This is a genomic window from Oxalobacteraceae sp. CFBP 8761, assembly GCA_014841595.1.
Taxonomy (GTDB): Bacteria; Pseudomonadota; Gammaproteobacteria; order Burkholderiales; family Burkholderiaceae_D; genus Telluria.
On sequence record JACYUE010000001.1, the window covers coordinates 1,377,966 to 1,434,234 of the forward strand.

59 protein-coding genes and 1 tRNA gene (2 of these 60 only partly in view) are annotated in these 56,269 nt (G+C 63.6%); 48 read left to right on the plus strand and 12 right to left on the minus strand.

Going from position 1 to position 56,269, the window contains the following annotated elements:
- Both ilvC and IFU00_06065 read left to right on the plus strand, forming a co-directional pair.
- Positions 1-312, plus strand: partial view of a ketol-acid reductoisomerase gene (gene ilvC / locus IFU00_06060; protein MBD8541850.1) — the end only. It extends 705 nt beyond the left edge of the window; 312 of the gene's 1,017 nt are visible here — the last part of the coding sequence; the start codon falls outside the window, past its left edge; the stop codon is at positions 310-312.
- Positions 313-493: 181 nt separating this feature from the next.
- Positions 494-1,264, plus strand: coding sequence for an SIMPL domain-containing protein (locus IFU00_06065; protein MBD8541851.1), 771 nt, complete (start codon positions 494-496; stop codon positions 1,262-1,264).
- A gap of 7 nt (positions 1,265-1,271) precedes the next feature.
- Here IFU00_06065 and IFU00_06070 read toward each other — a convergent pair whose 3' ends face one another.
- Positions 1,272-2,246 carry an IS1595 family transposase gene (locus IFU00_06070; protein MBD8541852.1) on the minus strand — a complete coding sequence of 325 codons (975 nt, stop codon included), beginning with the start codon at positions 2,244-2,246 and terminating at the stop codon, positions 1,272-1,274.
- 204 nt (positions 2,247-2,450) lie between these two features.
- On the opposite strand from IFU00_06070, the gene pssA reads away from it, so the two are divergent.
- Positions 2,451-3,317 (plus strand): CDP-diacylglycerol--serine O-phosphatidyltransferase, encoded by an 867-nt coding sequence (gene pssA / locus IFU00_06075; protein ID MBD8541853.1) that lies wholly within the window; start codon positions 2,451-2,453, stop codon positions 3,315-3,317.
- 18 nt (positions 3,318-3,335) lie between these two features.
- A complete protein-coding gene (locus IFU00_06080) occupies positions 3,336-4,226 on the plus strand; it encodes an alpha/beta hydrolase (protein MBD8541854.1) in 891 nt (296 codons plus the stop codon).
- Between the two features lie 21 nt (positions 4,227-4,247).
- Here the strand turns inward: IFU00_06080 and bamE are convergent, their stop codons facing one another.
- On the minus strand, positions 4,248-4,739 hold the full coding sequence (bamE, locus tag IFU00_06085) for an outer membrane protein assembly factor BamE (protein ID MBD8541855.1): 492 nt from the start codon (positions 4,737-4,739) through the stop codon (positions 4,248-4,250).
- A gap of 163 nt (positions 4,740-4,902) precedes the next feature.
- On the opposite strand from bamE, the gene rpsO reads away from it, so the two are divergent.
- The 13 genes from rpsO to IFU00_06150 all read left to right on the plus strand — a co-directional run bounded on the left by rpsO (position 4,903) and on the right by IFU00_06150 (position 21,978).
- Complete coding sequence (gene rpsO / locus IFU00_06090) at positions 4,903-5,172, plus strand: 30S ribosomal protein S15 (protein MBD8541856.1); 270 nt, start codon at positions 4,903-4,905, stop codon at positions 5,170-5,172.
- A gap of 178 nt (positions 5,173-5,350) precedes the next feature.
- The gene (gene pnp, locus IFU00_06095; GenBank protein ID MBD8541857.1) at positions 5,351-7,453 is read left to right on the plus strand and encodes a polyribonucleotide nucleotidyltransferase; all 2,103 of its coding nucleotides are present in this window, start codon (positions 5,351-5,353) and stop codon (positions 7,451-7,453) included.
- Between the two features lie 336 nt (positions 7,454-7,789).
- The gene (locus IFU00_06100) at positions 7,790-9,667 is read left to right on the plus strand and encodes an ABC transporter ATP-binding protein/permease (protein ID MBD8541858.1); all 1,878 of its coding nucleotides are present in this window, start codon (positions 7,790-7,792) and stop codon (positions 9,665-9,667) included.
- A 129-nt stretch (positions 9,668-9,796) separates the two neighbouring features.
- Positions 9,797-10,153 (plus strand): hypothetical protein, encoded by a 357-nt coding sequence (locus tag IFU00_06105; GenBank protein ID MBD8541859.1) that lies wholly within the window; start codon positions 9,797-9,799, stop codon positions 10,151-10,153.
- 82 nt (positions 10,154-10,235) lie between these two features.
- On the plus strand, positions 10,236-11,516 hold the full coding sequence (locus IFU00_06110) for a TolC family protein (protein MBD8541860.1): 1,281 nt from the start codon (positions 10,236-10,238) through the stop codon (positions 11,514-11,516).
- Positions 11,513-12,703: an efflux RND transporter periplasmic adaptor subunit gene (locus IFU00_06115; GenBank protein MBD8541861.1), complete on the plus strand. Its 1,191-nt coding sequence runs from the start codon at positions 11,513-11,515 to the stop codon at positions 12,701-12,703. The genes IFU00_06110 and IFU00_06115 overlap by 4 nt, the downstream gene beginning before the upstream one ends.
- Complete coding sequence (locus IFU00_06120) at positions 12,693-15,869, plus strand: CusA/CzcA family heavy metal efflux RND transporter (protein MBD8541862.1); 3,177 nt, start codon at positions 12,693-12,695, stop codon at positions 15,867-15,869. The genes IFU00_06115 and IFU00_06120 overlap by 11 nt, the downstream gene beginning before the upstream one ends.
- A gap of 127 nt (positions 15,870-15,996) precedes the next feature.
- On the plus strand, positions 15,997-16,863 hold the full coding sequence (locus IFU00_06125) for an STAS domain-containing protein (protein ID MBD8541863.1): 867 nt from the start codon (positions 15,997-15,999) through the stop codon (positions 16,861-16,863).
- A gap of 10 nt (positions 16,864-16,873) precedes the next feature.
- Positions 16,874-17,230: an STAS domain-containing protein gene (locus tag IFU00_06130; protein ID MBD8541864.1), complete on the plus strand. Its 357-nt coding sequence runs from the start codon at positions 16,874-16,876 to the stop codon at positions 17,228-17,230.
- A complete protein-coding gene (locus IFU00_06135; protein ID MBD8541865.1) occupies positions 17,230-17,697 on the plus strand; it encodes an anti-sigma regulatory factor in 468 nt (155 codons plus the stop codon). The genes IFU00_06130 and IFU00_06135 overlap by 1 nt, the downstream gene beginning before the upstream one ends.
- Entirely contained in the window at positions 17,685-18,713 is a 1,029-nt protein-coding gene (locus IFU00_06140) for a SpoIIE family protein phosphatase (protein MBD8541866.1), read from the plus strand. The genes IFU00_06135 and IFU00_06140 overlap by 13 nt, the downstream gene beginning before the upstream one ends.
- Positions 18,710-20,086, plus strand: coding sequence for a sensor histidine kinase (locus tag IFU00_06145; protein ID MBD8541867.1), 1,377 nt, complete (start codon positions 18,710-18,712; stop codon positions 20,084-20,086). Before IFU00_06140 ends, IFU00_06145 begins: the two co-directional genes overlap by 4 nt.
- Entirely contained in the window at positions 20,083-21,978 is a 1,896-nt protein-coding gene (locus tag IFU00_06150) for a response regulator (GenBank protein MBD8541868.1), read from the plus strand. The genes IFU00_06145 and IFU00_06150 overlap by 4 nt, the downstream gene beginning before the upstream one ends.
- Before the next feature lie 12 nt (positions 21,979-21,990).
- Here IFU00_06150 and modC read toward each other — a convergent pair whose 3' ends face one another.
- From modC to modA, 3 genes are read right to left on the minus strand one after another with little or no spacing between them, the layout of a single operon-like run.
- Entirely contained in the window at positions 21,991-23,067 is a 1,077-nt protein-coding gene (modC, locus tag IFU00_06155) for a molybdenum ABC transporter ATP-binding protein (GenBank protein ID MBD8541869.1), read from the minus strand.
- Entirely contained in the window at positions 23,064-23,747 is a 684-nt protein-coding gene (gene modB / locus IFU00_06160) for a molybdate ABC transporter permease subunit (protein ID MBD8541870.1), read from the minus strand. The genes modC and modB overlap by 4 nt, the downstream gene beginning before the upstream one ends.
- Before the next feature lie 4 nt (positions 23,748-23,751).
- The gene (modA, locus tag IFU00_06165) at positions 23,752-24,495 is read right to left on the minus strand and encodes a molybdate ABC transporter substrate-binding protein (GenBank protein ID MBD8541871.1); all 744 of its coding nucleotides are present in this window, start codon (positions 24,493-24,495) and stop codon (positions 23,752-23,754) included.
- A gap of 61 nt (positions 24,496-24,556) precedes the next feature.
- Between modA and IFU00_06170 the strand changes: the two genes are divergently transcribed.
- From IFU00_06170 to IFU00_06220, 11 genes are all read left to right on the plus strand, one after another.
- The gene (locus tag IFU00_06170) at positions 24,557-25,363 is read left to right on the plus strand and encodes a TOBE domain-containing protein (GenBank protein ID MBD8541872.1); all 807 of its coding nucleotides are present in this window, start codon (positions 24,557-24,559) and stop codon (positions 25,361-25,363) included.
- A gap of 43 nt (positions 25,364-25,406) precedes the next feature.
- Entirely contained in the window at positions 25,407-26,015 is a 609-nt protein-coding gene (locus IFU00_06175; protein MBD8541873.1) for a PH domain-containing protein, read from the plus strand.
- A gap of 922 nt (positions 26,016-26,937) precedes the next feature.
- Positions 26,938-27,306: a hypothetical protein gene (locus IFU00_06180; GenBank protein ID MBD8541874.1), complete on the plus strand. Its 369-nt coding sequence runs from the start codon at positions 26,938-26,940 to the stop codon at positions 27,304-27,306.
- Between the two features lie 117 nt (positions 27,307-27,423).
- Positions 27,424-28,665 (plus strand): Gfo/Idh/MocA family oxidoreductase, encoded by a 1,242-nt coding sequence (locus tag IFU00_06185; GenBank protein MBD8541875.1) that lies wholly within the window; start codon positions 27,424-27,426, stop codon positions 28,663-28,665.
- Positions 28,666-28,762: 97 nt separating this feature from the next.
- Positions 28,763-29,023, plus strand: coding sequence for a hypothetical protein (locus tag IFU00_06190; GenBank protein MBD8541876.1), 261 nt, complete (start codon positions 28,763-28,765; stop codon positions 29,021-29,023).
- 91 nt (positions 29,024-29,114) lie between these two features.
- Positions 29,115-30,464: an amidohydrolase gene (locus IFU00_06195; protein MBD8541877.1), complete on the plus strand. Its 1,350-nt coding sequence runs from the start codon at positions 29,115-29,117 to the stop codon at positions 30,462-30,464.
- A gap of 22 nt (positions 30,465-30,486) precedes the next feature.
- Positions 30,487-31,644 carry a branched-chain amino acid ABC transporter substrate-binding protein gene (locus tag IFU00_06200; protein MBD8541878.1) on the plus strand — a complete coding sequence of 386 codons (1,158 nt, stop codon included), beginning with the start codon at positions 30,487-30,489 and terminating at the stop codon, positions 31,642-31,644.
- Positions 31,645-31,813: 169 nt separating this feature from the next.
- On the plus strand, positions 31,814-32,065 hold the full coding sequence (locus tag IFU00_06205; GenBank protein ID MBD8541879.1) for a hypothetical protein: 252 nt from the start codon (positions 31,814-31,816) through the stop codon (positions 32,063-32,065).
- Positions 32,066-32,427: 362 nt separating this feature from the next.
- On the plus strand, positions 32,428-32,781 hold the full coding sequence (locus IFU00_06210; GenBank protein ID MBD8541880.1) for a hypothetical protein: 354 nt from the start codon (positions 32,428-32,430) through the stop codon (positions 32,779-32,781).
- 129 nt (positions 32,782-32,910) lie between these two features.
- A complete protein-coding gene (locus tag IFU00_06215; GenBank protein MBD8541881.1) occupies positions 32,911-33,138 on the plus strand; it encodes a hypothetical protein in 228 nt (75 codons plus the stop codon).
- Between the two features lie 5 nt (positions 33,139-33,143).
- Complete coding sequence (locus IFU00_06220) at positions 33,144-33,503, plus strand: translation initiation factor Sui1 (protein ID MBD8541882.1); 360 nt, start codon at positions 33,144-33,146, stop codon at positions 33,501-33,503.
- Positions 33,504-33,519: 16 nt separating this feature from the next.
- Here the strand turns inward: IFU00_06220 and IFU00_06225 are convergent, their stop codons facing one another.
- Both IFU00_06225 and IFU00_06230 read right to left on the minus strand, forming a co-directional pair.
- Positions 33,520-33,996, minus strand: a complete 477-nt coding sequence (locus IFU00_06225) for a hypothetical protein (protein ID MBD8541883.1) — start codon at positions 33,994-33,996, stop codon at positions 33,520-33,522.
- Positions 33,997-34,109: 113 nt separating this feature from the next.
- Entirely contained in the window at positions 34,110-34,466 is a 357-nt protein-coding gene (locus IFU00_06230; GenBank protein MBD8541884.1) for a cupin domain-containing protein, read from the minus strand.
- A gap of 60 nt (positions 34,467-34,526) precedes the next feature.
- Between IFU00_06230 and IFU00_06235 the strand changes: the two genes are divergently transcribed.
- On the plus strand, positions 34,527-35,387 hold the full coding sequence (locus IFU00_06235; GenBank protein ID MBD8541885.1) for an AraC family transcriptional regulator: 861 nt from the start codon (positions 34,527-34,529) through the stop codon (positions 35,385-35,387).
- Here the strand turns inward: IFU00_06235 and IFU00_06240 are convergent.
- Complete coding sequence (locus tag IFU00_06240) at positions 35,358-36,320, minus strand: LysR family transcriptional regulator (protein MBD8541886.1); 963 nt, start codon at positions 36,318-36,320, stop codon at positions 35,358-35,360. The two genes, IFU00_06235 and IFU00_06240, sit on opposite strands and share 30 nt — an antisense overlap.
- 108 nt (positions 36,321-36,428) lie before the next feature.
- On the opposite strand from IFU00_06240, the gene IFU00_06245 reads away from it, so the two are divergent.
- From IFU00_06245 to IFU00_06260, 4 genes are all read left to right on the plus strand, one after another.
- A complete protein-coding gene (locus IFU00_06245) occupies positions 36,429-37,637 on the plus strand; it encodes an MFS transporter (protein MBD8541887.1) in 1,209 nt (402 codons plus the stop codon).
- A 5-nt stretch (positions 37,638-37,642) separates the two neighbouring features.
- Positions 37,643-38,623: an LLM class oxidoreductase gene (locus tag IFU00_06250; protein ID MBD8541888.1), complete on the plus strand. Its 981-nt coding sequence runs from the start codon at positions 37,643-37,645 to the stop codon at positions 38,621-38,623.
- Between the two features lie 45 nt (positions 38,624-38,668).
- Positions 38,669-39,667: an EthD domain-containing protein gene (locus IFU00_06255; protein MBD8541889.1), complete on the plus strand. Its 999-nt coding sequence runs from the start codon at positions 38,669-38,671 to the stop codon at positions 39,665-39,667.
- A 68-nt stretch (positions 39,668-39,735) separates the two neighbouring features.
- A complete protein-coding gene (locus IFU00_06260; protein MBD8541890.1) occupies positions 39,736-39,936 on the plus strand; it encodes a hypothetical protein in 201 nt (66 codons plus the stop codon).
- A gap of 76 nt (positions 39,937-40,012) precedes the next feature.
- Here the strand turns inward: IFU00_06260 and IFU00_06265 are convergent, their stop codons facing one another.
- The 4 genes from IFU00_06265 to IFU00_06280 form a co-directional block, all read right to left on the minus strand.
- The gene (locus tag IFU00_06265; protein ID MBD8541891.1) at positions 40,013-40,195 is read right to left on the minus strand and encodes a hypothetical protein; all 183 of its coding nucleotides are present in this window, start codon (positions 40,193-40,195) and stop codon (positions 40,013-40,015) included.
- The gene (locus IFU00_06270; protein ID MBD8541892.1) at positions 40,196-40,363 is read right to left on the minus strand and encodes an IS1 family transposase; all 168 of its coding nucleotides are present in this window, start codon (positions 40,361-40,363) and stop codon (positions 40,196-40,198) included.
- A gap of 366 nt (positions 40,364-40,729) precedes the next feature.
- Positions 40,730-42,136, minus strand: a complete 1,407-nt coding sequence (locus IFU00_06275; GenBank protein ID MBD8541893.1) for an insulinase family protein — start codon at positions 42,134-42,136, stop codon at positions 40,730-40,732.
- A 10-nt stretch (positions 42,137-42,146) separates the two neighbouring features.
- Positions 42,147-43,556: an insulinase family protein gene (locus IFU00_06280; GenBank protein MBD8541894.1), complete on the minus strand. Its 1,410-nt coding sequence runs from the start codon at positions 43,554-43,556 to the stop codon at positions 42,147-42,149.
- 305 nt (positions 43,557-43,861) lie between these two features.
- On the opposite strand from IFU00_06280, the gene IFU00_06285 reads away from it, so the two are divergent.
- The 15 genes from IFU00_06285 to IFU00_06355 form a co-directional block, all read left to right on the plus strand.
- Positions 43,862-44,638, plus strand: coding sequence for a DUF2807 domain-containing protein (locus tag IFU00_06285; GenBank protein MBD8541895.1), 777 nt, complete (start codon positions 43,862-43,864; stop codon positions 44,636-44,638).
- 74 nt (positions 44,639-44,712) lie between these two features.
- Positions 44,713-45,336, plus strand: a complete 624-nt coding sequence (locus IFU00_06290) for a sel1 repeat family protein (protein MBD8541896.1) — start codon at positions 44,713-44,715, stop codon at positions 45,334-45,336.
- A gap of 116 nt (positions 45,337-45,452) precedes the next feature.
- A complete protein-coding gene (locus IFU00_06295) occupies positions 45,453-45,956 on the plus strand; it encodes a hypothetical protein (protein ID MBD8541897.1) in 504 nt (167 codons plus the stop codon).
- Positions 45,957-46,050: 94 nt separating this feature from the next.
- Positions 46,051-47,019, plus strand: coding sequence for an MYG1 family protein (locus tag IFU00_06300; protein MBD8541898.1), 969 nt, complete (start codon positions 46,051-46,053; stop codon positions 47,017-47,019).
- Positions 47,020-47,113: 94 nt separating this feature from the next.
- On the plus strand, positions 47,114-48,100 hold the full coding sequence (locus IFU00_06305) for an NAD(P)H-quinone oxidoreductase (GenBank protein MBD8541899.1): 987 nt from the start codon (positions 47,114-47,116) through the stop codon (positions 48,098-48,100).
- A 147-nt stretch (positions 48,101-48,247) separates the two neighbouring features.
- Positions 48,248-49,009 (plus strand): triose-phosphate isomerase, encoded by a 762-nt coding sequence (locus tag IFU00_06310; GenBank protein MBD8541900.1) that lies wholly within the window; start codon positions 48,248-48,250, stop codon positions 49,007-49,009.
- Between the two features lie 86 nt (positions 49,010-49,095).
- Positions 49,096-49,539, plus strand: a complete 444-nt coding sequence (gene secG / locus IFU00_06315; protein ID MBD8541901.1) for a preprotein translocase subunit SecG — start codon at positions 49,096-49,098, stop codon at positions 49,537-49,539.
- Positions 49,540-49,840: 301 nt separating this feature from the next.
- Positions 49,841-49,925 (plus strand) — tRNA-Leu (locus tag IFU00_06320).
- 172 nt (positions 49,926-50,097) lie between these two features.
- Positions 50,098-50,457 carry an NADH-quinone oxidoreductase subunit A gene (locus IFU00_06325; GenBank protein MBD8541902.1) on the plus strand — a complete coding sequence of 120 codons (360 nt, stop codon included), beginning with the start codon at positions 50,098-50,100 and terminating at the stop codon, positions 50,455-50,457.
- A gap of 3 nt (positions 50,458-50,460) precedes the next feature.
- Positions 50,461-50,937, plus strand: coding sequence for an NADH-quinone oxidoreductase subunit B (locus IFU00_06330; protein ID MBD8541903.1), 477 nt, complete (start codon positions 50,461-50,463; stop codon positions 50,935-50,937).
- A gap of 18 nt (positions 50,938-50,955) precedes the next feature.
- Complete coding sequence (locus tag IFU00_06335; GenBank protein ID MBD8541904.1) at positions 50,956-51,549, plus strand: NADH-quinone oxidoreductase subunit C; 594 nt, start codon at positions 50,956-50,958, stop codon at positions 51,547-51,549.
- The gene (locus tag IFU00_06340) at positions 51,549-52,802 is read left to right on the plus strand and encodes an NADH-quinone oxidoreductase subunit D (GenBank protein ID MBD8541905.1); all 1,254 of its coding nucleotides are present in this window, start codon (positions 51,549-51,551) and stop codon (positions 52,800-52,802) included. The genes IFU00_06335 and IFU00_06340 overlap by 1 nt, the downstream gene beginning before the upstream one ends.
- Before the next feature lie 20 nt (positions 52,803-52,822).
- On the plus strand, positions 52,823-53,299 hold the full coding sequence (gene nuoE, locus IFU00_06345; GenBank protein ID MBD8541906.1) for an NADH-quinone oxidoreductase subunit NuoE: 477 nt from the start codon (positions 52,823-52,825) through the stop codon (positions 53,297-53,299).
- On the plus strand, positions 53,296-54,591 hold the full coding sequence (gene nuoF / locus IFU00_06350; protein MBD8541907.1) for an NADH-quinone oxidoreductase subunit NuoF: 1,296 nt from the start codon (positions 53,296-53,298) through the stop codon (positions 54,589-54,591). Before nuoE ends, nuoF begins: the two co-directional genes overlap by 4 nt.
- A gap of 21 nt (positions 54,592-54,612) precedes the next feature.
- A protein-coding gene (locus IFU00_06355; protein MBD8541908.1) for an NADH-quinone oxidoreductase subunit G crosses the window boundary here: on the plus strand, positions 54,613-56,269 show its 5' portion. 686 nt of this gene lie beyond the right edge of the window; the window shows 1,657 of its 2,343 coding nt (coding positions 1-1,657); it begins with the start codon at positions 54,613-54,615; the stop codon falls past the right edge of the window.

Genomic DNA, 56,269 nt, shown 5'->3' on the forward strand with positions numbered 1-56,269 from the left:
GACCTGATCTATGAAGGCGGCATCGCCAACATGAACTACTCGATCTCGAACAACGCGGAATACGGCGAATACGTCACCGGCCCGCGCGTCGTGACCGAAGACACCAAGAACGCGATGCGCCAGTGCCTGAAGGACATCCAGACCGGCGAATACGCCAAGAGCTTCATCCTGGAAAACAAGGCCGGCGCACCGACGCTGATCTCGCGCCGTCGCCTGACGGCCGAGCATCCGATCGAAGAAGTCGGCGCGAAGCTGCGCGCGATGATGCCGTGGATTGCGAAGAACAAGCTGGTGGATCAGTCGAAGAACTAAGTTCGCGCTAGTGGACAGGAACGGCGCCTTCGGGCGCCGTTTTTCATGGGGCGCCGGTTGTTACAAACCACGTCAAAAGCTACTCATTTGCAACTGTCCATTACAAATTACCGATGTTTTCCCTGTGCACGGTATCGTATAACTACGCCGGACATACGTCGCAACCCACAGGAGAACAAGAATGGCATTCACCAAATCCCTCGTCGCCGCCGCCCTCGTGCTGGCCTTCAGCGCTGCCCAGGCGCAGACCGCGCCGTCGACTGCGACCACCGGCACCATGGTCATCGTTCCCGCCTTCGGCGAAGTCAAGCACGCCAATGACGAAGCGACGATCACGTTCGCCGTCGAAGAACACGACAAGGACAAGAACGCCGCCGCCGACCGCGTCAACCGCAAGATGAAAGAGGGCACCGAGATCGTGCGCCGCGCCGATCCGAAAGCCGAACTGAAAACCCAGGGCTACTACACGTACCCGGTGTACCCGGAAGTACAGCCACAGCCGGTCGGGCGCGTGGTTGCGCCGGTCAAGCCGGTGCCGATCGCCTGGCGCGTCGGCCAGTACCTGGAAGTCAAGACCACGAACCTGGCCGCACTGCCGAAAACGGCCGCTGCCGCGCAGAAGGTCTTGCAGATCAATAACATCAACTTCGGCCTGACCCCGGCGACCGAAAAGCGCCTCGATGACCAGCGCATCGCCGCCACGTACCAGAACCTGAACGAGCGCATCGTCTCGATCGCCAAGGCAATGGGCCGCCAGCCGGGCGACGCCGTGCTCGATACGGTCGACTTCGAAGGCTCGGGCAATTATGCGGGCGACGCGCAAGGTGCGCCGGCCATGATGATGCGCTCGAGCGCCAAGCGCGAGATGGATGACGGCGTGGCCGAACCGAGCTTCGAGCCAGGCGAAACCACGCTGCAGATGCGCCTGGTGGGCAAGGTCAAGTTCAAGTAAGGCGCAGTCAGCGTCGTCTGTTGATGACGCCGATTGCGATGCAAAACAATTGTTCTGCTGAACTGACCCTCCCGCCATCCAGTGCCCAGCGCCACCCCAGGTAGTTGGGCAAATAGCGCGATGCCACCCCGCGAAAGCCCAGTAGCCAGGCCTTGAAGCGTCCGTGGTACGCGTTCACGTTCTGTACGTGGATGGCGCGGCTACCCGAATGCCTGACGCGCACGCCAGCGCGCAAATTGACTGTCTCGTGCGCAATCCTGTGCTTGCGTGCAAAGGCCCGGTAGGCGGCGTGGCTGTCGCTGACCAAGAGTGCCTGCGGATCAAGTCTGGGCAGCAAATCGCTTTCGAGTTGCGCGGCCGTCAGTGCGCCACGGCCAGTGACGGCATCGATGGTGCGGCCATTCCGGTCGCGCGCCACCAGGATGCAATCGAGGTGGCGGGAAATGCCACGTTTGGGGGCGCGGCCGCCCCTTCGGCGTGGCGGCCGGTCAAGGGTGCGTGATCCTTTTTGCGATTCGAGCAGGAATGTCTCATCGGCCTCCACGATGCCATTGAGCGATAGAGGCCGGTCGAGCTTGACCCAATCGAGAAAGCGGTGGCGCCACCGGAATGCCGTGTTGCGGTGCACGCCGATCCGGTCTGCGCCCTTGCGTACGGACAGAGAATCGAGCAACACCTGCGAATACGCGAGCCATTTGGCCTTGTGCCTGAGTCGCGCCAGCGGCGTGCCGCTCAGGTCGTTGAAAGTACGGCCACAGGCGCAGCAGCGAAAGCGCTGCAGGTCGTTGGCGTATCCGTGTCGATTGCAGCGTTCGTTGCCACAGCTGGGGCAGCAGCGCGCTGGCGCTCTGGCCTGCGCGATCAGCGCGACCACCTGGTCGAGGCCGGCTGCGGGATGCAGGGCATCGAGCACTTGGCGGCGCTGTGGCTGATTCAGCGCTGACAACCTGGCAAACCAGTTCTTGAAACGGGGCGCTTTCATGAGCGATTCCTGACGCTGGGGACCGGTGTTGGACCACGAAACCGCTCATCAGTTCACCGCTTGGCTCTATTTAACGTTGACTGCGCCTTCAAGTAGGCGCCATGCAATTGCCAGCTGGGTTAGCGTAGTGTTTCGCTAACACGGGTCCCGCCTCTATAATGGCTGGGAACAGTCGCTCGGCGGCTCACTTGAATACGATTGCTTATGCCAACTTTTCCACGAAGAAGAAAGCCAGGGACCCCGCCCAAAGGTCCACGATTCTCCCGCCTGAAAAAGCGTTTCGCGCCCCGTACGCAAGCACGCGCGGCCGGTGAGCGCAGCCGCGGCATCTACCTGCTGCCCAATGCCTTTACCACCGCCGCGCTGTTCTGTGGCTTCTACGCCATCGTCATGGCGATGAACCAGCGTTTCGACCAGGCTTGCTGGGCCGTGTTCATCGCAATGATCCTCGATGGCCTGGACGGGCGCATCGCGCGCCTGACCAATACCCAATCCGAATTCGGCGCGCAGTACGACAGCCTGGCCGACATGGTATCGTTCGGCGCTGCGCCGGCGCTGGTGATGTACGAATGGTCGCTCAACGGCCTTGGCAAGGTCGGCTGGGTCGCCGCCTTCATCTATTGCGCCTGCGCCGCCTTGCGCCTGGCACGCTTCAATACCAATATCGAAGTGGTCGACAAGCGCTTCTTCCAGGGCCTGCCCAGCCCGGCGGCGGCGGCGCTCGTGATCGGCTTCATCATGATGATGATCGATCCCGATATCAGCGTCATCCCGCGCAAGGTCGAGTGGGTGTCGTGGGGCATCACGGTCTTCGCCGGCCTGACGATGGTGTCGAACGTGCCGTTCTACAGCTTCAAGGACATCAACTTCCGCAAGTCGGTGCCGTTCATCGCCGTGTTCCTGATTGCACTGGTGCTGGCGCTGCTGGCGATCGATCCGCCCAAGGTGCTGTGGCCGATCTTCGTGATCTACGGCCTGTCGGGTTACGCCGTGTATGTGTGGCAGCGTGCAAAGGGCAAGCGGGTCAGCATCATCCCGCTCGACGACGCCGACGACGACCTCCACCGCTGATCACAGGCTGCCTGAACCATGAGAGCTCCTTACTTTGCGGCCTGCGCCGCCACCGTCCTGCTGCTGTCAGGACTCCTTGCGGCCTGCTCGCCGCTGTCGCTGGTCAATGCGGTCTCGCCAAGCGGCGCCACGCGCACGGTGGCCTCGGCCGCCTACGGCACCAATCCGCGCCACGTACTCGACATCTACCGCCCTGAAAACTGGACCGGCCCGGCGCCCGTCATCGTGTTCTACTACGGTGGCAACTGGGTCAATGGCGAGCGGGGCGACTATGCCTTCGTCGGCCGCGCGCTGGCGGCGCGTGGTTTCGTCGTAGTCATTCCCGACTACCGCCTGTACCCGCAGGTACGCTATCCGGACTTCCTGACCGACAGCGCCGAAGCGCTGGCCTGGACATCGCGCCGCATCAAGGCCTATGGCGGCGATCCGAAGCGCATCTATGCGATGGGCCACAGTGCCGGCGCCTACAACGCGGCGATGCTGGCGCTCGACCCGCGCTGGTTGCGGGCGCAGGGCACGGCTCCGAGCATCCTGCGTGGCTGGATCGGCATGGCCGGCCCGTACAACTTCCTGCCCGTCGAAAATGAAACGACGCGCCCGGTCTTCCTGTACCCGGATACGCCGCGCGATTCGCAGCCGATCAACCACGTGACGGTCAATGCGCCGCCTGCGCTGTTGATCGCGGCGCGCAACGATTCGACAGTCGACCCGGAGCGCAACACGGGCGCGCTCGCCGACCGGCTGCGTGCGACGGGTGTGCCGGTGCGCGAAGTGAGCTTTACTGGCGTGAACCACGTCACGCTGCTCGCAACGCTATCGAGCTCGCTGCGCCGCCTGGCGCCGTCGCTCGACGCGATCGAAGACTTCGTGCACAGCGACGGCGGGCGCAAGCTGCCGCCCGCGCGCTAGGCGTTTTTCATGCAGCAGCCCCTACCAGGGGCTGCGTTCCCTTGGCTCGTACATCGGGTCCGGCCCGTTCATCATCTGGCGCACGACGCCCTGTTCGTCGAAGTGAACGTGCATCATCGAGTTCCAGACGCCAGCCTCCTTGTAGCGATACGACCACACCTCGTAGTTTTGCATCGCCACGCGCGAGCGTTCGGCAGGGCGACCGATCGTCCGCAATACCTGCTCCTTGGTGGCCTGGTCGACCTTGAGCGTGGCAAATTTTTCGCCAGTCAGCACCTGCTCGTAGGCCGTCAGGCGCCCATCGGAACCAAGGCGTGCCATCCACGTGTACTGGCCCATCGGCCCCGTCGCGTATTCGAGCGAGCGCGCCGCGCCATCGGGATCGACATAGATGGACGTCGGCTTGCCAAGCTTGGCCTGGACCACATCGGCTGTCTCGCCCGGCAGCGGGGCAGGGCGGGTGGCGCACGCCGCCAGCAGCAGCGTGGCGGCCAGCGTTGTTATTTTCATCATTGGGTGCATTATTTTGTCCTTTACGTGGCGGCAGGGCAGGCAAACGCTGGTGGGCACCCGCGATTTGCACTATACTTGCCGGTCTGTCCGAATCCGGGCAGGCATTCAATCAATCACGGTGCGCTGGGTTGCGACTCTTGCACCGCATGTGAAAGGTAACATCATGACCGTAGAAACTCTGAACAAAGCCGCGATTATCGCGGACAACGCACGCGGCGAAAAAGACACCGGTTCGCCAGAAGTGCAAGTTGCACTGCTGACCGCACGCATCAACGACCTGAACGGCCACTTCAAGGCCCACCAGAAAGATCACCACTCGCGTCGTGGTCTGATCATGATGGTCAACCGTCGTAAGAGCCTGCTGTCGTACCTGAAGAACAAGGATCTGAACCGTTACCGCGACCTGATCGCCAAACTGGGCCTGCGTAAGTAATTCGTTTGCGCCAGACGGTTTAAGTCTGAAGATGCCTGCGCCAGTTCTCTGTCGCGGGCATTTTTCGTTTTTGAGCAGTTTGTTTGTTGTTGCAAGGCTGTTCTGCTCGTGAACGGCCCGTGGTGAGAGGTGAACGACAGCACCTGAAAATCTGTCGGCAAAATGAAAGGGATACCCCATGTTTAACAAAGTTACGAAAACCTTCCAGTACGGTCAACACACTGTCACCCTGGAGACGGGCGAAATCGCGCGCCAGGCAAGCGGCGCCGTCGTGGTGTCGGTCGAAGATACCGTCGTGCTGGCAACCGTGGTCGCACGCAAGGATGCCAAGCCGGGCCAGGATTTCTTCCCGCTGACCGTCGACTACCTCGAGAAAACGTATGCTGCGGGTAAAATCCCGGGCGGTTTCTTCAAGCGCGAAGGCCGTCCTTCCGAAAAAGAAACGCTCACCTCGCGCCTGATCGACCGTCCAATCCGTCCGCTGTTCCCGGAAGGCTACCTGAACGAAGTCCAGGTCATCATCCACGTGCTGTCGGTCAACCCTGAAATCGATCCGGACATCCCTGCGATGATCGGCGCGTCGGCCGCCCTGTGCATCGCCGGCATCCCGTTCAGCGGCCCGATCGGCGCCGCGCGCGTCGGCTACGCGAATGGCCAGTACATCCTGAACCCGACCACCACCGAGCTGAAGACCTCGCAGATGGACCTGGTCGTGGCGGGTACCGAAACCGCCGTCCTGATGGTCGAGTCGGAAGCCAAGCAACTGTCCGAAGAAATCATGCTGGGCGCCGTCGTGTTCGGCCACGACCAGATGAAAGTCGTGATCGATGCGATCCACGACCTGGTCGCCGAAGGCGGCAAGCCGGAAGTCGAATGGGCGCCGGCGCCAAAGAACGAAGAGCTGATCGCCCGTATCGGCGAACTGGCTGGCGCGAAAGTGCGCGATGCATACCAGACCCGCGAAAAATCGGCGCGTCAGCAAAAGCTGAAGTCGCTGTCGTCCGAAGTGATGGCTGACCTGAACGCCGCTGGCGTGACGGCAGATGCTGGGGACGTCGGCAACATCCTGTTCGACATGGAAGCCAAGGTCGTGCGTTCGCAGATTCTCGAAGGCGAGCCACGCATCGACGGTCGCGACACCCGCACCGTGCGTCCGATCTCGATCCGTTCGAGCGTGCTGCCACGCACCCACGGTTCGGCCCTGTTCACCCGCGGCGAAACGCAGGCGCTGGTCGTTGCCACGCTGGGCACCGCCCGCGACAGCCAGAAGATCGATGCGCTGATGGGCGAGTACACCGATTCGTTCATGATGCACTACAACATGCCTCCGTTCGCCACCGGCGAAACCGGCCGCGTCGGTACGCCGAAGCGCCGCGAAGTCGGCCACGGCCGTCTGGCCAAGCGCGCGCTGATCGCTGCGCTGCCGGATCCGGAAGACTTCAGCTACTCGGTGCGCCTGGTCTCGGAAATCACCGAGTCGAACGGTTCGTCGTCGATGGCGTCGGTCTGCGGCGGCTGTCTGGCACTGATGGACGCCGGCGTGCCGATGAAATCGCACGTGGCCGGTATCGCCATGGGCCTGATCAAGGAAGGCGGCAAGTTCGCCGTGCTGTCGGACATCCTGGGCGATGAAGATCACCTGGGCGACATGGACTTCAAGGTGGCAGGTACTGCAGCAGGCATCACCGCGCTGCAGATGGACATCAAGATCCAGGGCATCACCAAGGAAATCATGCAGGTGGCACTGGCGCAAGCCAAAGAAGGCCGTCACCACATCCTGGGCGAAATGCAGAAGGCCATGCCAACCGTGAAGACCGAACTGTCGGACTTCGCGCCACGCCTGATCACCATCCGCATCAACCCGGAGAAGATCCGTGACGTCATCGGCAAGGGCGGCGCTGTCATCCGCGCGCTGACCGAAGAGACCGGCACCCAGATCGACATCAGCGACGAAGGCGTGGTCACGATCGCGTCGGTTGACGCTGCTGCCGGCCAGGAAGCCAAGCGCCGCATCGAAGAGCTGACCGCATCGGTCGAAGTGGGCAAGACCTACGACGGCACCGTGCTGAAACTGCTGGACTTCGGCGCGATCGTGCAAGTCATGCCAGGCAAGGATGGCCTGCTGCACATCTCGCAGATCGCCAACGAGCGTGTCAACGCTGTTGCCGACTATCTGAAAGAAGGCCAGCAAGTGCGCGTCAAGGTCCTCGAGACCGACGAGCGCGGTCGTCTGAAGCTGTCGATGAAGGCGGCTGATCCGGTCGAAGGCGCAGCGGTGTAATCACGCTGCAATATGAAAAAACCGCCAGTGCGTGAGCCTGGCGGTTTTTTTACGCCGGTCGGCACCGGGAAGAAATCGATGTCGCGCGCAGCGAGCACGACCTGTAGGCATTTGGCTGGCGAACTGCCTGTTGTTGCGGCTTGTATTTGCTCGACTATGTCTGTTTCCGCACGGATTACTTGCTGACACGACCGTATGCTGCGTACGTGAACTGGGTAAATACAGTTTTCAGGTTTGCAGACATCGGCCATTACCGCTGCCGATGCCAGCACGAATCAACGTACCACCGGACGCGTTTTCGTGGTCGGACGCGCCGGGAACAGGCATTGCAGAATCATGACGGACCATACACAGACGCTTGACGAGGGAACGCCACGCGGCATTCCAGGCAATACGAAGAAAAAGCGCAGAGGCCCGCCCTTGTCGGTGGCGGCATGGAAACAGTTTGTCAGCGTCGCCAAGCCGTACTGGCTGGGCGACGAGCGCAAGCTGGCCTGGCTGCTGCTGGCGCTGTTGATCGTGCTGATGCTGGTGGAAACCAAGCTCGCCGTGATGCTCAATGACCAGGCCGGCGAGCTGACGTCGGCGCTGGCCGGCAAGGACCGCAACCGCTTCTGGGGCGCGGTCCAGGCTTGCCTGATCGTGCTGGCGTTCGCCGTGCCGATCTACGCGTTCTACTACTATATGCGCGACCTGTTCGCGAACAAGTGGCGGCGCTGGCTGACGCGACGCTTTCTCGATGGTTACGTAGGCGGCCGCAAATACTACGAGCTGGGCTCGAACCAGGAGATCGACAACCCCGACCAGCGTATCTGCGAGGACGTGAACACGTTCACCGGCCGCTCGGTCCACTTCATGTTGATCTTCCTGGGGTCGCTGATGCAGCTGGTGGCGTTCAGCGCCGTACTGTGGTCGATCTCGCACGTGCTGGTGGCCGTCCTGGTGGGTTACGCGCTGCTGGGCACGATCATCGCACTGGTGGTGTTCGGCAATCCGCTGATCCACCTGAATTTCTGGCAGTTGCGGCGCGAAGCCGATTTCCGTTTCAGCCTGATCCGGCTGCGCGAGAATGCCGAGTCGATCGCCTTCTATGGCGGCGAAGCGCAGGAGCGCGCGCACATCGACAGCAAATTCAACAAGGTCATCCATAATTTTTCGCGCCTGATCAAGAAGCAGCGCGCGCTCAATCTGTTCCAGCGCACCTTCAGCCAGCTCACGCTGGTGCTGCCATTCGTGATCCTGGCCGATGCCGTCCTGTCGGGCGAGCTCGAAGTGGGGCGCGCGGTCCAGGCGGCCGGTGCGTTTACGGCGGTGCTGGCGGCGGTGGGCGTCATCGTCGACAACTTCGAGAGCCTGAGCCGCTTTGTCGCGGGCATCGGCCGGCTGCAGACCCTGTCGATGCATGTGATGCCCGAGCCGCCGGCCGGCAATCCGTGCGACACGCAGGCCCGCATCACGCGCACCCCTGGCGACCATCTGGCACTTGAATCACTGACCTTGTGCCCGCCGCAGTCCGACCGCGTGCTGATCAAGGACCTGACGCTGTCCCTGAAGCCGGGCGACGCGTTGCTGATCAACGGCGACAGCGGCTGCGGCAAGAGCTCGCTGCTGCGCGCCATTGCCGGGCTCTGGCACAAGGGCAGCGGGGTAATTCATCATCCGCCGCGCGAGGATTTCTTCTTCCTGCCGCAGCAGCCGTATCTGCAGCCGGGCACGCTGCGTAGCCAGCTCATCTATCCAAGCACCCGCACCTCGCTGAGCGACGCGCAGCTGACCGACATCCTCGAGCAGGTGCATCTGCCGTACCTGGCCGGACGCGTTGGGGGCCTGGACGCCGTCCTCGACTGGGAAAAGCTGCTGTCGATCGGCGAGCAGCAGCGCCTGGCGTTCGGCCGCGTGCTGGTGCACGAGCCGGCCATCGTGATCCTGGACGAGGCCACCAGCGCGCTCGACAGTGCCAACGAATCGTCGCTGTACAAGCGCCTGCGCGACAAGGGCACGACGCTGGTGAGCGTCGCGCACCGCGCCGGCGTGCTGCGTCACCATACGCACGTGTTGTGGCTGACGGGCGACGGCGGCTGGGAAGTGCATGCCGCGGCCGATTATCAGTTCGATGTGCCGGTGCCTGCGCGCAGCGGTGCACAGGAAGCGCAGCCTGTACCGCAGTCAGCGCAACCTGTACCGCAGTCGCGTGCGAGCGTGCTGGTCGGTTAAGCGGACCCTGCCTGCAACGCGTATGGCGCGGCGCGACGATAATCCTTGACCCTCCAGCCGCTACAGGGTATTTAATGGCATCTGGCGCGCGATCATCCGGTCGCGCGCCATTCGACAACGACCGATCCGATGCGCCGTCTTTTCCTCATCCTGCTGCTGTTCGCCATGCCCTTCCAGGCCGCCTGGGCGGCGGGTGCTGCCTATTGCACGCACAATGAAAAGACGATGCACCCGGGCCACCACACCCACAAGCATTCGTCCTCGACCGCGAGCGCGTCATCGACTGCCACCCAGGATGACGCCAGCCCGGCCGACCCGTGCAACGACTGCGACGCCTGCCATCATCTGTCGGCCAGCGCAGTCCTGTCGTCGCAACCCAATCTGCCCCTGCCCAAGGGGGCGCCGCACCTGCGCGGCGAAACACGGCGCTACGTCTCGCACGTGCCCGACCTGATCCCGCCACCCGACCGCCTGCTGCGCATCTAGCGCGGCGAACCTCCATCGCCGGCCCGCCACGCGCGGCCGCCCGATTGCCTTCGCCGGACATTCACCCGTTCGGAGCACCATCATGAAACACCGTTTGACACCGCCGCTGGCGGCGTTCGCCATGGCGTGCGCGCTGGCCTCCATTGGCCTGCCACTTGCCGCCCAGGCCGCGCCCATGGCTGCCGCCGTGGCCGTACCCCTGCAGCCCTTGACGCTCGACGCCGCCATCGCGCTGGCCCTGCGTTTGAATCCGACGCTGCGCGCGGCCGGCCAGGAAGTCGCCGCGCAACAGGGCGCACTGACCCAGGCCGGGGCGCGGCCCAATCCCGAGCTCGAGTTGCTGCGCGAGGGCACGCGGGGAGACAGCCGCACGACCACGGCGCTGTTGACCATTCCAGTGGAACTGGGCGGCAAGCGCGCCGCGCGCATCGATGCGGCGCGCCACGAAGGCCAGCTGGCGGCGCTGGCGCTGAACGCCGAGCAGGCGCGCGTGCGCGCCGATGTGATTGCCGCGTTCCACGACGTCGTGTCTGCGCTGGCGCGCGAACGCATGTCGCAGGAACTGGTGAATCTCGCTGGCCGCGCGCTGGATGCCGCCGGCAAGCGGGTCGATGCCGGCACCCTGTCGCCCGTCGAGCAGACCCGCGCCCGTGTGGCGCAGGGCAGCGCGCGCATCGAGGCGCTGCAGGCGGCGCGCGCGCTGGAGGCAGCGCGTATCCAGCTCGCAGCGCTGTGGGCGGGTGACGCGCGCGGACTCGTGGTCGTCGAGCCCGAGGCTGTCACGCTGCCCGTGCTGCCGCCGCTCGACCGGTTGCTGGCACAACTGGACGCCGCACCCGGCATGCGCCATGCCAAGGTGAACATCGAGCACAGGCAGGCGCTGGCCCGGCTCGAACAGGCGCGCCGCACGCCGGACATCAGCGTGATCGTCGGCGCCCAGCGCGAAGGGCCCGATGCCCGCAACCGCACCGTGCTGGGCCTGTCGGTGCCGCTGCCGCTGTTCAATCGCAACGATGGCGCCGTCCTGGATGCGCTGCGCCGCGTCGACAAGGCGCAGGACGAACAGGATGCGCAAGCTGCCCGCCTGCGCGCTGAACTGGGCCAGGCCCATGCGAGACTTGGCACAGCGCTGGCCGAATGCGCGCTGATCGCGACCGACATCCTGCCGGGTGCGCAGGACGCGCAGCGCGCCGCCAGCCGCGGCTTCGAGCTTGGCAAGTTCGGCCTGATCGACGTGCTCGACGCCCAGCGCGTACTGGCGCAATCCACCTACCAATACCTCAATGCCGTCGCCGAGAGCCATCGCGCGCAGGCCGATATCGCACGCCTGCTGGGACAGGCAGCCGTGCAGGAGAACCCATGAACAAGCAGCAAACCCGCATCATCGTCATCATGCTGGCCATCGCGCTGGCGCTGGCCGCCTTTGTCATGCTGCGCGACCGCGCGCAGCCGGCAGGCGCCGAGCATGACGAACACGCCGAACAGGGCGAACACGCCGAAGAAAAAGAAGGAACACACGCCGACGACGGCGTCATTCACTTTACGCCGAACCAGATCACCGTGGCCGGCATCACCGTTGCCACGGCCGGCCCGAAGCACCTGGACACCTTCATCCGCATGCCGGGCCAGATCGCGCTGAACGAAGACCGTACCGCCCACGTCACGCCGCGCGCGGCTGGTTCAGTGCGCGACGTCAGCGCCGACCTGGGCCAGCAGGTACGCAAGGACCAGGTCCTGGCCAGCATCGCCAGTGCCGACATCGCCGGCCAGCGCGGCGCGCTGACGGCGGCGCAAAAGCGCGTGGACTATGCGCGCCGGACCGTGGCGACCGAGCGCACACTGTGGGAAGAAAAGATCACGGCGCGCCAGGATCTGCTGAAAGCCGAGCAGGAACTGGTCGAGGCCGAAGTCGCGCGCGATACCGTGCGCCAGCAACTGCAAGCGCTGGGCGCTGCGGGTGGCGGCGGCTCGAATCTGCTCGCCATCCGCGCGCCGTTCGACGGCATCATCGTCGAAAAGCACATCACGCTGGGCGAAGTGGTGGGCGCCGATACGCGCGTGTTCACGCTGACCGACCTGTCGACCGTGTGGGCCGACGTGGTGGTGCCGGCACGTGACCTGGACATCGTGCGCGTCGGTACGACCGCCGTGATCCGTTCGATTGCCTCGGATACGACGGCGCCCGGCAAGGTGAGCTTTGTCAGTTCGCTGGTGGGCGAGGCGTCGCGCTCGGCCAAGGCGCGCGTGGTGCTGGCCAATCCGGGCGCCGCGTGGCGGCCAGGCCTGGCCGTGAACGTCGACATCGTGACCGGCTCGAGCGACGTGCCAGTGGCGGTCGCGCGCGAGGCAATCCAGACCGTCGATACACGGCAGGTAGTCTACAAGCGCGTCAAGGAAGGCTTCATCGCGCAGCCTGTCAGCACCGGCCGCGCGGATGCACGCTTCATCGAGATCACGGCCGGCCTGAATCCGGGCGACACCTACGCCGCCAGCGGCAGCTTCACAGTCAAGGCCGAACAGGGCAAGGGCGAGGCCAGCCATGAACACTGACCTGCAAGCTTCCACCTGGTTCGACCGCCTCATTGCGCTCAGTATCGAGCGCCGCTGGCTGGTGCTGCTGGCCGTGCTGGCAATGGCGGCCATCGGCATCTACAACTACGGCCGCCTGCCGATCGACGCCGTGCCCGACGTGACCAACGTCCAGGTGCAGATCAACACGGCCGCGCCGGGCTACTCGCCGCTCGAGGTCGAGCAGCGCATCACCTATCCGGTCGAGGCGGTGCTGGCCGGCCTGCCGCACCTGGAAACCTACCGCTCGCTGTCGCGCTATGGCCTGTCGCAGGTGACGGTGGTGTTCGACGAGGGGACCGACATCCACTTCGCGCGCCAGCTCGTGAGCCAGCGCCTGCAGGATGCGCGCGAGAACCTGCCGGCCGGCGTGGTGCCGGCGCTGGGGCCGATCGCCACGGGCCTGAGTGAGATCTACCAATGGACCGTAGAGACCGAGCCGGGTGCGAAAAAGCCCGATGGCACGCCTTACACGCCGACCGACCTGCGCGAGATCCAGGACTGGATCATCAAGCCGCAACTGCGCACGGTGCCGGGTGTAACCGACATCAACTCCATCGGCGGCTTCGACAAGGAATACCTGGTGGCCCCGAATACGGCCACGCTGTCGTCGTACGGGCTGGAACTGATCGACATCGTGCACGCGCTCGAGCGCAACAACAGCAATGTCGGCGCCGGCTACATCGAGCGCGAGGGCGAGCAGTACCTGGTGCGCGCGCCGGGCCAGGCCGCGTCGATCGACGACATCGGCAATATCGTCGTCACCAGCGTCAACGGGATTCCGGTGCGCGTGCGCGACGTCGCCGAAGTGGGCATCGGGCGCGAGCTGCGTACCGGCGCCGCCACGGAGAACGGCGTCGAGGTGGTGCTGGGCACTGTCGTCATGCTGATCGGCGAGAACAGCCGCAAGGTGGCGCAGGCGGTCGACGCGCGCATGCTCGAGATCAACCGTAGTCTGCCGAAGGGCGTCAAGGCGGTCACCGTCTATGACCGCACGGTGCTGGTCGAGAAGGCGATTGCCACCGTGCGCAAGAATCTCGTCGAGGGCGCGATCCTCGTCATCGCCGTGCTGTTTTTCTTTCTGGGGAACCTGCGCGCGGCGCTGCTCACGGCGCTGGTGATTCCGCTGGCGATGCTGTTTACGTTCTCCGGCATGGTCGCCGGCGGCGTCAGCGCCAACCTGCTCAGCCTGGGCGCGCTGGACTTTGGCATCATCGTCGACGGCGCCGTCGTCATCGTCGAAAACTGCGTGCGCCGGCTGGCCGGCGCCCAGCACCGGCTCGGGCGCCTGCTCACCCGCGAAGAGCGCTTTGCCGAAGTCTTCGCCGCCGCGCGCGAGGCCAGGCGGCCCCTGATCTACGGGCAGTTGATCATCATGATCGTGTATCTGCCGATCTTTGCGCTCACTGGCATCGAGGGCAAGATGTTCCACCCGATGGCGTTCACGGTGGTGTTCGCGCTGCTGGGCGCGATGATCCTGTCGGTGACGTTCGTGCCGGCCGCCGTGGCGCTGTTCATTGGCCGCAAGGTCGCCGAAAAGGACAGCCGCGTCATGCTGGCCGCGCGCCGCTGGTACGCGCCGGCGCTCGACTATGCGCTGGCCAACCGCGCCGTGGTGCTGGTGTTTGCCGGCCTGGTGATCGCGCTGGCGGTGCTGATGGCCACGCGCCTGGGCACCGAATTTGCGCCGAATCTCGACGAGGGCGACATGGCCGTGCTGACGGTCCGTGTGCCGGGCACGAGCCTGACCCAGTCGGTCAGGATGCAGCAGCAGATCGAGACGACGCTGATGCGCGAAGTGCCCGAGATCGCGCGCGTGTTCGCCCGCATCGGCACGGCCGAAATCGCGTCCGACCCGATGCCGCCCAGCGTGGCCGACAGCTATATCATTTTCAAGCCCGAGTCCGCGTGGCCCAGGCCAAGACGTTCGCGCGCCGCCGTGCAAGAGGCGATCCGCACGGCGCTCGAACGCCTGCCCGGCAACAGCTACGAATTCAGCCAGCCGATCCAGCTGCGCGTGAACGAACTGATTTCGGGCGTGCGCAGCGACGTCGCCGTCAAGCTGTTCGGCGACGACCTGGGGGTGCTGGAAGCGACCGCTGGCCAGATCGCGGCCAGTCTGCGCACGGTGCCTGGCGCGGCCGAGGTGCAGGTCGAGGCGACGTCCGGCCTGCCGATCCTGCAGATCCGGGTCGACCGCGAGCGCGCCGCGCGCATGGGCCTGAACATCGGCGACGTGCAGGAAATGATCGCGACCGCCACCGCCGGGCGCGTGGCCGGTACCCTGTTCGAAGGTGACCGCCGCTTCGACATCGTGGTGCGTCTGCCGGAAGACAGGCGCTCCGACATCGACGCGCTGCGCCGGCTGCCGGTGGCATTGCCCGGCACGAAGGAGGGAGGACACAGCTTCATCACGCTGGGCGAAATCGCCACTTTCGACGTCGCACCTGGCCCGAACCAGCTCAGTCGCGAAGAAGGCAAGCGCCGCGTGGTCATCACTGCCAACGTGCGCGGGCGCGACATCGGCTCGTTCGTCGCGGCAGCGCAGGCGCGCATCGCCGAAGACGTACGGATCGCTCCCGGCTACTGGACGGCCTGGGGCGGCCAGTTCGAGCACCTGACCGCTGCCGCCGAGCGCCTGCGCCTGATCGTGCCGGCCTCGCTGCTGCTGGTGTTCGTGCTGCTGTACCTGGTTTTCAACAACCTGCGCGATGGCCTGCTGGTGTTCACCGGGATTCCGTTCGCGCTGGCCGGCGGCGTGGCCGCGCTGTGGGCGCGCGGCATCCCGTTGTCGATGTCGGCGGCGGTGGGCTTCATCGCGCTCTCGGGTGTGGCGGTGCTCAATGGCCTGGTGCTGATCGCGTTCATCCGCAGCCTGCGCGAAGAGGGAGTGGCGCTACCCGATGCAGTGCGCGATGGCGCCCTGGCACGCCTGCGGCCGGTGCTGATGACGGCGCTGGTGGCCTCGCTGGGCTTCGTACCGATGGCGCTGGCGACCGGCACCGGCGCCGAGGTCCAGCGCCCGCTCGCCACGGTGGTCATCGGCGGGGTGTTGTCGTCGACCGTGCTGACGTTGTTATTGCTGCCCGTGTTGTATGAATGGGCTCACCGTGCAGGCCTGCGCACAGCGCGTAAAAATATCCTCTAGTCAATAGAACAAGGCCGATTGTCTACATCGGAAATGGTATAGTTGGATTTTTACCAGCACTCTGCCACAGCAGCCCGGAATGATCGGGATATTGTGCGGCGCCACCTATTATTTGAGGACACGACAGATGAGCATGAACGATTATGCGGACCGGATCAGCCAGGCGATTCTTGCAGAAGAATCAGGGATTGGCGCAGAATGGCTCGCCCAGCTGGAGTCGATCACGGTGCGCAGCAGCGGCGCGGCGCGCGAGCAGTTGCGCGCCCATTGCCAGCAGCTGCTGAAGGCGTTCGCAGTCGCGACCCGCAGCGGTGAACTCGAGAACATCGAGCACCGTTCGTGGGACGAAGTGCGCGACCTGCTCAGCGAAATCTCGGCCACCCGCGCCAAGGCCGGCTCCACCCCGGCCGAAACGGCAACGCTCGTGTTCTCGCTCAAGCAGCCGCTGTTCGCGCGCCTGCGCGACGCGTTCGAGAGCGATGCCGATGGCCTGGCGACAGCATCATGGACCGTCAACACGCTGATCGACAAGCTGGGCCTGTACACGATCGAAGTGTTCCAGAAAACGAAGGACCAGATCATCGTGCGCCAGCAGCAGGAGCTGCTCGAGCTGTCCACGCCCGTGGTCAAGCTGTGGAACGGCATCCTGGCGCTGCCGCTGATCGGCACCCTCGATTCGGCCCGCACCCAGGTGGTGATGGAAAACATCCTGCAAAAGATCGTCGACACGGGCGCCATCATCGCGATCATCGACATCACCGGCGTGCCGACCGTCGACACGCTCGTGGCCCAGCACCTGATGAAGACCATCGCGGCCGCGCGCCTGATGGGCGCCGACTGCATCATCAGCGGCATCCGCCCGCAGATCGCGCAAACCATCGTGCACCTGGGCGTGAACCTGGAAGACGTGATCACCAAGGCCACGCTGGCCGACGCCTTCCTGGTCGCGCTCGAGCGCACCGGTGCGTCGATCATGATCAAGAACGCAGCCTGAGGCGAGTGCTATGGAACGTATCCCGATCCTGCGCATGGGCGACCTGTTGCTGGTGACGATCCAGGTCGACATGCATGACCGCCTGGCGATGCAATTGCAGGACGATCTGACCCAGCGCATCGTCAGCGACAGTGCCAAGGGCGTCCTGATCGACATCTCGGCGCTCGACCTGGTCGACTCCTTCATCGGCCGCATGATCAGCAATACCGCCGCCATGGCGCGCGTGCTCGACGCCCGCACCGTGGTGGTGGGCATGCAGCCGGCGGTGGCGATCACGCTGGTCGAACTCGGATTGACCCTGCATGGCGTTCAGACGGCGCTCAATGTCGAGAAGGGCATGGCCCTGCTCGGAAAGAGCTATCGATAATGGTCGACGCGCAAACCCAGACGGTGCTGTTCGAGACACCGCTGCTGGAGCATCGCCGCGCGCAGCGCACCGGCCGCGTGACCTTGCGCCTGCGCTCGGATGAAGACGTGGTGGGCGTGCGCAAGCAGGTGCGCGAACGCGCAGTGGCGATCGGTCTCTCGCTGGTCGACCAGACCAAGCTGGTGACGGCGGCCAGTGAACTGGCACGCAATACCATCAAATACGGCGGCGGCGGCGAGGTGCATCTCGATGCCTTCGACGACGGCGCGCGCCTTGGCATCGGGCTGTTGTTCGTCGACGCCGGCCAGGGCATCCCGAATATCGAGAGCGCACTGCGTGACGGTTTCACCACTGGCGGCGGCCTGGGCCTCGGCCTGGGAGGCTCCAAGCGGCTGGTCGACGAATTCGACATCGACAGCCGTCCGAAGGAGGGCACTGCGGTGCTGATTATCAAATGGAAACGCTGATCAGTTCTCAGTCGTCGCACTTCGTCTTTACCCTCACCCATGCCAGCGATGTCGCGGCCGTGCGCCGCGCCGGCCAGAAGGTCGCCGACTCGCTGGGCTTCAATGAAGTCAAGGCCGGCCAGCTGGCCCTGATCATCACCGAAGCTGCCACCAACATCCTCAAGCACGCCGGCGAAGGCGCCATGCACGTCGGTCCGGCGCAGTCGCCGGCCGGCATCGGCGTCGATGTGCTGGCGCTCGACAAGGGCCCCGGCATCGCCGACATCGACAACTGCCTGCTCGATGGGGTTTCGAGCGCCGGCACCGCCGGCACCGGCCTGGGCGCGCTTTTGCGCCTGTCCGATGAATTCGACGTGTACACGCGGCGCGGCGAAGGCACGGCATTCTTCATGCGCCTGTGGCGCGACGAACCGGCGCCGCATCCGAGCGGCGTGGAAGTGGGCGCGCTGTGGGCGCCGATCGCCGGCGAAGACGAATGCGGCGATGGCTGGGCCGTCTCGTGCGGCGACGATGGCGCCACCATCCTGGCCTGCGATGGCCTGGGCCACGGCCCGAATGCGGCGGCGGCGACGAATGCGGCGATCGATGCACTCGCCAAGTGCGGCCCGGTCGGCGCCGGCGAGATGGTGCACGTGGCGCACGAGGCATTGCGCGGCACGCGCGGCGCCGCCCTCGCGGCGGCGCGCATTGATTTCTACAAGGACGAACTGAGTTTCGCCGGCGTGGGCAATATCGCCGGCGTCGTGATCGACGACGACCGGCGCGCGCTGGTCTCGCACAACGGCATCGTCGGCGCCAATATGCGCAAGGTGCAGGAGTTCGCGGTGCCGTTTCCCGCCGGGGCGCTGTGCATCCTGTGCTCGGACGGCATCCAGACCCAGTGGGATCTGCACAAGTATCCGGGCCTGCACGGGCGCGCGCCGGCGCTGATCGCCGCGGTGCTGATGCGCGACTTCATTCGCGGCCGTGACGACGCGATGGTCGTTGTCGTGCGCCGGGCAGCGAGCCTCCCATGACATCCCTGCGCATCCTCAGCGTTGGCCTGGACAGCGAGCAGGATGTGGTACTGGTGCGCCAGCGTGCGCGCCAGATCTCGGCCATGCTGGGATTGTCGCAGCAGGACCAGGTGCGGGTTGGCACGGCGGTGTCCGAAGTGGCGCGCGGCGCCAGCTACCAGGGCCCCGGCGGGCGCGCCGTGTTCCAGCTGTGTGAACGCGACGGGCGTCAGCATCTCGAAGTCCTGGTCAGCGCCGGGCGGCCCCGCAATGGCCGTGCAGGCGACGCCACGTTTGGCGAAATTGGCCCCGAGTCGCTGCGCGAACTGGCGATCGTCACCGCCCATCGCCTGATGGACGCGTGCGAAGTCGATCCCGGTGAAACCGGCGCGGCCAACGTCACGGTGCGCAAGGCGCTGCCGGTGCACGAGCGCATCACGCCGGCGCGGCTGGCTGAAATCGGCGCGCGCCTGGCCGACAGCCCGGATGCCACCCCGCTGCACGAGCTGCAGATGCAGAACCAGGAGCTGCTGTCGACTCTGGCCGAGCTGCGCGAACGCCAGGAAGACCTGATGTCGCTCACGCGCGAGCTGGAAGACACTAACCGCGGCATCGTGGCGCTGTACGCCGAGATCGAAGACAAGGCCGAGCGCCTGCGCCGCGCCGACGAAATGAAGTCGCGCTTCCTGTCCAACACGAGCCACGAACTGCGCACGCCGCTGTCGTCGATCCGCGCGCTGGCCCAGTTGCTGCTCAACCGGATGGACGGCGACCTGACCGAGGAACAGGAGCGCCAGGTGAGCTTCATCGCCACCGCGGCCAACGACTTGTCCGAGCTGGTGAATGACCTGCTCGACCTGGCCAAGATTGAAGCGGGGCGGGTGCAGGTACAGGTCGAGCCAGTGGTGGTCGAGAACCTGTTCCGCGCGCTCAAGGGGATGCTGCGTCCGCTGGTGGACGAGGCGCGCGTCGAACTGGTGTTCGAGCCGTCCGGCGTGAGCGAGCCCCTGTATTCGGACGAAGGCAAGATTTCGCAGATCCTGCGCAACTTCATTTCGAACGCGCTGAAATTCACCGAGCAGGGCTCGGTGCTGGTGTTTGCCGCGCATGATCCCGAGGCCGACACCATTGCATTTGCCGTGGCCGATACCGGCATCGGCATCAGCCACGACAACCTGCAACTCATTTTTGAAGAATTCAGCCAGATCGAGCATCCGCTGCAACGGCGCAGCAAGGGCACCGGTCTCGGTCTGCCCCTGTGCCGCAAGCTGGCCGAACTGCTCGGCGGGCGGGTCGACGTGGCCAGCACCGTCGGTGTCGGTTCGACCTTCACGCTGACCCTGCCGCGCAGCCTGGCGCCGACGCCATCAGCATTTGACACCACAGGATCATGAACTCCCATCCGACCCAGATTCTCAACGTTGACGACAACGACGGCGCGCGCTACGCCAAGACCCGCATCCTGCAAAGCGCCGGCTTCGAGGTGCTGGAAGCGGCCAACGGCACCGACGCGCTGGAGATCGTGCGCAACACGTTGCCGGCGCTCGTGCTGCTGGACGTGAAGCTGCCCGACATCAACGGCATCGAAGTGTGCCGCCGTATCAAGGCCGAATCGGACAGCAGCACGGTGCTGGTGCTGCAGACGTCGGCCGCGCTGACGGGCCGCGCCGACAAGATCCGCGGCCTGGAAGGCGGCGCCGACAACTACCTGGCCGCGCCGATCGAGGCCGATGAACTGATCGCCAACGTCAATGCGCTGCTGCGCATGCGCCAGATCCAGGTTGACCTGCGCGACAGTGAAGAGCGCTTCCGCCAGCTGACCGACAATATCGACGACGTGTTCTGGATGTTCTCGGTGCCGGCGCGCGAGGTGGTGTATGTCAGCCCGGCGTATGCCATCGTGTGGGGCCGCAGCGCCGAGGCGCTGGGCGAGCAGCCCGACGACTGGCTCGCGGCCGTGCACCAGGACGACCGCGCGCGCATGGCGGCGCGCTGGGAACGCGTGGCATTCGAAGCCCACTACGACGACGAGTTCCGCATCGCCGGCGCCGACGGCCAGGTGCGCTGGGTGCGCGACCGCGTGTTCCCGGTGCGCGATGCACGCGGCCAGGTGGTGCGGGTGGCGCGCGTGACCAGCGACATCACGGGCCGGCGCGAGATGGAGGCGCTGCTGCGCGCCGCCGACAGCAACAAGAACCAGTTTTTGGCGACGCTGGCGCACGAGCTGCGCAATCCACTGAGCCCGATCCGCAACGCGGCCGCGCTGCTGGGCGCCATCGGTGAAGGGGCGGCCGAGCGCCAGGCGCATGCACGCGACGTGATCACGCGCCAGGTCGATCACCTGGCGCACCTGGTGGATGACCTGCTGGACGTGGCCCGCATCTCCGAGGGCAAGATCGTGCTGCGCAATGAAGAAGTCGACATCAACGGCGTGATCGCCCAGGCCATCGAGACGGCTGCGCCTTTGATCAACGCGCGCGGGCATCACCTGAGCGTCGAGCAGCCGGACCACCAGATCTGGGTCTCGGGCGACCCGGTACGCCTGGCCCAGTCGGTCGGCAACCTGCTGCACAACGCGGCCAAGTTCACGCCCACCGGCGGCCAAATTCACCTGGCGGTGCGCGTTACCGACAGTGCGCGCGTGTGCATTTCGGTGCGCGACAACGGCATCGGCATCGCCAAGGACAACCTGCCACGCATCTTCGGCATGTTCACCCAGGTCGAGGTGCCGCCCGACCGCGCGCCGGAGGGCCTCGGTATCGGCCTGTCGCTGGTGTCGCACCTGCTTGAACTGCATGGCGGCCATCTGTCGGCCACCAGCGAGGGCATTGGCCTTGGCAGCACATTCATGGTCGACCTGCCGCTGCTGCATGTCGGCGCCGGCGCAGACGATGCGACGGCAATGCAACCAACTCCCGAGTCGCAGAGCGGCGGCATGCGCGTGCTGCTGGTGGACGACAACGTCGATGCGATGGAGATGATGGGCTTTTTGCTGGCCGAGATGGGCTACGAGGCGCATACCACCGCCGACGCCAACGAGATCGAAGAGTTGGCCGCGCGCCACGAGCCGCACGTGATCGTGCTCGATATCGGCTTGCCGGGCGTGGATGGCTACCAGGTGGCGCGCCGCATCAAGAGCAATCCGCAGCTGGCGCATATCCGCCTGGTGGCGCATACCGGCTACGGCTCGCCGGAAGACCGCCGCCGCGCGCAGGAGGCCGGGTTCGATGCGCATCTGGTCAAGCCGGCCGAGTTGTCCGATCTGGAAGCGGCGCTGCGGGGCTAACCCGGTTCAGTTTCAGGCCAGCAGCGCCACGGCCTTTACCTGTGCCCATACCGCGCAGCCCGGCGCGATCGCCAGTTCGCGCCGCGAACGCTCGGTGATCCGCGCCAGCAGCGCGGTTTCACCGACCAGCAAACGCACCAGCACCTGGCCGGGCGCGCCGCTCGGGCCGACCGCATCGACCCGCGCCGGCAGGATATTCGTGATGCTGCTGCCGCGTGGCCGCTCCAGCGCCAGGCTCACATCGCGCGCATGGATGCGGCAGCGCACACGGGTGCCGATGGCGACGTCGCGCTGGCCCACCAGCAGCACGCCGCCGGCAAAGGCCAGGTGCGACAGGCCATCGGCGTCGTGCGCTTGCAGCGTCGTTTCCAGCATCACGCCGGCGTCGTCCTGAAAATTCGCCGCCAGGTCCAGCCGCGCAAGCGTCGCGGCCAACGGGCCGCTGGCCAGCACCCGGCCTTCTTCCAGCACCACCAGATGATCGGCCAGGCGTGCCACTTCGTCGGCCGCGTGGCTGACGTAGACGACCGGCAGCGCCAGTTCGCCGTGCAGGCGTTCGAGGTAGGGCAGGATTTCGAGTTTGCGCCGCATGTCGAGCGCAGCGAGCGGCTCGTCCATCAACAGCAGGCGGGGCGAGGCAAGCAGCGTGCGCGCAATGGCCGCGCGCTGGCGCTCGCCGCCCGACAGCGTGGCGGGACTGGCATCGAGCAGGCGTTCGATGCCGAGCAGTTCGGCCACCGCCAGCAGGTCGAAGCGGCGCTCGGCGGGTTTGAGGCGTTTGCGTCCGAACTCGAGATTGGCGCGCACGGAGAGGTGCGGGAACAGGCTCGCTTCCTGGAACACGTAGCCGATACCGCGTTCGTGGGTCGGCACGAATAGCTTGCGCGCATCGTCCTGCCACACCTCATCGCCCAGCGCGACGCGGGCGCCGGCCAAGCGCTCCAGGCCCGCCAGCACGCGCAGCAGCGTGGTCTTGCCGGAGCCGGAGTGGCCGAACAGCGCGGTCACGCCGCGCCCGGGCAGGGTCAGGTCGACATCGAGATTGAACGTGCCGCGGTCGATCCGGCATGCGAGCGAGATGGGCTTCATCGCTGCGTTCCCCGCATCGACTGCGGATACAGCGTGTACAAGGTGAGCAGCACGACAAAGCTGAACACCAGCATGCCGCCGGCCAGCCAGTGGGCCTGCGCATATTCCATCGCTTCGACGTGGTCGTAGATTTGCGTGGAGACGACGCGCGTCTTGTCGGGGATATTCCCGCCGATCATGAGCACGACACCGAATTCGCCGATCGTGTGCGCAAAGCCCAGGATCGCGCCGGTGACGAAGCCCGGGCGCGCCAGCGGCACGACCACCGACCAGAACGTGTCCCACGGCCCGGCGCGCAGCGTGGCGGCCACTTCGAGCGGGCGTTCACCGATGGCCTCGAACGCATTCTGCAACGGCTGCACGACGAACGGCAGCGAATAGAACACCGAGGCGATCACGAGGCCCGTGAAGGTGAAGGCGAGGGTGCCCAGGCCCAGCGCGCCGGTGAGTTGCCCGAGCGGGCCGTTCGGCCCCATCGCCAGCAGCAGATAAAAGCCGATCACGGTCGGCGGCAGCACGAGAGGCAGGGCGACGAGCGCGCCGACCACGCGCTTGGCGCGCGAGCGGGTGCGCGCAAGCCACCAAGCCAGCGGCGTGCCAAACAGCAGCAACAGCAGCGTGACGAGGGTCGCGAGCTTGAGCGTCAGCCAGATCGCGGCGAAGTCGGACGCGTCCAGCATGTGCCTAGACTTCGTAGCCGTAGGCGCGGATCAGCGCCTTGGCCTTGTCGGTGCGCAGATAGTCCAGCAGTGCCTGCGCAGCCGGATTCTTCGCGCCGCGGGTCAGCAGCGCGGCATCCTGGCGGATCGGCACGTGCATCGTCGCGGGGACGATCCAGCCCGAACCGGCCGTGAATTTGCCGTCGCGCCAGACCTGTGCTTGCGCTACAAACCCCAGTTCGGCGTTGCCCGTGCTGGCAAACTGGAACGCTTGCGCGATGTTTTCGCCCTGGACGAGGCGTGGTTGCAAACGCGCGGTCAAGCCCAGCTTGTCGATGACGGCGACGGCCGCCGCGCCGTACGGGGCCGTCTTTGGATTGGCGACGGCCAGGTGTTTGAAGTCGCCCGTCCTGAGCACGGCGCCGGTTGCATCGACGTAGTTGGCCTTGGCTGACCACAGCACGAGGCGGCCGACCGCGTAGGTGAAGCGGCTCCTGGCGACGGCATGGCCTTCGGCTTCCAGCCGCGCCGGCGTTTCATCATCGGCCGAGAGCAGCACCTCGAACGGCGCGCCGTTGCGGATCTGCGCATAGAATTTGCCGGTCGCGCCGCTGGCGACGACGGCCTTGTGGCCCGTGTCTCTCTGAAATTGCTCGGCCAGCTTTTCCATCGGGCCGGCAAAGTTGGCGGCCACCGCCACCTGGACTTCGCCAGCATGGGCCGTTCCCAGGCAAGTCACCACGGCGAGCACACTGGCAAGGTATTTCATGTCGTTCCTCAGTCGTAAAAAGCGCTATAGTCGCAAGTATATAACGGATTCTGGAGCGCACATGGATGACAGGCACATCGCTCTCGGGGGCACCGTCTGGATGACGGTCGGTGGCGAGCAGCTCGGCGGCACGAACCGCGTCGGCTTGCTGGCGGCGCTGGCGCAATGCGGTTCGATCACCGCAGCCGCGAAACAGGTTGGCCTGAGTTACAAGGCGGCGTGGGAGGCGATCGACACGATGAACAACCTGGCCGGCGAACCGCTCGTGCAGCGCTCGACGGGCGGCAAGGGTGGCGGCGGCACGCGCCTGACGGCGCGCGGCGCGCAGCTGGTCGAGAACTTCGCCATGATCGAGCAACTGCACCATGATTTTCTGGAGCGGCTCAATCGACAGGCAGAGGGCGTGGCCGACGATGTTTCACTATTTTCGAGGTTCAGGATGCGAACGAGCGCACGCAATCAGTTCTTTGGCACCGTGACGCGCGTTACGGCGGGCGCGGTCAATGACGAGATCGAACTCGCCATCGCCGGCGGACACAAGATCGTCGCCATCGTCACGCGCGAAAGCACCGACAACCTGGCGCTGGCGCCGGGCCGGCAAGTGTTTGCGCTGATCAAGTCGTCGTCCGTGATCGTCATGACGGCGGGCGAGGGCGTGCGGCTGTCGGCGCGCAACCAGCTGGCCGGCACCGTCACGCGCCTGACGCGCGGCGCCGTCAATGCCGAGGTCGTGATTGCGCTCGGCGGTGGCGGCACGGTTGCCGCGACCGTGACCAACGAGAGTGTCGATACGCTGGCGCTGGCCGAGGGCACAGCTGCAACCGCCGTGTTCAAGGCGTCGAGCGTCATTCTTGGGGTGCCCGAATAAACGGTGGTAATGTATCTTTTTTCCCCACCTCTGAAAGGCGATCATGTTCAAGCGTATGGCGGCAGAAGCACTCGGCATCAGCGATATCGGCGTCATTGTCGGCCCGGCCGACTACGGCAATGTCGATGCGGATGACTACCTGTTCACCGAAGACGGCGAACAGATCTTCTTTCTCATCAAAAGCAAGAAGGACGAATACTGCTTTACCAATCTTGGCCTGATCCATGTGGATGGCGACTCGGCCATTTCGTCGAAGCGCGCGATCAAACGCTACGATTACGCGTCGCACCAGATCAGTGGCGTGACCATCGAAACGGCTGGCACGCTCGATATGGATATCGAACTGAAATTCAATCTGGACGACACGAAGTTCTCCATCGACGTCAAGAAAGCGTTCATCGAACAGCTCAAGGACATCTATAAAGCCTTGATCTCGATCGGCAAGCGCCAGCAGCGCGATGCGGTATGCCGCAACAACGCGCTGCGTACGCTGGACGCTACTGCATCGGTGCACAAGCTCAATATCGCACCGGGTGCCGGTGGTCTCGTCAGCCAGTTCGATGAATTGCTGACGGCGTTGAATACCGCGATGCTCGATACTTATACCAAGCGCGATTTCAGCGACGTGTACACCAAGTACATTCACAACTGATCAGGGGGTGGTGGCGGGCCTGAAAGGCTCGCTACTGAACCATGGCGTACCCCACGGTGACAAGGGCCGCAGGTTCATAGACGTTGTGCTGCGCAGAACTGATATCGGCTGTGGCAATAGCCTGTGACTTTTCCGTACTGTCAGCCTGATACACCAAACCAAGCTTTCAAGGGGCACAGATTTGAATATTGAAAAGAAATGGTGGTTCGTTGGCATGGTCTCTTTTGTCACTGCGCTTACGTCAATTCCCTTGTTAATTGGCGCTGGCACGTGGCCTGTCACAGGATTCGCTCAGGGGGTGGTCTCCCTCATGTGTTTTTTCACCCTCAATCGCCTTTTTTCTGCTGTGGGCCGGGTTATTGTGGTGTCCGCATTCCCATCAAAAAAATGGCAATAGCTGAGCGATCATCAGCGTCGGATTGGCAGACGTAGGCGAACAACCCACATAGTCACTGCTGAAGAGACCAAAGGAAGAAGTATGCTGGCTGACCTGATCTTGAATATCCTCGGTCCAATCAGTGCGAAACGGTATCCAGTCGTGCGGATCGCGTTGTGGTTGATCGTTGCTGTCTTTTTAATCCTCCTGATTTATGGTGCATTTGCCCGTTGAACCTCGTCAGGGCCCGGCCCGACACGGGAGTGATGCTGAACGTGCGTATATAAAATCCTCCTTGTCTGCCAAAGTTCTGTGTTCACGATGAATGGGCAGGGTCGGGCCTGACATTTGGACGAGGGCTCTCGCTTAGTACCTTCACTTGGGCATGCATGGACAGAGCTTTTGTTGAGCTCGTGTCTGAATGTCAGACCTGACCCCCGCTGGTAGACCTGACCCCCGCTTGTTTTCTGTTGATATGTTGAGAACGGCCGCATTTTGCGCGCCATGAGAGTAAGCTCGACCACTAGTCATCAAGAAGGCCGATCCATGCGATGCTATGTCTTGATAGTCGAACGAGACCTTCTCATTCGCGAGACCATTCTCGATCTGTTGACGGCATTGGGCCACTCTGGTCTGGGCGCATCGTCACCCGTTCGCGGCCTCAAAATGCTTGAGGTGATGGTGTTTGACGCAATGATGATCAGCCCGGGCGCCACATTGCTTGGCGAGCCGAGCTATGCGATCGATGCAAAAAAGATCCAGCCGCACCTGAAAGTGATCATGGCCGCCGCAGTCGAGCTGCCCGAATATTCGGCGCCGCCAATCGACGCGTTCATTCAAAAACCATTTTCACTGCTGTCACTGGAAGCGACATTGCAAAAGATATTCATCGTGGGCGCGCCACCTGCTGATTGACGTCGGTGTGCGCTGACAGCATACATCGAGGCGTGAGCGGTTTTCTGCCCGGCAAGCGAGCGCTGCTGTTCCGAGTCGCATGCGAGGATCCATTCCCTCTACGCGAAAGGAATCCTCATGAAGCACGATCAGCCGCCGCGCCGCGATTTTCTGCGCTATGTCGGTACCGTGGCCGCCCTGTCCACGCCAGCGCTGCAGGCCGCGGCCAGCGAACAGAACCGTTTCAGCTTCCCGCCCATCTTCGACAAGTCCGAAAAGTCCGAGAAGACCGAGCCGCCGGGTGACTCGTGGGATGAGCGGGTGGGCATGGCCGTGGTCGGCCTGGGCCGCATCGCCATCGACGAGATGCTGCCTGCCTTCCAGCGAAGCAAGCATGCGAAGGTCGTGGCGCTGGTCACGGGGGACCGCGAAAAGGGCCTGAAGGTTGCGCGCCAGTACAACATCCCGGAAAGCGCGGTGCTCGACTACAAGGATTACGACAAGCTGGCCCAGATGCCGGACGTGAAAAGCGTCTACATCGCGCTGCCCAACAACATGCACCTGGAGTACACCGTGCGTGCGGCGCGCGCTGGCAAGCATGTGCTGTGCGAAAAGCCGATGGCCAACAGCGCCGCCGAGTGCCGCCAGATGATCGACGCGTGCCGCAAGGCCGGGCGCCAGTTGATGATCGCCTATCGCAGCCAGTACGAAGCGCTCGATCGCACCCTGGTGAACAGGATTCGCGAGAAAAAGCTGGGCGCGCTGAAGGAATTCAACTCGGTCAACTCGCAGAATATGGGCGACCCGCAGCACTGGCGCCTCAAGAAGGCGCTGGCGGGTGGCGGCGCGCTGCCGGACATCGGCATCTATTGCATCAATGCCGCGCGCTTTCTCAGCGGCGAAGAACCGACCGAGGTATTCGGCAGCATCTGGTCGACGCCAGGCGATGCGCGTTTTCGCGAAGTCGAAGAATCGTGCCAGTTCGTCCTGCGCTTTCCAAGTGGCTTTTCGGCCACCTGCAGCACCAGCTATTCGGCGCACAAGTCGCAGATGTTCCGCCTGAATGGGTTTGAAGCTTGGGCCGACATGGATCCTGCCTACGCCTATCACGGTAACAAGCTGCGGATCACGCGCGTGGTCGACGGCAAGGACCTGACCACCGAGATCCCGGCCGGCAAGACCAACCAGTTCACGCTGATGATCGACCACTTCGCCAGCTGCATCCAGCAAAACAAGGACGTGCACACGCCGGGCGAGGAAGGGTTGCAGGACCAGCGCATCATGGATGCGATCTACGAATCGGCGCGTAGCGGCCGGGTGGTCAAGCTCAAGCCGCCGGCGGGCAAGACGCGCGGGCCGGAACCTGACAGCGCAGATTGAACACCGCTGCCGCCTGCGGCACCGCATTCAGTGGAAAATCGTGGCTGCGGCGTTCATGTTATGTTGAAAACTCATTCCCTTCGAGATAAAAAACACCATGAAATTCAACCTGCAATTTCTTGAACACGATGTATCGATCGACCAGGATACGTGGACTGCATTGGCCACCACGGGCAGTGATGTGTCGCTTGAAAACGTTCGGGCCGCCATTCTGGGCGTACTGGAACGCGGCGGGGTATTCACGGTTGACGACAGCAATGACCAGGTCGTGCGACGCATCGAGACGTCTGCCGAGTTCGAAGGCTATATGCAGGAAATCGGGACCCAGCGCACCCAGTTCCAGCAGGAACAAGCCTGAGTTCGGTGGCGCGCCGCCAGCCTCGTGCGCGCCAGCGCGCAGTCAGAATGAATCTGGAACTGCCTCTTCCCAACTCTTGAAGCGAGTCACGATGTCATTTTCACGCACCTTCCGCAGTACCTTCCGCCATACCATCCTCGCCGCCAGCCTGCTCGCTGGCCTGTCCCAGGTTGGCGCGCACGCCGCGTCGCTTCCGGCGCCATTCGACACCCAGCTGGCCGCCGACTTTCCCAAGCTCGAAGCCTTCTACCGTGATCTGCACGCCAATCCCGAGCTCGGCTTTGCAGAACACAAGACTGCGGCCAAGCTGGCCGAACGGGCCAAGGCGCTCGGTTTCGAGGTGACCACCGGCGTCGGTGGTACCGGCGTCGTGGCGATCCTCAAGAATGGTCCGGGGCCGACCGTGATGCTGCGTACCGAGATGGACGCGCTGCCGGTGCTGGAAAAGACCGGCCTGCCGTTTGCCAGCAAGGTCACGACGAAAAATGCCGCCGGCGACACCGTCCCGGTGGCGCATGCCTGCGGCCACGATCTGCACATGGCTGCCTGGTATGGCACCGCAAAGTTGATGGCAGAGAACCGCAAGGCCTGGAGCGGTACGCTGATGCTGATCGGCCAGCCGTCCGAAGAAGCGTTGACGGGCGCCGCCGCCATGCTCAAGGACGGCTTGTTTACGCGCTTCCCGAAACCGGATTACGCGCTGTCGATGCATGACGACGCGTCGATGGCATCGGGCACGGTCATGTGGCACGCCGGGCCATTTCGCGCCTCGGCCGACACCGTCACCATCACGATGTTCGGGCAGGGCGGCCATGGCGCCGTGCCGCATGAAACGCGCGACCCGGTGGTGATGGCGGCGCGCCTGGTCATGGCGTTGCAAACGCTGATCTCGCGCGAAAACAATCCGCTCGATCCGGTCGTGATCACGGTCGGCAGCATCCAGGGCGGCACCCAGGCCAATATCGTGCCGGATCAGGTCAAGCTGGCGCTCACGGTGCGTACCTTCCGGCCCGAAGTGCGCCAGCGCGTGCTGGCCAGCATCGCGCGTGAAGCCAAGGGTGAGGCGCTTGCCGCCGGCGCGCCGAAGGAGCCGCTGGTGGAAGTCAAGACGGGCACCGATTCGGTCGTCAACGATCCGCAGTTGGTGGCGCGCGCCGTCAAGGCGGTCGAGCAGGCCGTCGGGCCCGATTTTGTGAAAGAAATGCCGGCCAAGATGACGTCTGAAGACTTCGCCATGTACGGCCAGCAGCCCGGCGTCAAGGCGTTGCTGCTGCACGTGGGCGCGGTCGATGCCGGTCGTCTCGAGGCAGCGAAGAAAGCAGGCAAACCCTTGCCGGGCACTCATTCGCCACAATGGGCGCCGGATCTGAAGCCGACGCTGACCAATACCATCAAGGCCGAGACGGCGATTCTGCTCGACCTGATGGCACCACAGCGCTAGGCGCACCATCATAAGGCCCGTCATGCATTTTCTTGTCCTCGCCGCTGCGTCCTCGCTCGTCCTTGCCACCGTACCGCTTGCCCAGGCCCAGCCTGCAGGCAAGGTTCTGCAAGTCAAGATCGGTACGGTATCTCCGCTGTCCGGCCCCAGCGCCCATGCGGGCAAGGACATCGAAAACGGCGCCCGCCTGGCGATTGATGACCTCAATGCGAAAGGGATCGTGCTTGGCGGCAGCAAGGTCCAATGGGTCTTGCAGCCTGAGGACGACGGCGCCGATCCCCGCACCGGCACGACGGTCGCGCAAAAGCTGGTCGATGCGAAAGTGGCGGCCGTTGTGGGGCACCTCAATTCAGGCACGACCGTGCCGGCTTCGAAAATCTATGCCAACGCCGGCATTCCGCAGATTTCGCCAGCGGCCACGACGCCCGTCTACACCAACCAGGGTTTCAAGACGGCGTTTCGTGTCGTCGCCAATGACAACCTGATCGGCCGCACGCTGGCCACGTATACGCTCGGCACCCTGAAGGCCAAGAAGATTGCCGTGATCGACGACCGCACCGCCTTCGGCCAGGGGCTGGCGGACGAATTCGTCAAGGGCGTCAAGAAGGCGGGGGCCGGCACAAGCGTCGTCAGCCGCCAGTTCACCAGTGACAAGGCAACCGATTTCAGCGCCATCCTGACCCAGATCCGCGCGCGCGATCCGGACGTGATTTTTTATGGCGGCATGGATGCGGTTGCCGGGCCAATGCTCAAGCAGATGAAGGCGCTCGGGCTGCGTGCCAAGCTCATTTCGGGCGACGGCGTCTGCTCGGAAAAAATGCCGCTGCTGGCCGGCGATGCGCTGGTCGACGACAAGGTGTATTGCGTCGTGGCAGGCGGCGTTGGTGCCGCGCAGGAAGCGGGCCTGAACGCCTTCACGCAGCGTTACCAGCAGCGCTACAAGCTTCCGGTGCAGACGTATGCGCCGTATGCCTACGATGCGGTGATGGTATTCGCGAAAGCGATGCAGGCCGCAAATTCGAGCGATCCAGCCAGGTTCCTGCCGACGTTGGCCGCCGTCAGGCACGAGGGCGTTACTGGCAGTATCGCCTTCGATCAGAAGGGCGATTTGCGCGACGCGGCGATGACGATTTATACCTTCCGCAAAGGCAAGAAGGTCAGGCTGGCCGTGCTGCGCTAACGCGGAGAATTCAAACGACGGCCATGCCGATAATGGCTGGCCGGCCATTTACCAACGCGACCAGCAATTCGCTGGTGATATATCGACATTTGATCCAGCGCCAAAGATAGTCATTGTGACATTCTGTGACTTATGGAACTTGTGTGTCTGCTATGCTGGATAAAGTCGGATGACGCTAGCGCTCATCTCTGAAAAAAAGACAACGCAGATTAAGTATGGAAAACAGGGCATGAATATTACAAAAAAATTGATTGTCCAGAGCGTGCTTGCTGGATTGCTTGTAGCCCTGCTTGTTCTCATCTACGAGTATGTCGTTGGACCGATATCTGCCAATTTTTTGGTGCGAGGTATTGGTATAGGAATACTTTGCGGTTTTGCATCGGTCACCTTTTTATTACTTGGGAATCGAAAAAGTTCTTGAATATCTGCTCTCGGTAGATTACTGACTTCACGTCAAGATGACTTTTGCAAACGATGAAAAACTTTTTCTTTAATGCGTCAGGAGTTGCCGTTGGCACACTTCTTTACACCGGTTTCCTGAGCAGTACAGACGAACTCGATTGGGGCCGTGCTGCATTCGTGGGGATTTTCTGTGGAATATGCTTGGCTATATGGCCTGGCAAAAACAGAAAAAAGTAAGCCAACAGACGCAGTGTCAGTGAATTTCCCAGCGCATCACCTGCTTTTCTGCCTGTGTTGCCAACTGGCCGGCTGCGCTACCGGCAGCTATTCGGAAACCGTCTGAACCCGGCAACGTTGAGCAACGAGCCGTCAGGCAATCTCGTGGCCCTGTTCGACGCCGCCAGCCTGGCCGCTAACGACAACCCGGTATCGTCAACAGTCGACGACATGCTACAGGCTGACCCCGAACTCCAGCGGCGTTTGCAACAGGTACATCTCGTGTTGGTCATTGCCCCCAACGCACCCATCGACACGCATCTGATCAGCGAGTGGAACGGCGTCAATCCGTCGATGGCAATCCACGCGCCGTATAGTGCCGCGCAATGGGAGAGCATCGACGTGACAGGCATACCGTCCTTTCATCTGCTCAGGAACGGCAAGCTCGTCGACCGGCGCACCGGCTGGTCAGACACCGGCAAGGCGGATCTCCTCAAATTGATCGATGCCGCCGAATAAGTCGATTGCCATGCGACGAGGATCCATCGACGTTCAGGCAGCGTGCCTGCGATGCGTCATGCATGGCGAGGTTACGCGACGGTGACCGGTGGTAGGATGCTGCTTTCGTTCAGAAGTCCAGAGGAAGCAATGACCATATTCGCCATGTCCGTCTTCGATGCAACCGTGATCTACGACGGCAAGGAACTCTTCAAGGGGCAGGGCGCCGCCACTGGCTGGGCCGAGAAGCTTGCGAAGGAAATCGAGAGCCGCGTCACCGTCGAAAAAATCGGCACCGGCTGGGCGCTGGTCGGCCGGGTCGACGGCGTGGACTGCCGTTGGGGCATCATGGGGCAGCGCCTCAAGCGGCTGGACTGATCGTCATGCGTAGTTCGAACAGCGGTCTCGTCTATTCCACGGAAACGGGCCGCATGTGCCCCACCTGTCGCCAGCCTGCGGCGCAGTGCACGTGCAAGGCGGGCGCCAGTGCTGCGCCGGTCGGCGATGGGAATGTGCGGGTGTCGTTGCAGAGCAAGGGGCGGGGCGGCAAAAGCGTCACGCTCGTCAAGGGCGTGGCGCTCGATCCGATGGCCCTGGCCGTGCTCGGCAAGCAATTGCGCACGGCCTGCGGCGCCGGCGGGACCGTCAAGGACGGTGTGATCGAAGTGCAGGGCGATCATTGCGACACCGTTCTGCAGGCACTGGCCAAACTCGGGCACCGGGCGAAGCGGGCCGGCGGCTGACGCCGGCCCAGGTACATCAGTAGTCGCGTGCAGCGCGCGTTGCCAGCGCCACCACGGCAATGCCTGCCGTGACGATCAGCGCATCTTCGATCAGGCCGCTGCGGGTCTGGCCCATCTTGGCCATCGCCTGTTTGCGGGCGGCCAGCGTCGCATACGCCAACGGCACGGCGGTCGCGACGGCGACTGCGGCGCCTGCCTTTTCACGACCCTCTGGCGCCAGCGCCGCACCGGCAATGCCCGCGCTGGCGATGCGCGCCAGCAGGCCCAGGAACACGGTGCGGTCCGGCGCCGACTTCATCTTGTCGCCGTACAGTTCACCGGCGCCCATGGCCAGTGCGCCGTACTTGAACAGGGGGCGGTCCAGTAGCATGAGGTTGCCAGATGTGTGACGGCCGGCAAGGCGTGCGGCGGCAAGCGTGGCCATCGGCGTCATCGAGCGGGCGCTGGCGACAGCGCCAATCAGGGCGGAAGAGAGCAGGCTGGTAGATTTCATCGTAAGTCCTAAGGAAATAGTGTTGTTCGATACGTTGTTCAACTGAATACAAGATTGATTCAGTTGCCTTATTTTTAACACAAAATCGAAAATCAGCCTGTTCTGTAAGGACGCTAGAAGACCCGGCGCGGGGCTGCCGTGGCCAGGTCGCCGCTGTTGGGTGTACCAGTGCGCTCGATCAGCATGATCTGCGCTTCGTGGGGCGCGCGGGGCCGGTGCCGCACGCCTTGCGGCACGACATAGAGCTGACCCTGTCCCAGCGTCACGGTCGTGCCGTCGTCAAGGTCGATCTCGAGACTGCCGGCCAGCACCAGGAAAAAATCGTCCGAATCGTCGTGCACATGCCAGTGGTATTCGCCACGCAATTTGGCAACCATGACGTCGTGGCCGTTGAACAGGCTGACCGTGCGCGGTTGCCAGGCTTCGTTGAATGTGGCCAGTTTGCCAGCCAGGTCGATTGCAGCGTTCATGGGTTCTCCTTGAGTGAAAAAGTGAAAACGTCATGGTGCGCCTTTGGGTGGCCAGGGGTCTTGTACAATTGTTGCATGCACCCCGCACCCGCACGTCCAGTCAACGACGCCACCTTTTCGGCGTTGACCGGCGGCGTCACGCTGATGCGGGCAAGCTTCACCGATCACGCGTTCGAGCGCCACAGCCACGATGGTTTCGCGATCGGCGTGACCACCGCCGGCGTGCAGCGGTTTCGCTGCAAGGGCGCGCAGTACGACAGCCAGGTAGGCGACCTGGTCCTGTTCAATCCGGATGAGGACCATGACGGCAGCGCCGGCACGGCCGACGGTTTCCGCTATGCGATCTGGTATGTACCGGATGCGTTCGTGGCAAGCTGCATCGCGCCCGAGGGCGAGCGCGCCGATGGCCGGTATTTCGCCCGGCCATGCGTGACTGACCACCGGATGGCGGCGACGTTTGCGCGGCTGTCCAGCAGTTTGCTGGCAACGCCAGCCGAGTCGTTGCGCGCGGAAACGATGCTGCGTGCGTTTCTCGGAACGATGCTGGCGCGCCATGGCGAGCGGCCCGGGGCGCACCTCGAACGGGCGGGTACCTATGTCGACGATGCGCGCATGGTGCAGGTCAGGGACTATATCCGCACGTACTTCCAGCGCGATATGACGGTGGCCGACCTGGCCGCCGTGGCCGGGATGTCGCGCACGCATCTCACGCGCGCGTTCAGCGCGGCGTATCACACACCGCCGCACGTGTACCTCAATTCGGTGCGCGTCGCCCATGCCTGCACGCTGATCCGGGGCGGGATGCCACTCGCGGCGGTGGCGATCGAATGCGGCTTTGCCGACCAGAGTCACCTGACCCGGCGCTTCAAGGGCTGTGTCGGTGTGACCCCGTCAGGCTGGCGCGACAGGCTGCAGCGCTAGCGCGCCCGGCGCGTCGGCCGCTGCAGGCCGGATCGTCAGCGTCTGCGCAAAGTGCGCGATCAGCGCCGTCACCTTGGGCGCGTGCTGGCGGCTGCGCTGCCATACCAGATACAGCGGCAGGCCGGACGTCGCCAGCTCGGGCAGGATTTTCACCAGGCTGCCGTCGCGCAGTTGCTGCTCGACGAGCCAGGTCGCCAGTTGCGCGATTCCCAATCCCATTTCCACCGCAGTGACCTGCGCCTCGGCCTGCCCCAGCACGATGCGGCTCTTCACGTGCTGGCGCGCCAGTGGCAGCTCGCCATCCTTGATCAGCCATGGACTCGTGCTGCCGTCCGCGCGACCGTACAGAATGGCGTCGTGGCCCAGTAACGCGTCCAGCGTCGCCGGTGCACCGTGGCGCGCCACATAGGAGGGCGACGCACAGAAGACGAGCTCTTCGTCACCCAGGTGCTGGTAGCACAGCGCTGCCGGCCAGGTGTCCGAGCCGCCGATGCGCACCACCACGTCCAGGCCATCCTCGACCGGATCGACAAAGCGGTCGGTGAACGACGCATGGGGCTGCACCTGCGGATATTGCTCGGCAAACGCCAGCAATGACCGCACGGCGTGCATGCGGCCGAAGGTGGCCGGCATGTCCACGCGCAATCGGCCCGACGGGGCGATATGGTCGTGCGCCAGCAGGCGCTCGGCCGCTTCGAGTTCGTCCAGCACCCGCACGCAGACCTTGTAGAAGACGTTGCCGGCGTCCGTCATCTCGAGCTTGCGCGTGGTGCGGTCGAACAGTGGCCGTTTCAATCGCCCTTCCAGCCGGGCGATGGCCTTGCCGACGGCGGAATTGGTCAGGTTGAGCCGGTCAGCGGCCGCCGTAAAACTGCCGGCGTCGGCGACGGCAACGAAGGTTTCAAGGCCTTTCAGGCGTTCTGCGGGTGTCATTGACTTGCTCCTGGAATTTTATTCCACATGATGCGGGAATTCTTATCCAACACGAGAATTTTTATCTTTTATATCATGTTAGACAACTATCCACAGGAGTTTTTTGCAATGCCCAATTCATCTACTACGACCGTCGACGCGATGGCCGACAAGCCCGAGGCCACCGGCGGCGCGCTATCGATCACGATTCTTGCCATCGCCGCGTTCGTGATCGTGACCACCGAGTTCCTGATCGTGGGCCTGCTGCCGGCACTGGCACGTGACCTGTCCATCACGGTGGCCACGGCCGGCCAGCTGGTCACGCTGTTTGCCGTGGTCGTCATGGTATGCGGCCCGTTCCTGACGGCGTGGCTGGCCAACGTCGACCGCAAGAAGTTGTTCATCGCCGTGCTGGTGCTGTTCGCGGCAACCAATGCGCTGGCGGCCGTCGCGCAAAACATCTGGGTGCTGGCACTGGCGCGACTGCTGCCGGCGCTGGCGCTGCCCGTGTTCTGGGGTACCGCGAGCGACACCGCAGCCCAGATCGCTGGCCCGGAAAAAGCCGGTCGCGCCGTCTCGACCGTGTATCTCGGCATCTCGGCCGCGATGCTGTTTGGTATTCCGCTCGGCACGCTGGCGGCAGACGCGATCGGCTGGCGCGGCGCGTTCGGCCTGCTGGCCGCGCTGTCGCTGCTGGTGGCCGTGCTGATGTTCTTCAGCATGCCGACGGTGCGTGCATCGCAGCCGGTTGCCATGCGTGAACAGGCCAAGATTCTGAAAAGTCCGTTCTTCATGGCCAACGTGGCGTTGTCGATCCTGGTGTTCACTGCCATGTTCACCGGCTACACCTACCTGGCCGAGATGCTGGAGAAATCGGCTGGCGTGGCGCCGGCGCAGGTGGGCTGGTGGCTGATGGGCTTTGGCGCGGTTGGCCTAATCGGTAACTGGCTGGGTGGTCTCTGGGTTGACCAGAAACCATTGGCCACCACCGCCATCTTCAGCCTCGTGCTGGCAGCCGGCATGGCCGCGTCGATGCTGTTCGCCGGTCTGAGCATTGGGTTCGCCATCGCGCTGGGCGTGTGGGGCATTGCCAATACGGCGCTGTATCCAATTTGCCAGATCCGCGTGATGAAGGCGGCAACCGGCGCCCAGGCGCTGGCCGGCACCATCAATGTGTCGGCAGCCAACGGTGGCATCGCGTTGGGCGCCGTGATCGGTGGCCTTGCAGTGGCCAACTGGGGCGCTGGCAATGTCGGTTATGTGGCTGCGGGCATCGCCGTACTGGCGGCACTGGCGACTGGCCTGGTCGCGCGTATGACCCCTGCAGTCAAGGCGTAACGATCATGACGATTGCACCCATTGGCCCGTTGCCGGCCGAACTGGCAAACCACGCCGGCTACCAGCGTATCTTCAAGCCGGGCAAGCTGACCTTCGGCTTCATCATGCCGCTCGAAGGCTATCCGGATTCGCCGTTTCCGACGCTGGCCCATCACCAGGCGATGGAGCGCATGGCCGACGAGGCCGGTTTCTCGACCCTGTGGCTGCGCGACGTGCCGTTTTACGATCCCAATTTCGGCGACACCGGCCAGGTGCTCGATCCGATGGTGTACATGAGCTTTCTGGCAGCGCACACGAGCCGCATCGCGCTGGGCACCGCCGGCATCGTGGCGACGCTGCGCGAGCCGTTGATCGTGGCCAAGCAGGCCGTGTCGGTCGACCAGTTGCTGGGTGGGCGCCTGGTGCTGGGCCTGTCGACCGGCGACCGGCCCGTCGAGTATCCGGCGTTTGGCCAGGATTTCGAGAACCGCGGCGAGCGTTTTCGCGAAGCGTTCGGCCTGATCAAGACCGTCACCGAACAGGACTTTCCGCATGCGCGCACGGCGCACTACGGCAACCTCGACGGGAGCATCGATCTGGTGCCCAAGCCGGCGGCGCCGCGCCTGCCGATGATCGTCGTCGGCCGGGCGCGCCAGGACATGGCGTGGATCGCCCGTCACAGCGACGGCTGGATCTGGCACCTGAGCGACTTTACCCGCCTGCCGCAACTGATCGAGGCATGGCGCGCCAGCCACGAGCCGGGGCAGTGGGTGCGCCCGTACGGTTACGGCACGATGTTCGACCTGGCCGAAGACCCGCATGAGCCGATGCGCTTCGTGCTCAATGGCATTCGTAGCGGCCGCCATGCATTGGTCGAGCTGTTTTACCATCAGCAGGAACAAGGCGTGAGCCACGTGGCGCTGAACCTGAAGCCGCTGCGCCGGCCGGCGCAGGATGCGCTGGCCGAACTCGCGGAGCATGTGCTGCCGCTGTTTAAGGCGGACTAATTTTTATCATTGTCTTTTAATGCACGATCAAGAAAAAGGAATGTCATGACCATTGATTTCGACCGTAGCGACAACCTGCAGCGCCCACCGATGGGCCAGACCCGCGATCCGATTACGCATCCACTGATCGTCACGGCGACCTTCGTCAGCCGTGTCGACAGCACGCCGCGCAGCGAGCGTCCGCAAGATGCGGGGTCGGCCAAAAGCAAGCACGGCAATGAGGTGCATCTGCCGAACTGGCGTCCCGGCGCGCTGGCGCTGGAAGGCAATGAAAACCTGGCGTTCGAGCACTGGGACGAATACTGGCGCAAGGTGCACGGCCCGAAATTCGCGTGGGACGAGCCGGGCAGTTCGTCCGAACGCGTGCTGCGCTACGACCAGGTGCACCGTATCGCATCGGGCCCGTCGTCGTTCTTCCCGCCACCGTACCGCGCGATGATCGGCGAGGACGGCAAGCTGCCGGCCGAGCCAGAAAAGTGCGTGCCGCCGTACGGGCGTCCGCGCTGGGATGGCCTGGCCTACATCACGTATGCCGAGCAGGACGATATCGAGCGCGTGCTGGGTCAGGAGAAATTTGCCGAGCGGATCATCGCCGATGAGCAGGTGGCGTTCCGCATGGTCACGCGTGAAATCACGCGCGAATACATCCTGATCCCGAGCGCGCGTCACCGCGATCCGGTCAGCCTGGTCAAGATCCACATGCGCAACCCGGACCTGTCGCGCGAAGAATTCCAGCGGCGCCTGCTGGACGAGCACGCGCCGCTGGTCATGGGCCAGTCGGCAACGACCGAGTTCGTGAAGCGCTACGCGGTGCTGCTCAATATCGGCTCGACCCAGAAAGACCCGGAGGGCAGCAAGATCGATGCCGTCTCGATCCTGTCATTTGCGTCACTGAACGATGTCGAGGATTACCTGGTCAGCAACGATCATGAGGCGATCGCGCAATCCGAAGCGGCGCTGACCGGCGAAGGCTCGGAGTGGTGGACGGCGATTAACTACAGCGTCATGAACCGGCTCATGCCGGAAGTGGCCACCGAGCGCTGACCGGCTACGGTAGAATCACGCCAACGCCGGTCGCGCCGACCGGCGGTAACGTGATACGGGGATTTGCCATGGCCAAGAAGGAAGAAGAACTCGATGAAGAAACGCTGGCGTTCGTCAACTGGTGTATCGAGGTCGAGGGGTTTTTAGTCGCGGGCGGCGCGACCGTACGGCAGGCGCAAGACCATATCGAGGAAGAAATCGAATGGTTCACCGACCAGTTCTACGATTCGCTCACGCCTGAAGAGGCGGCCAAGGAAGCACTGGCGTAACAACAGTAGTGTCATTGAAAACAGGCCTGCACCGCGTCACCGCGGTGCAGGCCTGTTTGCTTGTGCCCGTGGCTGTTCAGACGCGGGCGCCCGTGCGGCGGCGACGCACATCGACGGGCACGTCCGGTCCCATAATATTGCTGACGCCGGACTGTTCGACAACGGCGATGTCATTGGTGGAACTGAGGAACAAGGTATCTGCAGTCAGGAACGACAGTGCCGCCCAATAGCCAGTCCTTGAAGCGCTGGTGATAGGCATTCACGTTCTGTACGTGGACGTCTCGTCAGCCTCGACGATGCCATTCAGGGATGCGGGCCGGTCGAACTTGACCCAATCGAGGAAGCGGTGGCGCCACCGGAAGGCGGTATTGCGGTACACGCCAACCCGGTCTGCACCCTTGCGCACCGACAGTGAGTCGAGCAGCACCTGGGAGTCCGCAAGCCATTTCGCCTTGAGCCTGAGCCGTGCCCGTGGCAGCGCCCATTGCCGCAGCGGGGACAGCAACGGCCAGGCGCTCTGGCCTGGGCGATCAGCGCCACCACCTGGGCGAGGCCGGCCACAGGATGCAAGGCGTCGAGCACTCGCCGGCGCTGCGGCTGATTCAGCGATGGCAGCCTGGCGAACCAGCTCTTGAAACGTGGCGCTTTCATGATCGACTCCTGGCTTGGGGGCAGGGGTTGGATCACCGGGCTGCTCATCAGTTCAAAGCTCGCCTCTATTTAACGTTGACTGCGCCCGAAAAAAATGCCCCGTGAGTGACACGGGGCATGCATGGGTCCTGCGCTGGTCGGGTTACTTGTCCTGCACCGTAAACTCGCCATACGGCGCCAGCTGCGCATCGAGCTTGGAAGGATCGCCGACGATCACGATCGACTGGTTCTCGGGCGCAAAATATTTCTGCGCCACCGTGCGCACCTGCTGCGGCGTGACCTTGCGGATCAGTGGCACGTAGTCGCCCAGGAATTCAGGCGGCAAACCCACCAGCCAGTTCGCGGCCAGCGTGTTGGCCACCGAGCGCTGCAACTGGTTGTTCAGCAGGTAGCCGCCTGCCACGTAGCGCTTGTTCATGTCCATCTCGGCCGTCGTGACCAGCTCGCTTCCCAGACGCTTGTACTCCTTGAAGTATTCGGCCAGCGCCGCGCCCGTCACCTCATTGCGCACGTCGGCGCCGCCGACCATCATGCCGCCCGCGCGGCTCATGCGCGCCCCGGCCGAGGCGCCATACGTATAGCCTTTTTCTTCGCGCAGATTGGTATTGATCCGGCTCGAAAAGCCGCCGCCGATGATGGTGCTGGTCAGGCGCAGCGGGATCTGGTCGGCGGCGCTGGCCGCGATGCCGGGGCTGCCAACGCGCAGTGTCGACTGCACGCTGCCGTCGCGCTTGAGCAGGATGCGCGCCGGCTTCACGTTCGTGGCGACGGCAGGCGTGTCCGACAATGCGGCGCCGCTGGCCTTCCAGTCGCCAAACGCGGCTTGCGCCAGCTTCATCGCCTGTGCTTCGGTGATGCGGCCGGTGATGACCAGCAGCGCGCGGTCCGGACGGAAGCGTTTCGCGTGTTCGGTGCGCAGCAGCGCGGCGTTCACGGCATTGATCGACTCGACCGTCGGATCGGTGCGGCTGTAAGGGTGATCGAGGTAGACGGCTTTCTTGATCGCACGCTCGGCGCGGAAACCCGGCTGGGTTTCGGCCACGCGCAGCGCCTGCAGCGCATTGGCTTTCGCCAGCGCCACTTCGTTCTCGGGGAACGATGGCTGGCGCGCGATCTCGGCCATCAGCTCCAGCATGCCGCCCGCCTGCGAGGCGACGGCGTTGGCCGACAGGATGATGCCGTCGGAAGCCGGGCTGGCGGCCACTTCACCGCCCATGCCCTGCGCCGCTTCGGCAATCGCGCGCGAATCGCGCTTGGCCGTGCCTTCGTTGAGCATCCCGGCGAGCATCGCCGCGAAGCCGCCCTGGGTCGGGGCGTCGGCAGCGAAACCGGCGCCGCGCAGCGCCAGCACGAAGTCCACGCGGGGCAAGCCCTGGCGTGGCACGACCCAGACGGTCAGGCCGTTGGCCAGCGTCTGCTTGCCGATCTTCGGTGCGGGAATCGATTTTTCCTGGCCATAGGCAGGCATGCCGTTTGGCGCCCTGGTTTGTGCATGCAGTGGCGGCGCGAACGCCAGCGAAACGGCAAGCGCGAGCATCAATTTGTTCATGATGCGCTCCTTATTTGTTCACGCCGGCAGGCGCATTGTTGGCAGGGGTGGCAGCGGTCCGCGCCGCGTCGATCATGGCGGCCGGCTTGCGGTCGATGACGGTGCGGTTGGTCGGCACGAGATAGGTCTTGACGACGCGCTGGATGTCGCTCGACGTCACGCCATCGATCCAGCCCGGAATCTTGTTGACGACATTGGCGTCGCCCCACAGCACCTGCAGCTTGGCCATCGTGTCGGCGCGGTTGACGAAGCTTTCCAGCTTGTTGTTCCAGTCGGCCAGCATGCGCGTCTTGACGCGCTTGAGCGTGGCGTCGTCGACGCCGTCTTTTGCCACCTTGGCGATCTCTTCATCCATGGCCTTGAGGATGGCGTCCGCGCTGCTGTCGGGCTTGTACAGCGCATGCACGGTCATGAGGGTAGGGCCGTTGTATTCCCACGGGCTGGTCAGGCCAAACAGGATGTCGACGTTCAGCGCGATCTCGCGGCCCTTGACCAGGCCCTGGTAGAACAGCGACGCATCGCCGCCGCCCAGCAGCTCGGCCAGCACGGCGACCGGCGCCTGGTCGCGGCTGCCGCGCTCGGGCACCTTCCAGGCCGCCGCGATCGCCGGCACCTGGGCCAGCGCGTCGCTTTGCTGCAGGCGCTTTTCGACGGTGTTGAGGGGCTCGCTGAAATCCGTGCTCTTCGGTACCGGTCGCGCGGGGATGGCGCCGAAGTATTTCTGGGCCAGTGCGAAGCCCTGCTGCGGCGTGATGTCGCCGGCGATGGCCAGCACCGCGTTGTTCGGGCCATAGTAGTCGCGGTGGAATGCGCGCACGTCGTCCAGGCTGGCGTTTTCCAGGTCTTCGAAGCTGCCGTAGCCGTCGTGGTTGTTTTCCCATTTCTGGAAAGCGTGCTGGCTGATGTCGATCCACATGAAACCGCCATACGGCTGGTTCTTCACGTTGACGCGGATTTCTTCCTTGACGACGTCCTGCTGGTTCTTCAGCGTGGTTGCGCTGAAGTCGAGTGTCTTCATGCGGTCTGCTTCCAGCCACAGGATCGGCTCAAGTGCCGAGCTTGGCACGGTCTCGATGTAGTTGGTGAAGTCAGGGCGGGTCGAGCCGTTGTTCCAGCCACCGCCGCCCGTGATCGTCGTGTCGAAGATGCCTTTTGGTGCATTCGGCGTGCCCTGGAACATCAGGTGTTCGAACAGGTGCGCAAAGCCGGTGCGGTTCTTCGGCTCGAGGCGCATGCCGACGTGGTAGACGACCGAGACGCCGACGGTGGGCGAGGTGCGGTCTTCCGACACGATCACGGTCAGGCCGTTGTCGAGTTTTTTCATGGTGACCGGCAAGGTCCACCCGTCGGCCGGCGCGGCAAATGCCGACATCGACAGGGTGAACCCGGCCAGCAGGGCGGGGTAGTGGCGCATGCGCATGGGGACCTCGAAATGGATCGCAATGAAATGAATGTGACCGGGGCGGGGTGCGCCACCGGCGAAACATCTTAGCGCAATGGCATGCTTTAAAAGAATGTTTTTGTTGTTGCAGCGCAGGACAATGTGCGTGCATGCGTGCTGCATGGCCCCCCCGCGTTCTGATGCAAACCGCCACCGCCGCGCAGCTCGGATGCCGTTTTTTGCAGTTCATCGCACGCATTGCGGCGGCGCTTGACTTTCGGGCTATAGTTTCATCATGACAAGTCCCGGCATTGGCCCGGGCCGCAACACACTGGAGAACCTCGATGAATCACCTTTTCAAGCTGGGCGCCGTGGCTGCCTTGTTGGGCGCTACGGCCGGCCTCGTGCGCGCCGCGCCGGACGCGGCCAGCGAGACGCGGCCCGTCGATGCCCAGGTCGTGCGCGTGACGCTCGAAGGGGTCGGGGATCTGGTGATCCGCCAGGGCGCGACGGCCACGCTGATGCTGACGGGCGACGCGCGCCTGCTGTCGCGCACCACGACCACGCAGCGCGGCGACACGCTCAATATCGAGACCGAAGGCCGCCGCGGGGGCTTCAACTTCGGGCGTTCATCGGGCATCCAGGCCGAACTCGTGCTGCCGAACCTGCGCGCCGTATCGTCCGAAAGTATCGGCGCCACCACGGTCAGCGGCTTTGCCGGCCAGTCACTGGACATCAATCTCGATGGCGCCGGGTCAATGTCGGTATCATCATCGAATTATCGTTTTATTACCGCCAACCTGGGCGGCGTGGGCAACCTCAAGATCCACGGGATCGACAGCGAGGGCATCGACCTGAACCTGGGCGGCGCCGGCTTCGTGACACTGACCGGCCGCAGCAAACGCCTGAAGGCCGAGCTGGGCGGGCTGGGCGGGCTCGATGCGCAGGGCTGCAGCGTCGACTCGGTCGCGCTCGATCTGTCGGGGCTGGGCAATGCCACCGTGAATGTGCGCCAGAGCATCAATGTATCGCTGTCGGGCATGGGATCGGTGACGGTACTGGGCAAGCCGGTCAACCGCAAGGTAGCGCTCGACGGGCTGGGCAAGGTCAACTGGAAATGACGGACACGCGACAACCACGCTGGCCGGGGACACCCCGGCGGCATCGGCAACGACCTGGATTCTGTGTGCGAACCATGAAGACACCATTCTTTGCAGTTCTCCTGGCGCTGTGCCTGCAGTTCGGCCTGCATGGCAGCGCCCACGCCGGTTTTCCCGAAGGCGCCAGTGCCTACAATGCCCGCAACTATGCGCTCGCGCTGAAGGAAGTCACGCCGCTGGCCAAGGCCGGCCACGCCGAAGCGCAGCACCTGCTGGGGCTCATGTACTACATGGGGCGGGGCGTGGCGCGCGACTACAAGCAGGCATTTGCCTGGCACCAGAAGGCCGCGCTGCAGGGCAAGGCCGATGCGCAGTACGTCGTCGGCGCCATGTATTACACCGGCAACTCGGTGCCGCAAGACCAGAAGCACGCCGTGACCTGGTTCCGCAAGGCCGCCGAGCAGGGCCATGCCGAGGCGCAGAATGCCCTCGGGCTGATGTACCGCTACCATGTGGCCGGGGTACCGCAGGATGTCGTGCTGGCCTACATGCTCTACAACCTGGCCGCGGCCGGCGGCAACCGCAACGCCGTCGACCAGCGCGCTGCCATTGCCAAACGCATGACGCAGGAGCAGATTGAAGAAGCGCAGGCGCTGTCGCGTACCTGGAAACCTGGCACGCCGCTGCCGACGACGTCGAAAACGGGCGGTGACGCATAACGCGCCAGCGCGGCCGGCACAATCGCCTGGCAATCGTCCTGTTATGCGGGTTGGCGAACCGAACCGGGGTGCAGGGCAAGCCATGATGGTGTGAACACACTGTCAAGGAGTCCCCGATGGCCAAGGTAACACTGACGATGACGACCCACGTACCGGTCTCGACCGGCGAAGCCTGGGCCTGGTCGACATCGCTCGAAGGCGTGCGCACCGAAATGCGCCCGTTGCTCAAGGTCGTCTTTCCCAAGGCGATGACGCATATCGGCCCCGATACCGCGCTCAACACGGTCCTGGGCCGCTGCCAGTTTTTGCTGTTCGGTCTGTTTCCCATCGACATGTCCAAACTGCGCTTTACCGAGATGGAACCGGGCCATCGCTTCGTCGAGGAATCCGACCTGCTGTCGATGCGTTCCTGGCGCCATGAGCGCGTGATCACGCCGTCGGCCGATGGCCGGGGCGCCCAGGTCACCGACCATCTGGCGTTCACGCCACGCCTGGCTACGCCGGTGGTGCGCTACCTGGTCAAGCTGTTTTTCGCGCACCGTCACAAGAAGCTGGCGCAGGCGCTGGGTGTCCGTGGAGCTACCGTCGCAGCCCGCGGCGCAGCCGGCAGAGCACGCTGAGACAGGCTGAGATACGTCCCCGCATGGTAGGCTTCGGCTTTGACTCATTCGCGCGCCCGATTGCATCGCGGCGTTGCAGCAATTTGGAGCTTGTATGTTGATTGCCACTCACGGCGGAAAATTCCACGCAGATGATGCGTGGGCCGTCGCCGTCCTGAAGGTGCTGTTCCCCGATGCCGACGTGATTCGCACCCGCGAGCAGGCCCGGATCGATGCCGCCGACTTCGCGATCGACGTCGGCGGCGTCTGGGACCCGGCCACCGGCCGGTTCGACCACCACCAGAAGGAATTCAATGCCACCCGGTCGTCCGGCGTGCCATATGCCAGCGCCGGCCTCGTCTGGCGCGATCACGGCGCACAGTGCGTCGCCGCGCTGGCTTTGCGGCACACGGGCGAAACCTTGTCCGAGGACACGGCCCAGCAGATCGCCTATGCGATCGACGTCGATATCGTCCAGTACCTCGATCTGTCGGACGTCGGTGTGGCCAAGAACGCGCCGGGCAGCTATGGCTTGTCGGCCGTCGTCTCGGGCTTCAATCCGGGCTGGCTCGACGAGCAGCGCCTGGGCTATGGCGAAGCGGTCGACGTGTATCGGATGGGTCAGTTCATGCGCGCCGTGGAGTTCCTTACCGACATCATGGGCAATGCCGTGCGCTACCGCGTGGGCGCCATGCTGGCCGTCACGCAAGTGCGCCAGGCCGAGGTACTCGAGGGCGGCAAGCTGCTGTTCCTGAAGAATGCGGCGCTGCCGTGGAGCAGCATCGTGCGCAAGGAAATGCCGAAGATCCTGTTCGTCATCAGCCACAGCCTGACCGAGAACCGCTACATCCTGCACACCGTGTCGGTCGACACCGAAAGCTTCGATGCACGCGCCGACCTGCCCGAAACCTGGGCGGGCCTGCGCGAAGCAGACCTGGCCGCTGTGACGGGCGTGCCGGACGCCGTGTTCTGCCACACGGGCCGCTTCATCGCCGCCGCGCGCAGCTACGACGGCATTCGCATCATGGCGCGCCAGGCGCTCGATGCGGTCGAGCAGGGCGTGACCGTTACGACGTATTCGTAGGCATGGTATTTACGGCGCGCACGATCGCCGGGGTGGCCGGCAAGCCACCGCCGACTCCCGTACAATTGCGGTTTTGCTAATGCGGGAGCTTTCCATGCGCGCCATCGAGATCACCAAACCGGGCCAGCCCGACGTCTTGCAACTGTGTGAACGGCCATTGCCGGTCCTGAAAACCGGCGAAGTCCTGATCAAGGTCCATGCTGCCGGGATCAACCGCCCTGACGTGTTTCAGCGCCTGGGCAAGTACCCGGTGCCGCCGGGCGCCTCTGACCTGCCGGGCCTGGAGGTAGCCGGCGAGATCGTCGATGGCGACATGAAAGACAGCGGTTTTGCCAAGGGCGACCTCGTATGCGCCCTGGTGCAGGGCGGCGGTTACGCCGAATACTGCGCCGCGCCACTCGAGCAATGCCTGACTGTACCAGAAGGGCTGACCCCACTGGAAGCAGCCACCTTGCCGGAAACCTATTTCACGGTCTGGAGCAATGTGTTCGACCGCGCCCGCCTGAGCGAAGGCGAGAGCTTGCTGGTGCAGGGCGGCAGTTCGGGCATCGGCGTGACCGCCACCCAGGTCGCCAGCGCGCTGGGCCACCGTGTGTTCATCACCGCCGGCAGCGACGACAAGTGCCGCGCCGTCGAAGCGCTGGGCGCCGAACGGGGCATCAATTACCGCGATGAAGATTTTGTCGCCGTGGTCAAGGAACTCACGGACGGCCGTGGTGTCGATGTAATTCTGGACATGGTCGCGGGCGACTATGTGGCGCGCGAGATCGAGTGCCTGGCCGACGATGGTCGCCTGGTCGTCATCGCGCTGCTGGGTGGCGCGCAGGCCAACCTGGACATGAACCATGTACTGCGCCGCCGCCTGACGATTACCGGTTCGACGCTGCGTCCGCGTCCGGTTGCGTTCAAGGCGGCCATTGCGCGCCAGTTGCGCGAGCAGGTCTGGCCGCTGTTTGCGCAGAAAAAGATCAAGCCGGTGATCCACCACGTGTTCCCGCTCGAAGAAGCCGCGGCAGCGCACACGATGATGGAATCGAGCACCCACGTGGGCAAGATCGTCCTGCAAGTGCTGGCCGACTGACCATAAAAACAACAGGCGCGCCGGTGGGGCCGACAGGCCCTGCGCGGTGCATCCACGGGCGGCTTCAGGCAGCTTGGCACTCCCAGCCATTGTTTGACCGCCACAATATCGACCGCTAGAATAGCGGGTTATTTGACATGGGGTAGTATGCGTCCCACACTCGTAGTAGGTAACTGGAAAATGAACGGCAGCCGGGCAGTCAATGCCGAGCTGCTGCAAGGCATTCTCGCTGGTCTCGACGCTGATGCTGGCGCTGGCACGCAGGCGTCGTGCGCGGTGTGCGTCCCCGCGCCGTACCTGTTCCAGTGCGAGCAATTGTTGGCCGGTAGCAGCGTGGCCTGGGGCGCGCAGGATGTCGCGACCGAGCCGTGCGGCGCCTTCACCGGCGAAGTGTGCGTCTCGATGCTGCAGGATTTCGGTTGCCGTTACGTGATCGTCGGCCACTCCGAGCGCCGCGGCTACCACGGCGAGTCGAACGAGCTGGTCGCGCGCAAGGCGAAAGCGGCGCTGGACGCCGGCCTGACCCCGATCGTCTGCATCGGCGAAACGCTGGAGCAGCGCGAAGCGGGCGAGACCAACGACGTCGTCGGTGGCCAGCTGCACGCAGTGCTGGAACTGGTAGGGTTTGAAGATGTCGCGCGTCTGGTGCTCGCTTACGAGCCGGTGTGGGCAATCGGTACCGGCAAGACGGCCACGCCCGAGATGGCGCAGCAAGTTCATGCCGACATGCGCGCGTTAGTGCGCAAGTGCAACGTTGATGCCGCAGAAACCGTACAAATCCTTTACGGCGGCAGCATGAAGCCGGAGAATGCACGCGAGCTGCTGGCGCAACCGGACATCGATGGCGGCCTGATCGGTGGGGCGGCGCTGAAAGCGGCCGATTTCCTCGCCATTCTGCGCGCCGCATAACGACATAATCTCGCACATATAGTTTTGCGAAGATTTTGGAATTACAAAAAATTTGAAACGCTGTTAAACCTTGGAATGGAATTGCAATGATCTGGTCTAATCTTATTATCGTCGTGCAGGTTATCTCGGCCCTGTCCATTATTGGCCTGGTCCTGATGCAGCATGGCAAGGGCGCTGATATGGGTGCGGCCTTCGGTTCCGGCGCCTCTGGCAGCCTGTTCGGTGCATCCGGATCGTCGAACTTCCTGTCCAAGGCAACGGCAGTGGCCGCCGCCGTGTTCTTCGGCACCACGCTGACGCTGGCCTATATCGGCAACGATCGCAGCGGCGGCGACAACGCCGGCGTGATGGGTCGTGCCCAGGCGCCTGCAGCCGGTATCCCGGTCACGGCCCCGGTGCAGACGGCGCCAGCCGACGTGCCGACGCTGCCAGCGGGCAGTGCCGTTCCGGCAGCACCGGCAGCGGGTGTTCCGGCTGTTCCGGCAACCCCGGCGCCAGCGCCGGCAGCCCCGGCACCAGCCACGAACTAAGCCACGCAGTCCCGGCGCCATGCGCGCCATTGCTGTTCCAAAACAATGCGCCTTTTTATCGGGCGCATTGTCGTTTTTAGGCGTAGAATACTGCGGCGCGTGACAGGGTTGAACAACCGGTCTGTGCAGCCTCGCAATATTGACGGTCGTGTCGCAACGAACTTTGTCATGCTCATGTCAGTAAAAGAGCGTCCAATAGATTGTTCGGCGATATGATTCAAATAAATGGCAAATATCTTTGTGATTGCGCAATTTGAGCATTGAAAGATAGTGCTAAAGCAGGTTAAAATACTGTTCTCCAGCCGACGTGGTGAAATTGGTAGACACGCTATCTTGAGGGGGTAGTGGCGCAAGCTGTGCGAGTTCGAGTCTCGCCGTCGGCACCAAAATTTAGAAAGAAAGCCAGCAAGGGCGCACGAGTTTTTACCTCATGCCTGAGCTGGCTTTTTTACGAGGATCTGTCGTACGATCCTGGCGGCAGGCTCGAGGCCAGGTTCGCACGATTCGGTGCTGCATCTCTGCAGCGTTCCATTAACCGATCGTTCAGAAGGCTTCATCGTGAACCTCGAAAGTTATCTCCCCGTTCTTCTCTTTATCCTGGTTGGCATCGGTGTCGGTGTCGCCCCTCAGGTGCTTGGTCGCCTGCTCGGGCCGCACAAACCCGACGATGCCAAACTGTCCCCGTATGAATGCGGCTTCGAAGCCTTCGAAGACGCGCGCATGAAGTTCGACGTCCGGTACTACCTGGTCGCGATCCTGTTTATTTTGTTTGATCTTGAAACGGCATTCTTCTTCCCATGGGGCGTCTCGATGCGCGAACTGGGGTTCACCGGTTTCATCACGATGATGGTGTTCATCGCCGAATTCGTCGTGGGCTTCTGGTACATCTGGAAGAAAGGTGCCCTTGATTGGGAATAAGCCATGGCTATTGAAGGCGTACTAAACGAAGGTTTCATCACCACCACAGCCGACAAGCTGGTCAACTGGGCACGTACCGGGTCGATGTTCCCGATGACGTTCGGTCTGGCCTGCTGCGCGGTCGAGATGATGCACGTGGGCGCGGCCCGCTACGACATGGACCGTTTCGGTATCGTGTTCCGTCCGTCGCCACGCCAGTCCGACGTCATGATCGTTGCCGGCACGCTGTGCAACAAGATGGCGCCGGCGCTGCGCAAGGTCTACGACCAGATGGCCGAGCCGCGCTGGGTCATCTCGATGGGCTCCTGTGCCAACGGTGGCGGCTACTACCATTATTCGTATTCCGTCGTCCGTGGCTGCGATCGCATCGTCCCGGTCGATGTCTACGTGCCAGGCTGTCCACCGACCGCCGAAGCTCTGCTGTACGGCATCATGCAGCTCCAGAACAAGATCAAGCGCACCAATACCATCGCGCGCTAAAAACGGACGGCGTACTCCATGACGACAAAACTCGAAACCCTTCAACTCGCCCTGCAGACTGCATTGGGCGAGGGCGCCGCGATCTCGGCGGCGCTGGGTGAAGTCACGGTGGTGGTCAAGGCCGCCGACTACATCCGCTCGATGACGGCCCTGCGCGATACCCCTGCGCTGGCCTTCGAGCAGATGATCGACCTGTGCGGCGTCGACTATTCGGAATATGGCGAAGGCACCTACGAAGGACCGCGCTTTGCGGTCGTCGTGCACCTGCTGTCGCTGACCCACAACTGGCGCGTGCGCGTGCGGGTATTCTGCCCGGACGACGACATGCCGCTGGTCGAATCGATTACCCCGATCTGGCGCGCCGCCAACTGGTTCGAGCGCGAAGCGTTCGATCTGTTCGGCATCCTGTTCGACGGCCACGGCGACCTGCGCCGCATCCTGACCGACTACGGTTTCATCGGCCACCCGTTCCGCAAGGACTTCCCGATCTCGGGCTATGTCGAGATGCGCTACGACCCCGAGCAGAAACGCGTGATCTATCAACCCGTCACGATCGAACCGCGCGAGAACATTCCCCGCGTGATTCGCGAAGAGACTTACGGGACGAAATAATGGCTGAGCTTAAGAACTACACCCTGAACTTTGGTCCGCAGCACCCGGCAGCGCACGGCGTGCTGCGCCTCGTGCTCGAACTCGACGGCGAGGTGATCCAGCGCGCCGACCCGCACATCGGCCTGCTGCACCGCGGCACCGAGAAGCTGGCCGAAACCCGCACCTACCTGCAATCGGTGCCGTACATGGACCGTCTCGACTACGTGTCGATGATGTGCAACGAACACGGCTACGTGCTGGCCATCGAAAAACTGCTCGGTATCCAGGCGCCGATCCGCGCCCAGTACATCCGCACGATGTTCGACGAAGTCACCCGCATCCTGAACCACCTGATGTGGCTCGGCGCGCACGCGCTGGACATCGGCGCCATGGGCCCGTTCCTGTACTGCTTCCGCGACCGCGAAGACTTGTTCGACGTCTACGAAGCCGTGTCGGGCGCGCGCATGCACGCAGCCTACTACCGCCCGGGCGGCGTGTACCGCGACCTGCCGGACACGATGCCACAGCACAAGGCTTCGCCGATCCGCAGCGCCAAGGCCATTGACGCACTGAACGAACACCGCCAGGGCTCCGTGCTCGATTTCCTCGACGCGTTCACGAAGCGCTTCGATGGTTACGTCGACGAATACGAAACCCTGCTGACCGACAACCGTATCTGGAAGCAGCGTACGGTCGGCATCGGTGTCGTGACGCCGGAAGACGCGAAAGCCATGGGTTTCACGGGCGCCATGCTGCGCGGCTCGGGCATCGCCTGGGATCTGCGCAAGACGCAGCCGTATGCAGCGTACGACAAGGTCGAGTTCGACATCCCGGTCGGCACCAACGGCGACTCGTACGACCGCTACCTGGTGCGCGTGGAAGAGATGCGCCAGTCGAACCGCATCATCAAGCAATGCATCACCTGGCTGCGCGCGAATCCGGGCCCGGTCATGATCGACAATAACAAGATTGCGCCGCCGAACCGGATGGACATGAAGTCCAATATGGAATCGCTGATTCACCACTTCAAGCTGTTCACCGAAGGCTTCCACGTCCCCGAGGGCGAGGCGTACGCTGCGGTCGAGCATCCGAAGGGCGAGTTCGGCATCTATATCGTCTCCGACGGCGCCAACAAGCCATACCGCCTGAAAATCCGCACGCCGGACTATGTCCACCTGCAGAGCCTCGACGAAATGGCACGCGGACACATGATCGCTGATGCCGTCGCCATCATCGGTACGCAAGACATCGTGTTCGGCAGTATTGATCGCTAGTCCGAAAGGCAGAGAAGAATATGTTATCCCCGCAGTGCTATCAAAAAATCGATCGGGAGCTGGCCAAGTACCCAGCCGATCAACGCCAGTCGGCCGTGATGGCCTCGCTCGCCCACGCCCAGGTCGAACTGGGCTGGCTGTCGCCAGAGACGATGCAGGAACTCGCCGATTACATCCAGATGCCGGCCATTGCCGTGCAAGAGGTGGCGACTTTCTACAATATGTTCAACGTCAAGCCGGTTGGCCAGCACAAGATCACCGTGTGCACCAACCTGCCATGCGCATTGTCGGGCGGCGAACGCGCAGCCCAGCGCATCAAGGACGCCCTGAACATCGACTTCCGTGACACCACGGCGGACGGCAAGTTCACGCTGATGGAGGGCGAGTGCATGGGCGCCTGCGGCGACGCACCCGTCATGCTGGTGAACAACCACCGCATGTGTTCGTTCATGAGCGACGCCAAGATCGACGCCCTGCTTGAGGAACTGAACAAATGACCAGCCTGCACGATCGTCACATCAAGCCGCTGATCCTGAAGGATCTGAACGGCACCAACTGGCACCTGACCGACTACGTCAACCGTGGTGGTTACTCGGCGCTGCGCCGTATCATCGAAGAAAAGATCACGCCCGAGCAGATCATCGCCGACATGAAGGCGTCGGGCCTGCGCGGCCGCGGCGGCGCCGGTTTCCCGACCGGCCTGAAGTGGAGCTTCATGCCGCGCCAGTTCCCGGGCCAGAAATACCTCGTCTGCAATACCGACGAAGGCGAGCCAGGCACGTTCAAGGACCGCGACATCATTCGCTACAACCCGCATGCGCTGATCGAAGGCATGGCCATCGGCGCCTACGCGATGGGTATCACCGTGGGTTACAACTATATCCACGGCGAGATCTTCGAAGACTACCTGCGCTTTGAAGAAGCGCTGGAAGAAGCGCGCGCCGCGGGCTTTTTGGGCGACAACATCCTGGGCAGCACGTTCTCGTTCCAGCTGCACGCGCACCACGGTTACGGCGCCTACATCTGCGGCGAAGAAACCGCACTGCTCGAGTCGCTCGAAGGCAAGAAGGGCCAGCCGCGCTTCAAGCCGCCGTTCCCGGCCTCGTTCGGCCTGTACGGCAAGCCAACAACGATCAACAACACCGAGACCTTCGCTGCGGTCCCGTTCATCCTGAACATCGGCGCCGAGAACTACATGGCGCTGGGCAAGCCGAACAACGGCGGCACCAAGATCTTCTCGATCTCGGGCGACGTCGAGCGGCCAGGCAACTACGAAGTTCCGCTGGGTACGCCATTTGCGACCCTGATGGAACTGGCCGGTGGCATGCGCGGTGGCAAGAAGATCAAGGCCGTGATTCCAGGCGGTTCGTCGGCGCCAGTCGTGCCGGGCGAACAGATGATGCAAACCGATCTCGACTACGATTCGATCGCCAAGGCCGGCTCGATGCTCGGTTCGGGCGCCGTGATCGTGATGGACGAGACGCGCTGCATGGTCAAGTCGCTGCTGCGCCTGTCGTACTTCTATTACGAAGAATCGTGCGGCCAGTGCACGCCATGCCGCGAAGGCACGGGCTGGATGTACCGCATGGTTCACCGCATCGAGCATGGCCAGGGCCGACCGGACGACATGGATCTTCTGAACAATATCGCTGACAACATCAAGGGCCGCACGATTTGCGCGCTCGGCGATGCGGCAGCGATGCCAGTGCAGGCCATGATCAAGCACTTCCGCGAAGAATTTGAATATCACATTGAGCACAAGCACTGCCTCGTGCCCTCATACCTTTAAACCAGGTCAGGTAACGATCCCATGGTTGAAATTGAATTAGACGGCAAGAAAGTTGAAGTCCCACCGGGTTCGATGGTGATGGACGCCGCAAACAAGCTCGGAACGTACATTCCGCACTTCTGCTATCACAAGAAATTGTCGATCGCTGCGAACTGCCGCATGTGCCTCGTCGAAGTGGAAAAGGCGCCGAAGCCTTTGCCAGCGTGCGCGACCCCGGTCTCGCCGGGCATGATCGTGCGCAGCCACAGCGACAAGGCCGTGCAGGCCCAGAAGTCGGTGATGGAATTTTTGCTCATCAACCATCCGCTCGACTGCCCGATCTGCGATCAGGGCGGCGAATGCCAGTTGCAGGATCTGGCCGTGGGCTATGGCAAGAGCGGTTCGCGCTACGAAGAAGAAAAGCGCGTGGTGGCCCCGAAGGAAGCGGGCCCGCTGATCTCGATGGAAGAGATGTCGCGTTGCATCCAGTGCACCCGTTGCGTGCGTTTCGGCCAGGAAGTGGCCGGCGTCATGGAATTCGGCATGCTGGGCCGCGGCGAGCATTCCGAGATCACGACGTTCGTCGGCAAGACCGTCGACTCGGAAGTCTCGGGCAACATGATCGACCTGTGCCCGGTCGGCGCGCTTACCAGCAAGCCATTCCGTTATTCGGCCCGTCCATGGGAACTGCAGCGCCGCAAGTCGGTCTCGCCGCACGATTCGCTGGGCGCGAACCTGATTGTTCAGGTCAAGGGTGGCCGCGTCATGCGCGTGCTGCCGCTCGAGAATGAAGCGGTCAACGAATGCTGGCTGTCGGACAAAGAGCGTTTCTCGTACGAAGCGCTGAACAACACCGACCGCCTGACCAAGCCGATGATCAAGCAGGGCGGCATGTGGCAGGAAGCCGAGTGGCAGACCGCCCTCGAATACGTCGCCCACGGCTTGCGCAATATCCGTCACGAACACGGCGCCGATGCGATCGCTGCCGTCGCGACTGCGCACTCGACCGTCGAAGAACTGCACCTGCTGAACAAGGCCATGCGTGGCATGGGCTCCGACAACGTCGAGTTCCGCCTGCGCCAGAGCGATTTTTCGCTCGACGGCCAGGTCACGCCATGGCTCGGCATGCCGATCGCCCAGCTGAGCACGCTCAAGCGCGCACTGGTCATCGGTTCGTTCCTGCGCAAGGATCACCCGCTGGTCACGACGCGTCTGCGCGCCGCCACCAAGTCGGGCCTGCGCCTGTCGCTGGTCGCTGGCGCAGACGACGAACTCTTGATGAAGGTCGCGCACAAACTGATCGCCGCGCCGAGCGACTGGCTCGTCGCACTGTCGGAAATCGTCGTTGCCATCGCTGCCGACAAGGGCATCGCGGCGCCAGCCGGTTTCGAACAAATCGAAGCATCGGACATCGCCAAAGCCATCGCCGCGTCGCTGGTCGTCGTTGGCGACGTTGAACTGCCAGGCGCGATCCTGCTGGGCAACGCTGCTGCACAACATCCGCAAGCATCGAAAATCCACGCCGCCGCGCAGTGGATCGCCGAGCAGACCGGTTGCTCGTTCGGTTACCTGGTCGAGTCGGCCAACACGATCGGCGGCCACCTGGTGGGCGCCACGTCGGGCAAGAACGAAGCACCGTTCGCCACGCCGAAAAAAGCCTATGTGCTGCTGAACGCCGAGCCGCAACTGGACGCTGCCA

Bases quoted from the DNA above. Each gene is read 5' to 3' on its own strand.
- IFU00_06065 (MBD8541851.1), top strand. From the start codon at position 494: ATGGCATTCACCAAATCCCTCGTCGCCGCCGCCCTCGTGCTGGCCTTC.
- IFU00_06070 (MBD8541852.1), bottom strand. From the start codon at position 2,246: ATGAAAGCGCCCCGTTTCAAGAACTGGTTTGCCAGGTTGTCAGCGCTG.
- pssA (MBD8541853.1), top strand. From the start codon at position 2,451: ATGCCAACTTTTCCACGAAGAAGAAAGCCAGGGACCCCGCCCAAAGGT.
- IFU00_06080 (MBD8541854.1), top strand. From the start codon at position 3,336: ATGAGAGCTCCTTACTTTGCGGCCTGCGCCGCCACCGTCCTGCTGCTG.
- bamE (MBD8541855.1), bottom strand. From the start codon at position 4,739: ATGATGAAAATAACAACGCTGGCCGCCACGCTGCTGCTGGCGGCGTGC.
- rpsO (MBD8541856.1), top strand. From the start codon at position 4,903: ATGACCGTAGAAACTCTGAACAAAGCCGCGATTATCGCGGACAACGCA.
- pnp (MBD8541857.1), top strand. From the start codon at position 5,351: ATGTTTAACAAAGTTACGAAAACCTTCCAGTACGGTCAACACACTGTC.
- IFU00_06100 (MBD8541858.1), top strand. From the start codon at position 7,790: ATGACGGACCATACACAGACGCTTGACGAGGGAACGCCACGCGGCATT.
- IFU00_06105 (MBD8541859.1), top strand. From the start codon at position 9,797: ATGCGCCGTCTTTTCCTCATCCTGCTGCTGTTCGCCATGCCCTTCCAG.
- IFU00_06110 (MBD8541860.1), top strand. From the start codon at position 10,236: ATGAAACACCGTTTGACACCGCCGCTGGCGGCGTTCGCCATGGCGTGC.
- IFU00_06115 (MBD8541861.1), top strand. From the start codon at position 11,513: ATGAACAAGCAGCAAACCCGCATCATCGTCATCATGCTGGCCATCGCG.
- IFU00_06120 (MBD8541862.1), top strand. From the start codon at position 12,693: ATGAACACTGACCTGCAAGCTTCCACCTGGTTCGACCGCCTCATTGCG.
- IFU00_06125 (MBD8541863.1), top strand. From the start codon at position 15,997: ATGAGCATGAACGATTATGCGGACCGGATCAGCCAGGCGATTCTTGCA.
- IFU00_06130 (MBD8541864.1), top strand. From the start codon at position 16,874: ATGGAACGTATCCCGATCCTGCGCATGGGCGACCTGTTGCTGGTGACG.
- IFU00_06135 (MBD8541865.1), top strand. From the start codon at position 17,230: ATGGTCGACGCGCAAACCCAGACGGTGCTGTTCGAGACACCGCTGCTG.
- IFU00_06140 (MBD8541866.1), top strand. From the start codon at position 17,685: ATGGAAACGCTGATCAGTTCTCAGTCGTCGCACTTCGTCTTTACCCTC.
- IFU00_06145 (MBD8541867.1), top strand. From the start codon at position 18,710: ATGACATCCCTGCGCATCCTCAGCGTTGGCCTGGACAGCGAGCAGGAT.
- IFU00_06150 (MBD8541868.1), top strand. From the start codon at position 20,083: ATGAACTCCCATCCGACCCAGATTCTCAACGTTGACGACAACGACGGC.
- modC (MBD8541869.1), bottom strand. From the start codon at position 23,067: ATGAAGCCCATCTCGCTCGCATGCCGGATCGACCGCGGCACGTTCAAT.
- modB (MBD8541870.1), bottom strand. From the start codon at position 23,747: ATGCTGGACGCGTCCGACTTCGCCGCGATCTGGCTGACGCTCAAGCTC.
- modA (MBD8541871.1), bottom strand. From the start codon at position 24,495: ATGAAATACCTTGCCAGTGTGCTCGCCGTGGTGACTTGCCTGGGAACG.
- IFU00_06170 (MBD8541872.1), top strand. From the start codon at position 24,557: ATGGATGACAGGCACATCGCTCTCGGGGGCACCGTCTGGATGACGGTC.
- IFU00_06175 (MBD8541873.1), top strand. From the start codon at position 25,407: ATGTTCAAGCGTATGGCGGCAGAAGCACTCGGCATCAGCGATATCGGC.
- IFU00_06180 (MBD8541874.1), top strand. From the start codon at position 26,938: ATGCGATGCTATGTCTTGATAGTCGAACGAGACCTTCTCATTCGCGAG.
- IFU00_06185 (MBD8541875.1), top strand. From the start codon at position 27,424: ATGAAGCACGATCAGCCGCCGCGCCGCGATTTTCTGCGCTATGTCGGT.
- IFU00_06190 (MBD8541876.1), top strand. From the start codon at position 28,763: ATGAAATTCAACCTGCAATTTCTTGAACACGATGTATCGATCGACCAG.
- IFU00_06195 (MBD8541877.1), top strand. From the start codon at position 29,115: ATGTCATTTTCACGCACCTTCCGCAGTACCTTCCGCCATACCATCCTC.
- IFU00_06200 (MBD8541878.1), top strand. From the start codon at position 30,487: ATGCATTTTCTTGTCCTCGCCGCTGCGTCCTCGCTCGTCCTTGCCACC.
- IFU00_06205 (MBD8541879.1), top strand. From the start codon at position 31,814: ATGACGCTAGCGCTCATCTCTGAAAAAAAGACAACGCAGATTAAGTAT.
- IFU00_06215 (MBD8541881.1), top strand. From the start codon at position 32,911: ATGACCATATTCGCCATGTCCGTCTTCGATGCAACCGTGATCTACGAC.
- IFU00_06220 (MBD8541882.1), top strand. From the start codon at position 33,144: ATGCGTAGTTCGAACAGCGGTCTCGTCTATTCCACGGAAACGGGCCGC.
- IFU00_06225 (MBD8541883.1), bottom strand. From the start codon at position 33,996: ATGAAATCTACCAGCCTGCTCTCTTCCGCCCTGATTGGCGCTGTCGCC.
- IFU00_06230 (MBD8541884.1), bottom strand. From the start codon at position 34,466: ATGAACGCTGCAATCGACCTGGCTGGCAAACTGGCCACATTCAACGAA.
- IFU00_06240 (MBD8541886.1), bottom strand. From the start codon at position 36,320: ATGACACCCGCAGAACGCCTGAAAGGCCTTGAAACCTTCGTTGCCGTC.
- IFU00_06245 (MBD8541887.1), top strand. From the start codon at position 36,429: ATGCCCAATTCATCTACTACGACCGTCGACGCGATGGCCGACAAGCCC.
- IFU00_06250 (MBD8541888.1), top strand. From the start codon at position 37,643: ATGACGATTGCACCCATTGGCCCGTTGCCGGCCGAACTGGCAAACCAC.
- IFU00_06255 (MBD8541889.1), top strand. From the start codon at position 38,669: ATGACCATTGATTTCGACCGTAGCGACAACCTGCAGCGCCCACCGATG.
- IFU00_06260 (MBD8541890.1), top strand. From the start codon at position 39,736: ATGGCCAAGAAGGAAGAAGAACTCGATGAAGAAACGCTGGCGTTCGTC.
- IFU00_06265 (MBD8541891.1), bottom strand. From the start codon at position 40,195: ATGCCTATCACCAGCGCTTCAAGGACTGGCTATTGGGCGGCACTGTCG.
- IFU00_06275 (MBD8541893.1), bottom strand. From the start codon at position 42,136: ATGAACAAATTGATGCTCGCGCTTGCCGTTTCGCTGGCGTTCGCGCCG.
- IFU00_06280 (MBD8541894.1), bottom strand. From the start codon at position 43,556: ATGCGCATGCGCCACTACCCCGCCCTGCTGGCCGGGTTCACCCTGTCG.
- IFU00_06285 (MBD8541895.1), top strand. From the start codon at position 43,862: ATGAATCACCTTTTCAAGCTGGGCGCCGTGGCTGCCTTGTTGGGCGCT.
- IFU00_06290 (MBD8541896.1), top strand. From the start codon at position 44,713: ATGAAGACACCATTCTTTGCAGTTCTCCTGGCGCTGTGCCTGCAGTTC.
- IFU00_06295 (MBD8541897.1), top strand. From the start codon at position 45,453: ATGGCCAAGGTAACACTGACGATGACGACCCACGTACCGGTCTCGACC.
- IFU00_06300 (MBD8541898.1), top strand. From the start codon at position 46,051: ATGTTGATTGCCACTCACGGCGGAAAATTCCACGCAGATGATGCGTGG.
- IFU00_06305 (MBD8541899.1), top strand. From the start codon at position 47,114: ATGCGCGCCATCGAGATCACCAAACCGGGCCAGCCCGACGTCTTGCAA.
- IFU00_06310 (MBD8541900.1), top strand. From the start codon at position 48,248: ATGCGTCCCACACTCGTAGTAGGTAACTGGAAAATGAACGGCAGCCGG.
- secG (MBD8541901.1), top strand. From the start codon at position 49,096: ATGATCTGGTCTAATCTTATTATCGTCGTGCAGGTTATCTCGGCCCTG.
- IFU00_06330 (MBD8541903.1), top strand. From the start codon at position 50,461: ATGGCTATTGAAGGCGTACTAAACGAAGGTTTCATCACCACCACAGCC.
- IFU00_06335 (MBD8541904.1), top strand. From the start codon at position 50,956: ATGACGACAAAACTCGAAACCCTTCAACTCGCCCTGCAGACTGCATTG.
- IFU00_06340 (MBD8541905.1), top strand. From the start codon at position 51,549: ATGGCTGAGCTTAAGAACTACACCCTGAACTTTGGTCCGCAGCACCCG.
- nuoE (MBD8541906.1), top strand. From the start codon at position 52,823: ATGTTATCCCCGCAGTGCTATCAAAAAATCGATCGGGAGCTGGCCAAG.
- nuoF (MBD8541907.1), top strand. From the start codon at position 53,296: ATGACCAGCCTGCACGATCGTCACATCAAGCCGCTGATCCTGAAGGAT.